This window comes from Streptomyces sp. NPDC006208, assembly GCF_040613775.1.
GTDB lineage: Bacteria > Actinomycetota > Actinomycetes > Streptomycetales > Streptomycetaceae > Streptomyces.
The window spans coordinates 1-48,548 of the sequence record NZ_JBEXSW010000057.1 but is presented as its reverse complement, the minus strand read 5'-3'; the positions used below and the strand labels follow the sequence as shown (position 1 = coordinate 48,548).

Genomic DNA, 48,548 nt, shown 5'->3' with positions numbered 1-48,548 from the left:
TCCAGAGAATGCCGAGGCCGGCCAAGAGGCCGATGATGAGCAGAATGACTCCGAGGATGATCATGACGTCCTCCGGTGACGGGTGACCCCCCTCTCTTCTCACGGCTCCCCGCCTTGACGCGGGGCAAACCCGGGTCTCGGCTTGACCAGCACCTACGCCTCCCGGCAGCGACACCGTCCCATGGTGCAAGGGGCGGCGGTCCCGGCCCTGACCGAAGTCCGGCCGGTGCGGCCCGGGACAGAGCGGCGGGCTTGGAGATCGGCTGGGACCCTGCAGGCGATATGCGTTTAAGAAACCATTTATGGGTGAGGTGCACGGTACCCATTGAGTTTCTAGCGAGCGGGATGTGAGTGCTGTGGCCAAGGATGAGAAGGCCAAGGCGAAGGTCGAACACGTCAAGGGCAAGGTCAAGGAGACCGCGGGCCGCGCGGTAGGCAACGAGGGAATGACGGCCAAGGGCCGCGCCGAGCAGGCGAAGGGTGACGTTCGTCAGGCCAAGGAGAAGACGAAGGACGCCTTCAAGCGCTGACCGGGGCGTAGGTGTGCTGTCCGGGAGGGGTTGCAACACACCTAGGACTTCGCCCACCCATAGGGCACGTGGCTGCGATGACAGGAGCGGCGGCCCGGCCGACGGGCCGCCGCTCTGCCGCGCCGTGCGCGGCAGAAGCGCCTTGAATCTCGCCCTGGCCGACCCCGCCTCGCGGGCCTACGACGACCAGAAGATCGCCCAGGGCAAGGACCACACAGGGCCCTGCTCTGCCTCGCCCGTCGCCAGGCCGACGTCCTGTTCGCCATGCTCCGCGACGGGATCATGTGACGTGTGTGCCGCGCCATGAGCTTGGGGGATGGAGCTCAATATCGCGATCTGGACGCGCTCCGGGCTCCGCCGAATCCAATTCCGCCACCGTGGCATCGACGGATGACTCACCGAAACCGGACTCACCCTCACGGCACCGCTCCTAAAAGACTGACTATCTTCTTTCGTGTCAAGCTCTGAGGTAACGGCCTGTACCACGCGGCCGCTTGGGTGGTCTCCGCCTGCGACACGCACAATCTACAAAAACGCTAAATGAGTATGGGTGGAGAGTGTCCATGCCGCGTGTGCCGAATGAAATACCCGTCGACAAGTTGTGCTTACAGCGCGGTCTTCAAGTTCCGTTAAGGGAAGGTTCTCTGGTGGGTCGCAATTCGATTCGGAGCTCGCGCTTCAAAGCCGCCACCTTGGTTTCGGCGGGCACACTCGCTGCCGTGCTCAATATCGTCCCGAGCACGGTCGCCATTGCTGATGCAGTCCCGAGGTCGGGCGCCAGTCAGGGAGTGCCTGGCCCGAACGAGGCCACGAGCGACACCGTCCAGACTGTGGCATGGCCTCTCCCGCCAAATCCTGACCACGGCAGGGATCGCGGCCGACAAGGCCCAACCGGTGCTACAGGTCCCACTGGCCCCACGGGCGCTGAAGGCGTGCCGGGTGCTACAGGTCCCACTGGTCCCACGGGCGCTGAAGGCGTGCCGGGTGCTACAGGTCCCACTGGTCCCACGGGCGCTGAGGGCGCGCCGGGTGCGACTGGTCCTACAGGCCCTCAAGGCGTGCCGGGTGCTACAGGTCCCACTGGTCCCACGGGCGCTGAGGGCGCGCCGGGTGCGACTGGTCCTACAGGCCCTCAAGGCGTGCCGGGCGCTACAGGACCCACGGGACCCACGGGACCCACGGGACCCACGGGACCCACGGGCACTGAGGGCGCGCCGGGTGCGACTGGTGCCACAGGCCCTCAAGGCGTGCTGGGCGACACTGGACCCACTGGACCCACTGGACCCACTGGACCCACAGGCCCTCAAGGCGTGACTGGTGCGACTGGTGCCACTGGTCCCACAGGACCCCAGGGCACACGGACGGAGGAAGTCTTCCAGCTGGTTGCGCTGCAGACCCAAGGTAGTTTCGTGGATGTGGATGGGTCATCCGACTCCAGCCAGGGGGATGAATTCGTCATTACGGGCGATCTCCTCCTCGATAACGCTGCGGTCGGCACCTACGGTCAGATCTGCACGCTGACCCGAACCGCTCCCGGCGATGAGTTCGACATGCAGTGCACGGCTTCACTGTCCCTGCCCCAAGGGCAGATCACGGCGGAAGGTCGGTTCACCGTCACCAGTGCCGGCCCCGGCCCTGTCACCTTCGCGATCACTGGAGGCACCGGGGACTACCGCACAGCTCAGGGCTTCATCACCTCAGTAAACGCCAGTGACACGGAATCAAATCTGACCGTCAACCTCATCCTCTGACGCCTTGCGGCTGAGCATGCTTCTGATCTCCCCGAACGGGTCCGACTTCCCTGGCCATCCACATCAGGAAGCGACGACCTGCTGGTCCGTCACTCCGTACACCCCGCCCAGATCGCGCGCGTCGCGTGGGCCAATACTGCGGCGGCCGTTTTCTCGGAGGATGATCTTAGTTCGGGAGATCAGAAGATGCTGTGCCACTTGTGTTCCTGTCAGGCGTGCCGTGCTGCCCAGCGCCACCCATGCTGACCTGGTCCTTTTCCTCAACTGGGCACGCCCCTAAGCCGATTTCGACAGGGATTCGACAGACACCCACCTTGGGTCGTGGCCCGAAGGGGCCCGTGATGCGTCGGCCGGCGGTGGCTGAGCTTGGGACGTACGGGGCCGGCACGCTCCGGCCGGTGCATGGAGTCCAGAGCCTGCGCCCCGGGCTGTATCACTGTCTTCGGACTTCTATTGGTGACGACTTCGGGTGATGAGCCACGTTCCACCGACTATCAGCAACGCGAACAACGCCAGGCCTGCGCCCTGTGCGGCCAGAAGCCACAACCGGTCGGCCAGGGGAAGTTTGCCGGTCAGGGTGACTTGGAGGGAGCCGACAGCGAAAGCAATCGCCGCGGTGAAGACGGCGACGACCTCGACGGCGCGCACCGAAGAGGTGTGCAGGGAGCGTTCCAACTGAGCGTTGACTGCCGCTTGTTGTTCCCAGCGACGCTGATGCTCTGCGTCCCGTACAGCTCTCAGCCGTCCCTCCTGGACAGCGTCCCGCTTGGTCAGGTACTGGTCCTGCAGGACGCTGAGACTGGCGGTGGGGCTCGCCGCGAGCAGGGCGAGGGCGGTATCGATGCTCTCCAGTGCCTCATCGTGCCGACCGCACATGTGAACCCCGTGGCCGGTCGGGCGAGAAACATGTGGTCACCTGGATATGTCTCCACCGCCTCCTCCGCATGGCGGCGCAGTAGCTGCCCTTGCTCCTCGAAGGGAGTGGCGAACGCCAGCCCGTTGAGGCAGATGTCAACGGTGTGGCGGGTTCGCTTGGGCGAAGACCAGGCCTGTTCCAGAGACTCGGCGGCGTATGCGACGGTCAGTGCCCGGCTGCCAAATGCGGCAAATGATCGGAGAGCCAGGACTACGGGCTCCTCGCGAAGCGAGGTGGCTGTCAGGGACAACGGCGAAGACGCCAGGAACGCGTGCAGCTCGTCGAAGCAGAAGTTCGCCCGCAACTTCCCCGCGTGGAAGAGGGTGACGAAGAACGCGACGCGCTCCGCTTCGGGACCGGCGCCTGCCTCGCCCACTGCCTCCGCGATCTGGTCCACCGACTCTACGCTTCCCCGGTTGAGGAACCCGTTGCCGAGGCCCCACTGCTCGGCGACCGCGCCCCAACTCTCGTCCTGTACGTAGTCCGACATCCATCGGGCGCACTCAAGAGCCGTATGCGCCGTCGGCCGCTCCAGGAACCGCTGACGCCAGTAGCGGTCGGCGCACATGAAATAAGGGTCGAGGCGGAGATCGGCGGAATTCACCTCGAAGGAGGGCGGAGCCCCGGCCGCCAGCAATTCCGCTGCAACCTCGTCGCAGATACGGTCACGCGTTCTGGAATCAGCTGTACGAACCTCGTCCAGCAATGCCGTGACGGTAGCCGTGTCCATGCGTCTCCTCGTCCTCCGCGATCCAGCCTCCGCGACAATGATCGCTTCGAACATACAGGCATGAAGCGGGAGTTCAGGCTCGGATGCGGCCCTCGTCGGCGACCACTGAACACTGCGGCTGTCCATGCCCGTTGATGTCCGCGCCGGACTGGCCGCGCAGGGCGGCACCCTGCGCGGCCAGTCCGGCGATCAGGTTGTGTTGGTGGACCGATGTGCCACCTCGTCCGTACCAGGAGTCAGCGACTGCGGGACGGCCCGGTAGTCCCGGTGGTGGACGCTGCCGCCGACCGCGCCCTGACACACCGAGCCGCCGCGCTCGCGCCGGCCACGACACAAATACTCAAGATTGCTCAGGCCACGGGCCACGGCGGCGCAGCCACGAGCGGCCGCCGGGCACGCCGTCCGGCCGCGTACCCCGCGATTCCCAGGCCGATCCCGACCAGGGTCAGCACGATCCCGAGGACCCCGAGCGCCACCAACACCGCCGGCACGGTGAACCCCTTCTGCACTCGTCCGAGCACCCCGGAGGCCGCGACGCTGCCCGACTGCTCGTCGAGGAAGAACCGCGAGTCGTTCGAGTTCCCCCGGTGGTCGCCCAGCAGGAACAACCGCCCCTCCGGCACCTGCACGTCGTACGGTCCGGTTGCCGGGTTCACTTCGCCGCGCATCACATACGGTTCGTCGACCGGCTTCCCGTTCACCGTGATCCGATTCCCGTCGCACACCACGTGATCGCCGCCCATCCCGATGACCCGCTGCAGGACCGGTCCGCCCTGATAGCGATCGGGCACATTGACGAGTACGACATCACCTTGGCGTATCTCGCCCGCGTCGATGCGCTCGATGACCAGCCGCTCGCCCGCGCGATACGTGGGCTCCATCGCCTCGCTCATGACGGTGGCCCCCTGGTAATTCGTGAAGAAGTACCCGATGCCCCCCAGCACCAGGACCAGCCCGAGTGGCACCAGGACCCAGGCCGCGACTCTCAGCCCGCTGCCCGCTCCCCGCCGCTGCATGAACACCCCTCCCTTGAACCGCCCGAGGCCAGGCGGACCAGCAGAGGCTAAGCCGTCTCGGGGCGGGAACGCACCTCACCCCCCAGGCCGCATAGGCCGGTGGAGTCTTTGCCCAGTCAAGTGCTGGCCCAGGGGCCCTGGAGCACCAGTTGGAAGACGTCGTATACGGATGCCTGCTGAGCTGCGACTGCGCTGACCTGTAGCGGAGCGGTGCCGTTACTCCGTTCCCCACCGAGCCGCTTCGCTCCGATCGACGTGCGGACCGCGTTACGTGAGTTCGCCTTCGACACCAACCGCCGCGCTGACGCGCCGTCCGATGCGTCCACCATCCTGCGGTGGGTGAAGCGGAGCACCGAGTCCATGGCGGCCTGGGGGGACCCTCGACGGGTCGATGACCTGCTCCACGCCCTCGCGACCAAGCCGGACGGATCGACCGCAGCGGCCTCCTCGATCAAGCGCAATCGCAGGATCCTGAACGTGGCCATGCCGTCTTCGCCACGCTGTACTACACCGGACCGCGGCCGGAGGAAGCCGTGGTCATGAGGGTCCTCGACGCACGGCCACCGCCTGAGGGCCAGGAAGACCAGTGGGGTGATCTGCTGTTCCACACCGCGCAGCCGGAGGTGGGGGAGCGGTGGACCGACACCGGCGAGGTGCACGAGGAGCGCGGACTGAAAGGCAGGGCCAAGGACGACACCCGCGTCGTGCCGTGTCGCCCGACGCTCGCTCGCATTCTTCGCGACCTCGTCGAGGCAGAGGCTGAGGCCTGGGGAGCTGCTCTTTCCCGGGGGAAACGGAGACATCCTCTCCGGCTCGGTTTTCCGCCGCGCCTGGCGGACCGCTCGAAAGGAAGTCCTACTGCCCGAGGAATTCGCCTTGCCCCTCGGTAAGCGCGCTTACGACCTCCGTCACCCGTGCCTGACGACGTGGCTGAACGAGGTATACCGCCGGCGCAGGTCGCCGAGTGGACAGGCAACAGCGTCCCCGTCCTGCTCGCCACGTACGCCTGGTGCATCTCCGGTCAGCTCAAGGACCACCAGAAGAGCTTCGAGGCCGGGGGAGACCTTCCAGACCTGATGGAAGATCGCTGAGTCTCCCCGCGAAAACTTCGACACGTATTCGACAGAGCCACCCGCGGAAACCCGGTATCAGCCGGACAGTGCCGGCCCGTCCTCGTGATCACTGAGGGCGTTCCGGCGCTTACGTCCGCGCTACCCCCGGCCCGCTAGAGTGCCCCTGACCAGCAAAAAGGCCCTCCCAGGAGGAGGGCCGATCTTGGTGTGCGCTGTGCGCCCCCGGCAGGACTCGAACCTGCGGCCAAGCGCTTAGAAGGCGCCTGCTCTATCCACTGAGCTACGGGGGCCGGATCGTGGCCTCGGTGGCCTGGAGCCCCGGTCGGGTTGTCCGTGACCTTGCCGGGACAAGGATAGGGCTCCGATCGCCTTGGCCCGGTTGCTTCACCTGCGTGGCACGATGTGGAGGTTACGTGAAGCGAACCGATAATCGCAGGCAGGTGCGATTCATGCACCGCTTTTGACGCCTCGCGTCCCGGGTGTTGTGCACTCGTTATGCCTGCGTCCCACTCATCCCGTGTGTCCCGTCTGTCCGATCGGCGCGCAGAGAAGGCAATACGCTTCAAAAAGCTGCCAAAATTGGGCATTCTTCGCATGTGGTGACCTTGGATGCACGGCCTCAGCTCATCGACGCACTTTCCGCCCTGCGCGACCGTGTCGCCGCCGTGCGTCTTCCCCTTCCGATCCCCGGTGCGCCACGGGCCAGACAGACGCGGGACGAGCTGCTCGCACAGCTTGACGACTATCTGGTGCCCCGTCTCAAAGAGCCTGAAGCCCCGCTGCTCGTCGTCATCGGCGGATCGACCGGTGCCGGGAAGTCCACCCTCGTCAACTCCCTTGTGGGACGCCGGGTCAGCGAGGCGGGCGTTCTGCGGCCCACCACGCGTACGCCTGTGCTCGTGTGCCATCCCGACGATCACCACTGGTTCGCCGGGAAGCGCGTGCTGCCGTATCTGACGCGCGTATGGCTGCCCGTGCAGGACGAGACCGAGAGCGCCGCCGAGCGGCTGCGGGCGCGGCGAGGCGAGCGGGAGCCGGCCGGAATGCGCGGCGCGAAGGGGAAGCCTGCGGCCGAGCAGGACACCCTGCGCGTGGAGACCGCCTCCTCCCTGCCCCGCGGGCTCGCCCTCCTCGATGCCCCCGACATCGACTCGCTCGTCGTCGAGAACCGCCTCCTGGCCGCCGAGTTGATGTGCGCCGCCGACGTGTGGGTGATGGTCACCACCGCGTCCCGTTACGCCGACGCCGTGCCGTGGCATCTGCTGCGTACGGCCAAGGAGTACAACGCGATGCTCGTGACCGTGCTGGACCGGGTGCCGCACCAGGTGATCGGGGAGGTGTCGCGGCAGTACGCGGCGCTGCTGACCAAGGCCGGGCTGGGGGACGTACCGCGGTTCACGATTCCCGAACTGCCCGAGTCGGCGGGTGGCGGCAAGGGGCTTCTGCCGGTCAACGCCATCGCGCCGCTGTACTCCTGGCTGGCGCACCAGGCGCAGGACCCGGCGGCCCGGCAGCAGGTCTTGGTGCGCACGGCGGGCGGAGTGATCGATTCCCTGAACGCGCGGATGCCCGGGCTCGCAAGCGCGGTGGCGGCGCAGTACGCGGCGGTCGTCCGGCTGCGGAGCGCGGTCGAGGACGCGTGCGAGCGCGAGGCCGAGCGGGTGCGCCGGCAGCTGAAGGCCGGTGCGGTGCTCTCCGGGGACGCGCGGACCCGCTGGCGTGGCTATCCGCGCGACAGCTCCGCGGCCGAGCTGCTGGACTCCCTCGTCGCCGGTCTGGCAGCGCTGTTGCAGTGTGCCGTGGCCGCCGCCGACGAGCACATCCAGGAGGCCTGGCGGCACGAGCCCGCAGCGGCGGGTGTCACCGCGCAGGGCCGGCTCGATCTGGAGGCCGGGGAGCGCATCGGGATGGCCGTACGCCGCTGGCGGCGCGAGCTCGAGGAGCTTGCCGAGGAGGAGGTCCGGGGCATCGAGCGCAATGCGGCGCCCGACCCCGAGACGCTGGCCGCCCTGGTGGCCACCGCGCTGCTCGGCGGGCGGCGGGCACGGGGCGCGGGGGAGCGGCTGGCCGAGCGGATCGGGGCTCAGGGTGCGCTGCGGCTGCGCGACAAGGGCGGCGAGCTGGTGACGACGTACATCGACGGCGTACTGCACAGCGAGCGTGACCGGCGGCTGGCGCCCCTCGACGCGCTCGAGGTGGCCCCTGAGCCGCAGGCCGAACTGATCGCCGCGCTGTCCCTACTGCAGAAGGAGAAGTGACCGGGCATGACCGCCATCACGGATGACGAGAACCCGGCCGGGAGCGGCGCGGCCGATGCGGCGGACCGAGCGCCTGCGGCCGATGGGACGAACACCGTCGCGGGCGTCGGGTCCGCGGGTGCGGCCGACGGCGGCGCAGGGGAAGCGGGCGGCGACCGCTGGGCCGACGGTTTCATCGCGCGGCGCGCGGACCCGCGTGACGACGGCGGCACGGCGGAGGACCACGAGGAGGAGCACGAGGACCTCGTGGTGGAGGAGGAGCTTCCGGTCGGGGGTCCTTATGTCGGACCGCTGCGCGTACGGCTCGACGCCTTGCGTGAACTGCTCGGCCTCTCCCAGACCCGGTTGGACGGACACACCCTCACCGAGGCAGGGCGCGTGCTCGACGAGGCGGCCGCCCGTCAGCGGCTGTCCTCGCGGCACACCGTCGTCGCCATCGCGGGCGCGACCGGCAGCGGCAAGTCGACGCTCTTCAACGCGCTCGCCGGGGTTCCCATCTCCGAGACCGGGCTGCGCAGGCCGACAACGGCGGCACCCATCGCCTGCGTCTGGTCCGACGGGGCGGCGGGCCTGCTGGACCGGCTGGCGATTCCCGGGCGGCTGCGGCGCAAGCCGCTGGCGGGCGGCGACGGCGACGAGCAGTTGCACGGGCTCGTCCTGGTCGATCTGCCCGACCACGACTCGGCGCTGGTACGGCACCGGGAGCAGGTGGACCGGGTATTGGGGCTGGTGGACGCGGTGATCTGGGTCGTGGACCCGGAGAAGTATGCCGACGCGGCCCTGCACGAGCGCTATCTGCGGCCGCTTGCCGGGCATGCCGAGGTGACGTTCGTGGTGCTCAACCAGGTGGACAGGCTGCCGGGCGAGGCGGCCGACCAGGTACTCGACGACCTGCGGCGGCTGCTCGACGAGGACGGCATGGCGCTCGGCGAACACGGCGAGCCGGGCGCCACCGTGCTGCCGCTGTCGGCACTCACCGGGGAGGGCGTCGGCGAACTGCGGGAGATGATCGGTGCGTTCGTACAGGACCGCAGCGCGCCCGCGCTCCGGCTGTGCGCGGACGTCGACGCCGCGGCGGCCAAACTGCGCTCCGTGTACGTCGCAGGTGGCAGCACCGGCCTCGGGGAACGGGCGCGCGATGACTTCTCGGCGCGGCTGGCGGAGGCGGTCGGTGCCACGGCGGCCGGTGAGGCGGCGGAACGCGAGTGGTTCAGGAACGCGGGGCGGGCATGCGGTACGCCCTGGCTGAGGCTGTGGCGCTGGTACGAGCGCACCCGGATGCCCAGCGCCGCGCTGCTGCAGCCGCCGGCACCGGCGGAGGAAGAACTGACGGCCCGCCAGCGGGTCGAACAGGCCGTGCGTACGGTCGCGGACGAGGCGGCGAACGGACTGCCTGCGCCCTGGGCCCAGGCTGTCCGGGAGGCGGCGGTGCGCGGGGCGGAAGGGCTTCCGGAGGCGCTGGACGAACTGGCGGTGCGTGAGGCGGCGGCGACCAATGGGAAGCCGCAGCGGCCCGCCTGGTGGCCGGCCGCGGTGCTGACGCAGGCGGCGATGACGCTGCTTCAGATCTATGGCGCGCTGTGGCTGGTGGGCCAGATCGTCGGCGTCCTGGAACCGGGACTGCTGCCGCCGGTGCTGGTGATGCTCGCCGGAATCGTGGGCGGACCGCTGGTGGAGTGGGCGTGCGCAGCAGCCTCCAGAGGGCCGGCGCGGCGGTACGGGCAGGACGCGCAGAGGCGGCTGCAGGAGGCGGCCGCATCCTGCGGGCGGGCCAGGGTGCTCGATCCCGTCGCGGCGGAGCTCATGCGGTACAGGGAGGTGCGGGAGCAGTACGCGACGGTGTCGGGGCCGACGAGACCGGGGGTCGGAGCCGGGCGGGCCGGCCGGGCGGCCGGCGCCGCGGCCCGCAGAGGGGTCCCGTTCGGGTGACCCGGTTGTCCACAACGGCCCGCTGATCCACAGGGTTCAGCGGGCTTTTCCTGTCCGGTCCAGCATGGAGACCGACGGAGCCCGGTCGCGGAGAACCGGTCGTCGGCGGCGGGTCGAACAGGGACCGCCCGCCGGGGCAGGTCCGCGGCGGCCGGGCGAATGCAACCGGACGGGGAGGACCGACGTGAACGACACCATGGTGACGGTGGTGGGCAATGTCGCCACGAATGTGGAGTACCGGGAAACGGCGACCGGCGGGATGGCGAGATTCCGCTTCGCCGTGCCGTCGCGGCGATGGGATCGCGGCAGCGGTAACTGGACGGATGGACACACCAGCTTCTACACGGTTTTCGCGTGGCGTTCGCTCGCGATGAATCTCGCCGGTTCGGTGTCGGTGGGGGAACCCTTGCTGGTGCACGGGCGGTTGAAAGTACGTGAGGAGGAAGGGGACGGCAGGCGCAGGACGTACGTCGACATCGACGCTCTGGCGGTGGGGCACGACCTGACCCGCGGCACCTCGGCATTCCGGCGCGTGGTCAAGGCGGAACCGAATGTGACGGGACCTCCCCGCAGGGTCGCGGCGGCGGCCGCGGCGGGGGCAAGGACGCCGGTTCCCGCTACCTGAGCGGAAGTTGTGGAGATGTTCCGGTGCAGTTGCAAGGAAAGGGAGGTGCCGGACAGGGACACCCCGGCGGGGATAACGATTCCGATTCGGAATGGTTATCTGACGGTATGACGGGACAGCGGGATGTGCGCCCTCCATAGGATTCCCGAGTACTCACGGGGCACTTGAGTCTGCAGGCGAGACACTCCCCCCACGCGTCGCAGGCGTTCACGCGCCGCACGCGAAACGTCTCGCCCGGAGGGGAATTCTGTGTTTGCTGTGTTCTCTGCGCCTGCGGTTCGCAGGTGGGGCGCTGCTCGCCGGCTCACCGCCGCGGCGGTGCTGTCGGGCCTGATCGCGACGGGCTCGATAGCCTCCGCGGGTGCGGCCGCCGCCGATGACGGCGCTCAGCACCAGGGCGGCGCGGTCGCCACCCTCGACGGGCTCAAGACCTACGACCAGGCCGTGCTGCGCACCAACGGCACGAGCCATGAGATCCCCGCCGGGCTCTTCGAGATGACCGTCGACGGCGGCGGCCGGCTGAAGACGTACTGCATCGACATCCACAACCCGACCCAGGACCAGGCCAAGTATCTGGAGACCCCCTGGAGCCAGACCTCGCTCGGCGGCAACAAGAACGCCGGCAAGATCCGGTGGATCCTGGAGCACTCCTATCCGCAGGTCGACGACCTGGCCGGGCTGGCCGAGCGGGCCGGGACCGGGCCGCTGTCCGAGCAGACCGCAGCGGCGGGCACCCAGGTCGCCATCTGGCGCTACTCGGACGCCGCGGACGTCGACGCCGCCGACCCCGCGGCGGAGCAGCTCGCGGACTGGCTGCAGCGGCAGGCCAAGGACATTGCCGAGCCCAAGGCCTCGCTGAGCCTGCAGCCGAACGCGGTCTCCGGCAAGGCGGGCGAGCGGCTCGGGCCGGTGACGGTGCGCACCGGCGCCGGTCAGATCGCGGTCTCGCCGCCGGCGGACGCGGCCGCCAGCGGTATCAAGGTCACCGACGCGGCGGGCAAGCCGGTCACCTCCGCCGCGAACGGCAGCGAGCTGTTCTTCGACGTGCCCGAGGGCGCGGAGGACGGGTCGGCGACGCTGAGTGTGACGGCGACCACGTCGGTGCCGGTGGGCCGGGCGTTCGCCGGGGTCACCAAGAGCCAGACGCAGATCCTGGCCGGCTCCAGCGAGTCCACGGTCTCCGCGAACGCGACGGCGACCTGGGCGAAGGCGGGCCCGATCCCGGCGCTGTCCGCCCGGAAGAACTGCGCCGAGGGCGGCGTGGACATCACGGCCTCGAACAAGGGTGACGCCCCGTTCACCTTCGAGCTGGTGGGCTTCGAGTACACCATCGCGGCAGGGGAGTTCCGGACGGTGACCGTCCCGGTCGCCGAGGACCAGGCGTACGACTTCACGATCACCGGGCCGGACGGGTTCCAGAAGAACTTCAAGGGCGTGCTGGACTGCAGGACCACCGGCGAACCGGGGGACGAGACGCAGACGCTGACCTCTCAGCCCGGCCCGGCCTCGGCCGGGGGCCTGTCCGCGGGGCTCGAGGGCGACCTCGCCGAGACCGGCAGCTCCAGTGCCACCCCTTGGATCGCAGGCATCGCGGTCGTGATGGTCGTGATCGGCGGGGCCGCGGTCCTTCTCCTCCGTAAGAAGAAGACGACGACCCCCGACGAGTGAGCGGGTACCGGCGCGGTGAGTCACCGCGCCGGGTGACGGTCCCGGTGCGCAGGGTGACGCGCACCGAGCACCGCTGACTGCGGGGCCGACCGCCGGGAACCGCCATGCGGTGCGGGACGGACCGCATCGCACCGGGCCGGCCGCGCCGTGCGTGCCCGGTGGCCTCGCGTGCAGGGTCGTGGGGCGTGGCGGGTACAGGCGGTTTTCGCCGAGGGACGGACGTACGGCAAGATGGGTGTATCTGCCCACCCACTGCTTGCCGGACGGTTTCTCTTGGCTGAGTACATCTACACGATGCGCAAGACGCGCAAGGCGCACGGCGACAAGGTCATCCTCGATGACGTGACGCTGAGCTTCCTGCCCGGTGCGAAGATCGGTGTGGTCGGCCCCAACGGCGCCGGTAAGTCCACCGTGCTGAAGATCATGGCCGGTCTTGAGCAGCCGTCCAACGGCGACGCCTTCCTCTCGCCCGGCTACTCCGTCGGCATCCTGCTCCAGGAGCCGCCGCTGGACGAGGACAAGACCGTCCTGGAGAACGTCCAGCTCGGTGTGGCCGAGGTCAAGGGCAAGCTCGACCGTTTCAACGCGATCGCCGAGCAGATGGCGACCGAGTACACGGACGAGCTGATGGCGGAGATGGGCAAGCTCCAGGAGGACTTGGACCACGCCAACGCCTGGGATCTCGACGCCCAGCTCGAGCAGGCCATGGACGCACTCGGCTGCCCGCCCGCCGACTGGCCCGTCACCAACCTCTCCGGTGGCGAGAAGCGCCGCGTCGCGCTGTGCAAGCTGCTGCTCGAGGCCCCCGACCTGCTGCTCCTCGACGAGCCCACCAACCACCTGGACGCCGAGTCGGTCCAGTGGCTGGAGGCGCACCTCGCCAAGTACGCCGGCACCGTCGTCGCCATCACCCACGACCGGTACTTCCTGGACAACGTCGCCGAGTGGATCCTCGAGCTCGACCGCGGCCGCGCCCACCCGTACGAGGGCAACTACTCCACCTACCTGGAGAACAAGGCCTCCCGTCTCAAGGTCGAGGGCCAGAAGGACGCGAAGCGCCAGAAGCGGCTCAAGGAAGAGCTCGAGTGGGTCCGCTCCAACGCGAAGGGGCGGCAGGCCAAGTCCAAGGCCCGCCTGGCCCGTTACGAGGAGATGGCCGCCGAGGCCGACAAGATGCGGAAGCTGGACTTCGAGGAGATCCAGATCCCGCCGGGTCCGCGCCTGGGCTCCGTCGTCGTCGAGGTCAACAACCTCTCCAAGGCCTTCGGCGAGAAGGTGCTGATCGACGACCTGTCCTTCACCCTGCCGCGCAACGGCATCGTCGGCATCATCGGCCCGAACGGCGCCGGCAAGACCACGCTGTTCAAGATGATCCAGGGCCTGGAGACGCCGGACGCGGGCTCGATCAAGGTCGGCGACACCGTCAAGATCTCCTACGTCGACCAGAGCCGCGCCAACATCGACCCGAAGAAGACGCTGTGGGCCGTCGTCTCCGACGAGCTGGACTACATCAACGTCGGCCATGTCGAGATGCCGTCCCGCGCCTATGTCTCCGCCTTCGGTTTCAAGGGCCCGGACCAGCAGAAGCCGGCCGGCGTCCTGTCCGGCGGTGAGCGCAACCGCCTCAACCTGGCGCTCACCCTCAAGCAGGGCGGCAACCTGCTGCTCCTCGACGAGCCGACCAACGACCTCGACGTGGAGACGCTCTCCTCCTTGGAGAACGCGCTGCTCGAGTTCCCCGGTGCGGCCGTGGTCGTCTCCCACGACCGCTGGTTCCTCGACCGGGTCGCCACGCACATCCTGGCGTACGAGGGCGACTCCAAGTGGTTCTGGTTCGAGGGCAACTTCGAGTCGTACGAGAAGAACAAGGTCGAGCGTCTCGGCCCGGACGCGGCCCGTCCGCACCGTGCCACCTACAAGAAGCTCACCCGGGGCTGAGGAACCAGATCGTCATGGCCCGCCATATCTACAGTTGTCCCCTTCGCTGGTCGGACATGGATGCCTTCGGGCACGTCAACAACGTCGTCTTCCTGCGCTATCTGGAAGAGGCGCGGATCGACTTCATGTTCCGGCTGGCCCCCGGGGACGGTTCGCCGTCGTTCTCGGGCGGGTCCGTCGTGGCCCGTCATGAGATCGACTACGTACGACCGCTGGTCCACCGGCACGAGCCGGTGATCATCGAGTCGTGGGTGACCAAGATCAGTGCGGCCTCACTGACGATCGCCTACGAGGTCAAGGAGGCCGACGACCCACGGCAGGTGTACGTGCGTGCCTCCACGGTCGTTGTCCCCTACAACCTGGAAGCGGGCCGTCCGCGCCGGATCACAGCGGAAGAGAAGTCCTTCCTCCAGGAGTACCTGGACGACCCTGCCGCCGAGGGTGCTCTCGTCGCATGACCCCGTCCGCGCCACTGCCCGTGCAGAGCCTGCATCTCGCCGACGCGAGGGAGGCGGAGGATCTCGCCGCCTTCCTCGCCCGGCTGATCCACTACGACCGCGCGGCAGCGGTCCGGCTCCAGGCGGGCGGTGGCGCGCTCGCCGTGTTCGGCCGTCCGCCGTCCTTCGAGGTGCTGGCGATCCGTACGGCACGCCTCGGCGAGGATGTCGAGCTGGATGTCACCGTCTCCGCGGGTGAGCTGCTGGAATCCCTCGGCGGGACGGACTGCGGCGTGCCCGCCGCCGTCACCGGTCCGCCGTGGGCCGGCCTGCTGCCGCCGCGCAGTGGCTGGCGCGAGCTGGCCGCACTGCCCGACGTGGATGCGATGCGCGGCGCGGTGGCGGCCGCCGTCGCCGAGTTCCGTGCCCGCGACGAGGCACTGCCCGCCGCCCGCCGCACGCGTGCGGAGCGGGACCGGATCGGCCGCGAGATCTGGTCGCGTACCGTCGGCGGGACCGGGCTGCCGCTGCGCGCCGTGCATGCCGCGCAGTCACTGGGCTTTCTGCGTCCGGGAGTTCCGGTCGCGCTGCTGTCCGCCGGGGCCTGGCTGAGACTGCGTACGCCCTTCGGTTCGGTCGCCGTACGCACCACCGGGCTCGGCACGCTGAGCGTCACCCCCCGCCGACCCGGCTGACGCCGGCCCGACTGGGCAGGCACGAAGCGGCAGTCGCTGACGCCGACAGGGGTGGTGAGCCGGGTCCTGGTGGACCGCGCGGGTGAGGAGCGGCTCGGCGACCGAGAACCGCATCCGGCGCCTGGCCCGCGGGTCGCTGGCATGGTGCAGCGGCGGGCGCGATGCGGCACGCCGGCTGACCTGCCTCCCGCTCGACGCCCCGCCCGCAGACGGTGTTCGGCGAGGAATCCGTGTACACCGACGGTGTTGTGTCGCGTACGCCTGGCTGCCGCCGCCGCTGCGGCCGGCGCATCGGTCCATGCGGCGTACTTCGGCGAAAAGATCGCGGCGACCCTCGTCGAGGAGCCCTGTTCGACCCGAAGATGTCCCGGATCGGGGCGTAGCGGCAAGGACACGGGAGAGACGTATGGCACCGGCGTACGACGTGATCGTTCTCGGTCTCGGCGGTATGGGCAGCGCCGCCGCGGCGCACCTCGCCGCCAGGGGCACCCGCGTGCTCGGCCTGGAGCGGTTCGGCCCGGCGCACGACCGCGGCTCGAGCCACGGCGGGTCCCGGATCACCCGCCAGTCGTATCTCGAGGACCCCGCGTATGTGCCCCTGCTGCTGCGCGCCTACGAGCTGTACGAGCAGGTCGCGCGCGACACCGGCCAGGACATCGCCCTGTTGTGCGGCGGCGTGATGGTGGGCCGGCCCGACTCCCGCACCGTCGCCGGCTTCCTGCGCTCGGCGCAGCAGTGGGACCTGCCCCACGAGATGCTCGACGCCAAGGAGATCCACCGCCGCTTCCCGACCCTGACACCCGGCGCCGGCGATGTGGCCCTCTACGAGGCACGGGCAGGCCTGTTGCGTCCCGAAAGGACTGTCGCCGCCCACCTCCAGCTCGCCGACCGACACGGTGCCGACCTGCGGTTCGAGGAACCTGCCATGCGCTGGGAGTCCTTCGGCGGCGGCGTCCGGGTGCACACCGCGCAGGGCAGCTACAGCGCGGGCCATCTGGTGGTCTGCCCGGGCGCCTGGGCCCCGCAGCTGCTCGCCGACCTCGGTGTGCCGGTGAGGGTGGAGCGCCAGGTCATGTACTGGTTCCAGCCGGCCGGGGGCACCGGTCCGTATCTCCCCGAACGGCATCCCGTCTACATCTGGGAGGACGCGGCCGGCGTCCAGATCTACGGTTTCCCGGCCATCGACGGGCCGGACGGCGGCGCGAAGGTCGCGTTCTTCCGGCAGGGCGGCACGCCCTGTACCCCGGACACCATCGACCGCACGGTCCACGACCACGAAGTGGCAGCCATGGCACGGCAGACGAGCAAGTTCCTGCCCGGTCTGCCGGCCACCTTTCTGTCCGCCGCCACCTGCATGTACTCCAACACCCCCGACGAGCACTTCGTCATCGCACGCCACCCCGCCCACCCGGACACGGTCAGCGTCGCCTGCGGATTCTCCGGGCACGGCTTCAAGTTCGTCACCGTCGTCGGTGAGATCCTCGCCGACCTCGCCCTGACCGGTGCCACCAGGCATCCCATCGACCTGTTCGCCCCAGGGAGGCCGCTGTGACGTCCAGCGGCGAGCACCACACAGGCGCCTTCCACACCTGGCCGGCCGAACGGCCGGACCAGGGCCACCAGGACCAGGCCCTGTCCGGGCGTTCTTGTCGGGCCTGCGGCGACGGCTGCGGCGCCTCGCGGTGTTGCCGGAGTCGCCCAAGTACGTCCAGTGCGAGGGCGACCTCCGCCGTGCGATGCGTCCCCTCGGCCCTGGCGGCCTGGGGAGGCCCCGTGCCTCGGCCCTGGCGGGCCTGGGGAGGCCCCGTGCATCTGACGCCGCAGGCTGATCCTCGAAGATCGCCCGGACAGGGCCTAGTGATCGACGTCGTCCGGCCACACCCCGATGTGGTCCTGCTCCAGCTCCAGCATCACCCGGTGCTCCATGCCCAGCGCCGCCGTGTACTCGGCCGGGAGCTGGAGCCGGCCGGCCCGGTCCAGCATCGCGTACTCGCGCGCCACCACCGATTCCTGGCCTTCGGCGTCGATCTCCGTGCGGCGCAGCACCTCGGAGGACGTACGGCCGTCGCGGATCGCGACCGTACGCCGCACCTCGCTCGCCACTGCCTGGTCATGTGTGACGATCACGACGGTGGTGCCCAGCTCCTCGTTCGCGCGGCGGAACGCGGTGAAGACCTGCTCGCCTGTCGCCGAGTCCAGCTCGCCGGTCGGCTCGTCCGCGAGCAGTAGGGCGGGGGAGTTGGCGAGGCCGACGGCGATCGCCGTGCGCTGCTGCTGGCCGCCGGACATCTGATGCGGCCGCCGGTCCCGGCAGTCGGCGACGCCGAGCATCGCAAGCAGCTCCTGGGCCCGCTCGGCCTTCCTCTTGGACCGCCCCTTCAACTGCATCGGCAGGGCGACATTCTGAGCTGCGGTCAGATACGGGAGCAGATTGCGGGCGGTCTGCTGCCAGACGAATCCGACGACTTCCCGGCGGTAGCGCAGCCGTGCCTTCGCGTCCATCGCGAGCAGATCGCAGCCCGCGACCTTCGCGGCACCGGCGGACGGCACGTCCAGCCCCGCCAGGATGTTCATCAGGGTCGACTTGCCGCTGCCGGACGCGCCGACCAGGGCCATCAACTCGCCCTCCTTGACGAGGAGATCGAGCCCCTGGAGCGCCTGTACCTCCACCCCGTCGGTGGAGAAGATCCGCACCAGCCGGTCGCAGGTGATCAGCGCGTCGTGTCCGTACGAGGGGCGGTCGCGCCGCGCCGCGGCCCGCTGTTCCAGCTGCGCGAGCGTGGTGTCGGTCGTCATCGCATGTCTCCTGCCCTCAGTTCGGTGATCGATCCACGTCGCCCCGCCCACCAGGCCTGCACAGCGGCCACCCCGGCGGCCAGCACCACCACACCCGCGGCGGGAACGGCCAGCGACCACAGGTCGGTCCGCAGCGCGGCACCGTCCACCGCGGCGAGCCCGGGAGCGGCGGCCAGTGCGAGCCGCGTCAGGTCCACACCCGGGGCGAGCAGCCGGATCGTGGCCCAGCCGACCCCCATGCCGCCCGCCGCGGCGAGCAGAGCCTGCGGCAGGGCTTCCAGCCCGAGGAGCTGCCGGCCCTGCCGGGTGGTCAGGCCCATGGTGCGCAGCCGCGCCAGCAGCGAGTTCCGCTCCGGGGCCGACTGCAGCAGCGAGAGGAACAGCGCGAGTACGGCATAGCCCGCGCCGGCCGCGACGGCCGCCGCATAGATCCGCTCGGCGCCCGACTGCAGCGGCGAGTCGGTGAAGGCGGCCCGCTCCTCGCTGCGCAGTCGTACGGACAGGTTCTTGCCCGATCCGGCCACCGCGGCCCGCAGCGCCTTCCCGTCCAGCCGGTCACCTTCGGCCAGCAGCGCGGTCGGGGCACGGTGGGTCAGCCGGGCGCCGTCGACGATCAGGAACTCGGCGGAGGCGACGGCCGGGGTACGGGTACGCACCGTCGTCACCTCGACCGTGAAGTCCCCGGCGAGCGATTCGATCCGATGCGGCCCGCTGCCGAGCCACTTGGCGACACCGGGTGAGGCGACGGCGTGCAGGACGGGCCGTCCGTCCGCGTCCCGCGAGGTCCTCAGCGCATCCGCCGGGAAGGCGCCGATCCGCCACTGCCGGGCGAGCCGCGTGTACGACCCGGGCTCGACTCCCACCAGCGACGGGCTCAGCGGGTCCCCGATGTCGTTCGGGCGAGGCGGCAGGGCCAGCGCGTGCTCGATCTGCACCGCCGTCACCTCCCGTACTCCCGGGGCATCGCGCACCGCACGCTCCACGCCGCCCGGCAGCGCCACCGTCTCCCACGGCCCGGAGATCCGCGCGTCCGCGCCGGTCGCCAGCAGCGCCGCACGGTCCCGCGCATCGGCGACCCCCGCCAGCACCGAACCGCCGAACGCCGTCGTGGTCAGCGCGATCAGCAGCGCGAGCAGCGGCAGCGCACCTGCCGCCGGTGACCGCCCGGTGCGGGCCAGCGACAGAAACCCGACCGCCCCGCGCAGCCGCCCGGCCGGGCGCGCCGCCCAGCGCAGCGGCAGCGGATACAGCCGGACGAGTACCAGGGCCGCGATCAGACCGACGAGCACCGGGGCCGCGCTGACCAGGTGGTCGCCCCCGTCCGAAGTGCCGCGCCGCCGCAGCGCCGTGACCGCACCCACCGCCAGCACCAGCAGTGTCAGCTCGGCGACGGTACGGCGCCGGCCCGGGCGGGCGTGCACCAGGTCGTCCCGGTCCCCGTACGCCCGCGGCCTGCGGTGCAGCACCAGGGCGCGCACCGGCAGCGCAGCGCACGCGACGACGGCGACCGAACCGGCCGCGGCCACCGCGAACGGCAGCCGCGCCTCGTCCACCGCGAGCACGCAGAGCAGCAGACCGAGCCCGGCGGCAGGCAGCACGACCACGGCGGTCTCGGCGAGCAGCCGGCCGCCGATACCGCGCAGCGAGCCGCCGCGTGCGCGCAGCAGGGCCAGTTCCGCGCTGCGGCGCGCCGCGAACAACCCACCGGTCATCGCGAGGACGACAGCGGCGACCGTACCGATCCCGACGGCGGCGACGGCGACGACGGGCCTGATCGCGGACCGCATGGTGGTGTACGAGGCGAGGAGCGCGTCCAGATCGGTGGCCAGGGCGGCGTTGTCACCGGCGATCGTCTTCAGCTCCAGCAGCCCGGGGCCGCCTTCGAGGGACGCCACCCGGTCGGTGAGCTCCGGCACGTCCTGGGCGGTGAGATGACCGGTCGCCGGCGCGATCCGCCAGTACAGCTGCGGATCTCCCTGCGTGCCGAGCAGCGCGGGCGCGGCCTCCGGAGCCAGCAGCAGCCCGGCCTCCCAGTAGACCTGTGGCGGGCTCACCGGCTCGGCTTGGAGCCCCGGGGTGCGCAGGGTCGGCTCGGCCGACCAGTAACTGCCCTGCGGACGGCGGGGTTCGACTATCCCGCTGATCCGCACCGCCAGCTCCGGGGAGCCGGGTGCGGCCACGTGCACCACGGAACCGACGTCCAGGCGCATTGTCTTCGCCGTCGCCGCGGTCACGGCGGCCTGGACCTCCTTCGCCGAGGCCGTCACCTGCCCTTCGGCGGCGGGCAGCCGCCCCTTGCGCACAGTGGCGTGCTCCGCGAGCCCGGACTGCGCGGCGAGGGTGAACCGGGGCCGCAGTGCATTGGGGCGCGGCAGCCAGCTGTCCCGGGCCTCCAGCGTCTTGGAGGTCCGCACCCCGTACGCGGACTGCCCCCGGTCCGGCCGCAGCGGCTCGGGCAGCAGGCCGGTCGCCTGCCTGTGCACCGACCTCAGCTCCTCGGGCCGCAGCGCTGCCTCCCGGGCGGCGTCCGGCCCCGGCGCCGGCTGCGGGGCGGTCAGTTCCAGCACGCTGCGCGACGGCGAGGCAGCGGTGAGGTCGTGCCGCAGTCCCCGGGTCTCGTACGCGTCGACGGCCCGGGGGAAGCCTGCGGCGAGGAACGCCGTGAACAGCACCAGCACCCCGAGCACAGTGGCGGCGCCGGGAGCTGTGCGCAGCCGGGTCCTCACCCAGGGGGCGACCGGGCGGCGGGGGTCCACCGGTTTCTCGGATCGCGCGGCCATGTCAGTTGTCCCCCTGGTGGCGCAGGGTCACCGCAGGATCGGCGCGGCGCAGGGCGATGGTGGCGACGATCAGCAGCGGCAGCGCGGCGACCCCGGCGAGGAGCAGTGCCACCTGCGGCAGGGGCAGTTCGAGCAGGACACGGGGCACGGGCTGGGTGGCCCGGCCGGTCAGCACGATCAAGGGGACCACGGCCCGGGTCAGTACGGCGCCGAGAGCGAGGCCGACCAGGAGCGCGATCGCGATGAGCACGCTCTGCTCGCCGGCGACCATGCGGGCGAGCCGGCGGCGCGGTGCGCCCAGGGCACGCAGGACGGCGAGTTCGGCGGACCGCTCGCGCAGCGAACCGGCCGCGCTCACCGCGAAGCCGACGGCGGCCAGCGCGGCGGCGGCCACGGCAACAGCCGTCAGCGCCGAGCGCGGACCCGCCCCGAGCGGATCGCCGAGCAGTTCGTCGGAGGCCTCGTCGCGGACGAGCACCTGGCCCGGGTCCGCGTCGGGGCGCTGCCGCAGCGCATCGGCCACCTCGGCGGCCTTCCCGGCGTCGGTGCTCAGCCACCACTCGGTGGGCATCAGGGAGGTTTCGGCACGCGCGGCGAAGTGAGCGTTGACCATACGGAGATCGAGCAACAGCGCACCGCCGTCCCCGGCCTCCTGGCCGGCCGCGGTGCCGCTGCCCTCCTCGGCCGGGGACGGCACCGAGGACCGGGCACCCGGCCCGGTCGTCGGCAACCGGCGCACCGTCCGCACGATCGTCACCCGCAGGTCGGCACCGGCCAGGTTCACATCGACGCTGTCGCCACGTTTCGCGCCCGACGCGCGCAGGAACTCGTCCGTCGCCACGGCAGGGACCTCCTTGGGCGCGGCCGGGCGTTCCACGCCGATGTGGACCCCGAACTCCATCGCCTCGATCCCGGACTGCACCCCGGTGGGAGCGGGGCCGACGTCATAGGTGACGGTGAGCAGCTTCTTCCCGGCGGTCGTCGGACGCAGCGTCACCGGCTGCTGCGGCTGTCCGTCCACCATGTCGGTACCGGTGGCCTGCCAGCGCAGCCCGTCCGGCGCGGCGACGGGGCGCGCCGTGGCTTTGGGTCCGGCGGCCAGCAGCCGTTCGACGCTCAGACGGTGCTTCTCGCCCGGCCCGTCGGGTACCGAGCCGTCGAGGCGCAGATCCGTGAGGGCGAGCGGCCCGGCGGGAGCGGAGTGGCCGCCGACGGCGGTCCTGTCCAGGTCCACGGTGACCGAGTGCATCCGGCCGTCGGCGGGCACCTCGCCCGCGGGGATCCGGTAGGCGATGCCGTAACGGTCCTCCACGACGGCGGTGAGCTTCGGCGCGAGCCCGGCGGGGGAGGCGCCCGAGGCGGCCTTCTCGTCGGTCATCCGCAGTTCGACGGTGAGGCGCCGGGTGTCGTCGGGCAGGACCACGCCCGTCGGCGCGTCCCGTGCCGCCCCGACGGCCTCGAGCAGCCGGCCGGGCGGCTCGTCCGCGAGATCGCCGCGCAGCAGCAGCTGCTCGTCCGCCAGGGCGGTGTCCAGGGCGAGCACGGTCGCCGTGCGGTTGCCGGACAGTCCCAGCGAGGCGCGGTGGGCGGGCGCGGCCTCCTTCACGCCGGGCACGGCCGCGTACCGGCCGGCGTCACCGGGCCCGCTCGTACCGGTCTCCAGCACCCGCAGCGACGCACCTGTCCTGAAGTCCGCCTGGTCGGCCTGCGAACGGTCCCACGACGCGCTCTGGCCGATCGCCAGCATGCCCATGGCGACCGCCAGCACCAGCAGCAGCACCGGGCCCGCGCCGCGCAGCGGGCGGCGGCTGAACTGCCAGCCCGCGAGCGCCACTTCCAGCCCGCGCCCGCCTGCCGCGCGCCGCTCCGCCAGCCGGGCCACGGGCGGCAGCAGCCGCAGCGTCAGTACCGTGCCGGCCAGCAGCGCCAGCGCGGGTGCGGCGACCAGCAGCAGGTCGATGCCCAGATCCCCCTCGCGGTCGCCGCTCAGTGCGCCCGAGCCGCTCGCGGTGGTCTGCCGGTCCAACTGCCAGTACGCCACCGCCGCGACGACCAGCAGCCCGACATCGGCACCGGCGCGTACGGGCGCGGGCAGCGCGGCGGACCGGGCGCGCCGCAGACCGCCGGTGGCCGCGGTCAGGGCGGGCGCCACGACGGCCGCCGCGCAGCACACCGCGACCGCGGCCGCCACCAGCCACACCTGCGGGGTGGGTCCGTCACCGAGTCTCAGTCCGATCCGGGTCAGTTCCGGGCGCTCGGCGAGCAGCCCGGTCAGCGGCCCCGACAGCAACGGCGCGCACACCGCGGCAGGTACGGCCAGCAGCAGTGCCTCCACCGCGGCGAGCGAGGCGATACGCCGGCGCGACGCCCCGCGGGCCCGCAGCAGATCCGTCTCGCCGGCCCGTTCGGTGCTGAGCAGCCGGGCCACCAGCAGCAGGGCGTACGCGGCGAGCAGCACCAGCTGCACGGCGACGATCAGCAGGGTGGAACGGGCCACCAGCAGCGCGCGCCCGGTCTGGTCGAGCACGGTCGGAAGTGCCGTTCTCACGGTCGCGCCGCCCGCGAACGCCGGGTCCTTGCCGGTCGCCTCGGGCCCGTCCGCCGCCGCGGAACGCAGCGCGCCGATCCGGCCGGTGGTCAGGGTCCGGAAGTCGGCGGTGGCCAGCCAGCCCGTGGTGCCGCTCGTGATGCGGCCGGAGGTGAGGACCGACGGGTCGGCGAGCAGCGGCCCGTACGTGGTGAACACGACGGTGCGCATCCCGCGCCCGCCGAGTGAGTCCAGCTGCCAGTACGGATCGCCCGGGTCGGCGGCCCGGTACACACCGGTGACACGGATCGCCTGCGTCGCGCCGCCCATCCGGTCGGTGAGGGTGAGGCGGGATCCCGGCCTGAGCCCGAGCTGTTTCGCGGTGGCTTCGGGCAGTGCCACCGGTACGGGGCCGTCGCCCGCGGTGGCCCGACCGGGCAGCGCGCCCCCGGTCACGCGGATCCGGGACGGATCCAGGGCCGCGAAGTGTGTGAGGTCCGGATCGCCCTTGCGGGCCTCGGGGTTCTGAAGGGAGCGCGGCAGCGCGTACGGCCCCGAGCGCTCCAGTCTTCGCACCGTCACCGGAAGCCCGTCGAAGGTCCGGCGCGCACCGCGGACCACGGCGTCGTGGGCCGATTCCCGCCGTTCGTTCGGGACTTGGGCGCTGACGACGAGGGCGGCGGAGGCGGCGTCGCGGCCGCCGAGGGTGTGCCGGAGGGCAGCGTCCCCGACGGATGTGGAGAAGGCGGTGAGTGCGGCGAGCACGCTGGTCGTCAGCACAACGGCGAGCAGGGCCGCGGCGAGCAGCAGACGGTGAGCCCCCACGCGCCGTAGTACGAACCCGGTCACCCCTGCCCCACCCCGCCCGGTCCCGCCGCAGGCATCCCCCGACGCCAGCCGTGTCCGGATGCTTTCAGAGTGCACCGGCCGGGGAAACCGCTTGCAGGGCGACCTTGATCGGATCGTGACCGTTATCCGAGACCGGATGACCGCATTCCGTGCCGCATACGGGCCGGGACGCGCACAGGAATGATCAGCGGTTCACCATGGACGCCGCGGCATAGGTGAGATAGCCCCACAGCTGCCGCTCGTGCTCCTCGGAGAGGCCGAGCTCCTCGACCGCCTCCCGCATGTGCTTGAGCCAGGCGTCGTGAGCCGCCTTGTCGACGGTGAAAGGCGCGTGACGCATCCGCAGCCGGGGGTGGCCGCGGTTGTCGCTGTAGGTGCGGGGCCCGCCCCAGTACTGGATCAGGAACAGCGCCAGCCGCTCCTCGGCCGGGCCGAGGTCCTCCTCGGGGTACATCGGCCGCAGCAGCGGGTCGTCCGCGACGCCCTGGTAGAAGCGGTGGACGAGACGCCGGAAGGTCTCCTCGCCGCCGACCTGCTCGTAGAAGGTCTGCTCCTCAAGTGTCCCGCGCGGAATCTCAGTCACATGCCCATGGTCTCAGACGCACCGGCCGAGGACTCCAGGCCTAGGACCGCCAGGATCAGCCCGGGATCGTCCGCTGCTTTTCGCGGTCCAGCAGGGGCCCGGTGGCTCGCCTCGGCGGCGGCGGCGCAGGAAAGTGGAGGCATGGGCGCACCCCCGGACCCGTTCGCCGAAGCCGCCGCCGCGCAGCGGATGTCCCTGGTGCGCCAGATCGTCGCCGACGGCGGACTGACCGACCCGGCTTGGCGGGCGGCGTTCGAACACGTGCCCAGGCACCTGTTCGTGCCGTACTACTTCGGCACGGCATGTGGCACGCCATCGGGCGCGTACGAGCGCCTGTGGTGCGAGGACGCCGATCCGGGGCGCCGGGACCGCTGGTTGCGGGGTGCGTACGCGGACACCCCGCTGGCCACCCGGGTGCGCGACGGCGAGCTGCTGTCCTCCAGCAGCCAGCCCTCACTGATGGCGCTGATGCTGGACGCGCTGGAGGTCACCGACGGGGACACCGCCCTGGAGATCGGTGCGGGCAGCGGCTACAACGCCGCGCTGCTCGCGCACCGGCTCGGGGACGCATCGGTGACCACCGTCGACCTGGACCCCGAGATCACCGAGTCCGCTCGCCGGCATCTGGCGGCAGCCGGCTACCGGCCCGCGGTGGTCACCGGCGACGGGGCGCGCGGCTGCCCCGAGCAGGCGCCCTTCGACTGCATCGTCGCGACCTGCACCCTGCCGTCCGTGCCCGCGGCATGGCTGCCGCAGTGCAGTACGGGCGCCCGGATCGTGGCTCCCCTGTCCACCGGCCTGATCGTGCTGCGGGTCTCGGGCGAGGGGAGCGCCCGCAGGGCCGAAGGTCATTTCCTGCGGACGTCGGCGTACTTCGTACCCTTGCGCGGTGGCGCGGTGCCCGCGCCGGGAAGGCCCGGCCGGATGCCCCGGCGGGTGATCGACAACGACCTCTTCCGTTTCCTGCTGACCCTGACCGCGGGCAGCCTCGACCCGCACGAGGCGCTCTCCCTGTGGGAACGCGAGCGACGTCCGCAGCGCAACCGCTTCGGTGTCACGGTCAGCGGCGACCACCAGTGGGCCTGGCTGGACGACCCCGAGGGTCCGTACGCCTGGCCGCTCGGGGTCGAGCAGCCCGAGTAGGCCGCGCGCCGCCCCACGGGATCCGTCCCTGCCGAGCGGGTCCGCAGCGCGCCCGCGCCGCCGGTCGGCGACCGCCTGCTGCCGCGCGTCGGGGTTCTTACCGAGCGGCGACCGGTGGTGGGGTCACAGGCGCGGCGGCGCACCCAGCCCCGGGTGGGGCGGGTGCGCCGCCGCGCCCCGCGGGATCAGCCGCGGCGGACCGTGATCGTCGTCCAGGCGCCCACATGCACCCGGTCGCCGTCGTTCAGCGGGACCGGGACGTAGGGCTGGATCGGGTCCTCGGCGCCGTTCAGCGTCGTGCCGTTGGTGGAGTTCTGGTCGACGACCGCCCAGGAACCGTCGGGCTGCTGCACCAGCACCGCGTGCTGGTGCGAGACGCCCGGGTCCTCCGGCGGCACGGACAGGTCGATGTCCGGGGACTCGCCCGTGGAGTGCCGGCGGCGGCCGATCGTGATCTGGTTCCCGGTGAGCGGCAGATGCTGCTCGGGGGAGTACGCGGGCAGATTCAGCCCCGTGGCCTCCGGGCCGCTGCGCTGCATCATCGCGAGGAAGTAATCACGGTCCGGCCCGATCACGGCCGTCCACCCCGCCGGGGCGGACGAGTACTGCTGCTGACCCGGGTGCTGACCCTGCTGCTGCCCCGGGTGCTGACTGTGCTGCGAAGGCACCGGCTGCTGCTGGAACTGCTGCGGAGCCCCCTGGAAGCCCTGGGGGCCTTGCGGGGCCTGGCTGTGCGAGGGCGGCGGCAGCATCCAGTCGTCACCGCCGCCCGTGTGCTGCGGCTGCGGCGGCGCGGGCGGAGCCGGCTGCTGGTAGGCGGGCGGTGGCGGGGGCCCCGGCTGCTGCGGCGGCGCGGGCGGCGGACCGCCCTGCTGGAACGCCTGCGGCGGCTGGCCCAGCGGCTCGGCCGGCCGGTTCATCTGCGACGGCCGCGACTGCTGGTACTCGTACGGATCGCGCTGCTGCGGAGGCGGCGGAGGTCCCTGCTGCTGCGGCGGCCCGGGCGGGCCCGGCTGGGACTGGAAGCCGGGCGGGAGGTTCAGTCCGGGCGACTGCTGTGGGGCCGGGGCGAGAGGCGTGTAGGACGTGGCCGTATTGGTGAGGAAGTTGTACCGGCACTCCTCGCAGAACGGGGCCATGGCCTCGCGCGGCGTACGGCACTGCGGGCACAGCTCCGCCTGGGCGGTGGCGTTCGGATCACCGGGGCCCGAGTAGCCGTACCCGGGAGGTGGCGGGGGAGGCGGCGGGAAGCCGCCGGGAGCGCCGGAGGGCGCCATGCGATGGCCGCAGACCTCGCACCAGTCATCGGAACCCGACTGGTGTCCGTTCGGGCAGGTCGGCATGTCGGCGCTTCCCCCTCTCCTCGTCCGGCCCGTGGGCCGTTGATACGTCGTGTGATACGTCGTGCTCGTGCGGGCTACTTCTTGACGCGAACCGTCTTCGTGGAGCGCGTTTCGAGGGTCATCTCGTCCGCCTCCGCGACCTTTGCCTTCAGTCGCACAGTACCTGTCGCCGCATCGACGACATCCACCACCTTCGAAAGCAGTTTCGCAGTGTCCTCGTTCCCGGACTTCGCCGCGAGCTGCACGGCGCGACCCAGCTTGGCCGTCGCGCCGTCGAAATCACCCGACTTGCGGGCCTGTAGCCCCTGCTGGATGACCTGTGCCAGTTCGGCCTGTCCCGTGTAGTGCGCGACCTGCGGATTGATCGAGGTCGACGCCGTCAGATCGTCCGTCCACACCGCCCGTACAAGGCCCTGCGACAGCACCTGGGGAGCGCCGCCGTCCGCCGCCGGAACGATCAGTGAGACCCGGGCCGCCAGCATCTCCCGGCCGACCCCGGCATCGGGCACATGGACGCACACGTGGTAGTCGCGCGACTCGTCGCCCCACGAGCCGGTCGGGTAGTCCCCGGCCCGGGGCCCCGCCTCGCTGCGCCGCCCCGTCAGATCCTCGACCGTCGGCGCGACCTGCTTGACGTACCTGATCTCCACCCCGACCGGCGTCCACAGTCGCAGCGCCACGTCCGCGACCTCCTTGCCCATCGCGTTCGCCATCATCTGTGTGAAGTCCGCGGCCAGACCGCTCGGGTCGGCGACGATGTCCGCCGTGCCCAGCAGGGCGGAGGCGATGCCGGTGACCTCCTTGACCTCCCAATCGGTGCCGACGCCGCGGGCGTCGCACGTGAAGCGTCCCGCGCAGGCGTCCAGGGCGGCCCGCAGGTCCTCGGGCGACTCGTGCTCGTTGCGCCCGTCGGTGAGCAGGATCCCGTGCCGGATCGGCTTGTCGGAGGAGGCCAACAGCCGGTCCGCCAGCGTCAGCCAGGTGCCGATCGCGGTGCCGCCTCCGGCGCTCAGCCTGCGCAGCGCCTCCTTGGCCTGGGCGCGGGTCCGGTCGTCGGCGACGGCCAGCCGCCCGCTGCCCGGGTAGACCTCGGTCGCCTGATGCGTGCCGGCGACCACCGCGAAGGCGACGCCGTCGCGCAGCGTGTCGATCGCCGCGGCCGTGGCGTCCCGCGCGTTGCGCATCTTGGTCGGCGGGTAGTCCATCGAGCCGGAGCAGTCGACCATGATCACCACCGCGGCGCCGGCCGGCTGCCCGGGTATCTGCCCAGGGGACACGGACGCCGCGGTGAGCGGCGCGCCGCCGCTCGTGCCGCCTCCGGTCGAGGTGACGGTGACGATCGCGTTGACCTCGCGGCCGCCTTCCGGCAGGTACTCGTTCTGGTACACATCGACGGCGAACTGCGGCACCGGGGACTTGGAGAAAACGGCCATCTGTCTTCGGACTCCTCGGGACTCCCGCCTGGGCGGAGAGAAACATCACGTCAGGTCTGTTCGGAGCGGGGCCGGGGCCGCCCCGCGGGCTCCGGGCGACGGACAGGGCCGTTGACCGACAAAGCGGGACTCATGCCTTGTCGTACGCCGATCCTGCCCCCGGCTGCGGCACGGCGAACGGCAGCACCGCCACTGTTACGTTGTCGTGGCCGCCGCCGTCGAGCGCATGACCGACCAGCACCTGCGCACTGTGCAGCGGCCGGTCGGCGGCGTCCGGCGGGACCGCACGGGCCATGTCGTCGGCGCCTTCGGCGTAGTTCCACAGGCCGTCCGTGCAGACCACGACCACTCCGGAGCGGTCCGGTTTGAACGACGCGGTGTGCGGCTCCAGTTCGTACGCGTCGGCACCCAGCCAGCCCGTGATGGCGTGGGCACGCTCGTCCGCGTACGCCTCCGCCTCGTTCATCAGGCCGGCCGCCACCATCTGCGCCGCCCAGGAGTCGTCCTCGGTCAGCCGGGCCGGCGGACCGGTGCGGTCGTCCGGCACCCAGTAGGCGCGGCTGTCGCCGACCCAGCCGACCACCAGCAGACCGCCGGCCGCGACGGCGCCGACGATCGTGCACGCCGGTGCGTTCTGATGGCGGTTGGGGTCGTGCTCCATCGCCTCGCTGCCACCTGCATCGGTGGCGAGGGAGTTGACGGCGGTGGCGGCCGCGACGATCGCCTCGTGCATGGCCTGCTGCGGGTGGGTACCCCGGGGCAGGGCCGCCAGCAGCTCCTCGTTGGCGGCCCGGGCAGCGGCGGCCGACGCCTCGTCCGGGCGGGTCGCCGAGGACACTCCGTCACAGACGACCGCGACGACGGCCGGTGAGCCGTCCGGCAGGGCCGTGGACGAGACCGCGAACGAGTCCTCGTTGCGGTGGTGGCGCAGACCGCGGTCGCTCACCGCCGCGACCGAGCCGAGCTCCTGCTCCATGTGGTCGCGTTCGCGTGGCTGGGCATGGCCGCAGTTCTCGCAGTAGCCGTCGTTGTCCACCCGGCCCGCCCGGCACGCCACACAGAGTGTGGCGGCCGCCTCGGGCACGGGGAGGGGCCGGTCGGCGGCACGCGGGTCCGCGGCCACGGCTGTGCCGGGCTGCGGTGCGGGCAGCTCGAAGTCCCCGGAGACGTCCGGAGCCGCCGGGTGCCCCGGCGGCTGCCCGGCCGCAGCGCCCTGCGACGCAGACGCCCGGTGGTCGTGACGCACGCCGGGACCCGGCAGCGCGCCGCCGTCCGAGTCCGTGCCCGGCAGATCGCTCGGCACATGGGCCTGGTCAGGTGTGCCCGTACCCGCGCTCCCGTCCGCCGCCGGCCAGGTGACGGACGGGCCGATGGCGAGAGTCGGACGGTCCTGCCCCGACGGGGCGGGCACGGCCGACAGGTCGTACCCGCAGGCGCCGCAGAATCGGTCGGCAGGCTCCAGTGGCTCCTCGCAGCTGGGGCAGGACGCTCCGGCCGCAGGCTCGTGAATCCGCGACATCAATCACACCCACGTCCTGGGGCGGTAGCGGTTCGCCCGCTCCACCAGCTCTATCCGCTCCTCGCCGCGCTGGGCGAGCCGGGCGAGTACCCGGTAGGAGCGTTCCAGTCCGAAGCGCAGGCCGCGCTCGTCCAGTTCACTGCCGAGCAGCACGGTCGGTGCGCCCGCGTGCGGCGCAGGCGGCGTGCTCGGTGCGGTCGGAACGGACGGCCGGGCCCCGGGACTTCCGGAGAGTACCCAGTCCAGCGCCGTGCCGAGCACCTCTGTGGACAACCGCTCGCGGCGTACCGGGTCCAGACCGAAATCTGCCAGGGCCTCCACCTGCGCGGCAGCCGACGTCAGTTCGTCGATGAGCGGTTCGTGCACGGCGCGTCGCCGCAGCCTGGCCCGCACGGCCGCGACGCGCGCGGCCGTGTAGTGGATCGACGCCTCGGGAACCGACTCCAGAGTCCGTACGGCCCCGGCCCGGTCGCCCGCCGCGAGCTGCACCCGGGCCAGACCGAACGCCGCGCTGACATAGCTCGGGTCGGTCGTCCACACCAGGCGGTAGTACTCCGCCGCGTTGTCCAACTGGCCCAGCACCTCGGCGCAGACGCCCAGGGCCAGCTTGGGAGCGGGCTCGCCCGGGAACGCGTCGTAGATCGCGTCGAAGGAGAGCGCGGCCGCTTCGTTGTCCCCGGTCACCAGCGAGGCGATGCCCCGGTACCAGACGACCCGCCAGTCGTCCGGCTGCTGCTGCTCCAGCGCACCCAGTGCCCCGTCCGCCGCGGCCAGTTCGCCCATTTCCAGGCGGGCGCGCAGCTCACGCAGTCTGGTCTCGGGCGAAGGCATGGGCGCGGAGAGCAGCGCCGTGATCAGCTCGGCGGGCGCGGAGGCCATCAGACCGGCCAGGAAGCCCGCGTTCGGATCGCTCGCGTCGACCCGGGGGACCGGGAGCGCGAGCGAGGTCGCACGGGCGTCGAGCACCGCGAGCTGCGGCGCCAGCGTGAGACTCGGCGGGGCCGTGGCGAGCGGGGCGGCCGGTGTACGCGGCGCGGGAATCACCGCCCGCCCGCCGAGCTGGGAGACGTCCCCGCTCAGCTCGGTGAACAACTGGGTGTCCGTCACCCGCAGTTCCGGACCGAACAGCGTGGAGAGCGACGGGCGCGGGCGTCCCGTCTGGATCGCCACGACCTCCCGCAGCACACCGGTCAGCTGCTCCGCCATCTCCTGTGCCGAGGCGAACCGGCGTGCCGGATCGGGGTCCGTCGCCCGCACCAGCAGCCGGTAGAACGACTCGTACGTGCGGAAGACCTCGATGTTGTCCGGGTCCGGCAGCGAGTCCACGAACACGTTCGTGTAGCCCTGGAAGTCGAAGGTGAGCACCGCCAGGGTGCGCGCCACCGTGTACAGGTCGGAGGCGACCGAGGGGCCGACCTCGGCGACCTCCGGTGCCTGGTAGCCGACGGTCCCGTAGATCGCGGACTCGTCGTCGTCCATCCTGCGGACCGCGCCCATGTCGATGAGCTTGAGCTGGTCCTGCTGCTGGATGGCGTTGTCGACCTTGAAGTCGCAGTACAGAAGGTTTCTGCTGTGCAGGTGGCCGAGCGCCTCCAGGGCCTCGATGCCATAGGCGCACGCCTGCTCCACGGGCAGCGGGTCACGCCGCCCGTCCACGCCGCGCCGCCCGTTCGCTATCTCCTTCAGCGACTTGCCGCCCACGTACTCCATGACGATGTAGCCGTCGAGGGAACCGGTGCGCTGGTCGAGGTGCTCGACGAAGTTGTAGATCCGGACGATGTTGGAGTGCTCGATCTCGGCCAGGAAGCGGCGCTCCGAGATCGCCGCTGCCATCGCGTCCTGGTCGCCGGTGTCCAGCAGGCCCTTGAGCACCACCCACCGGTCGGACACGGCCCGGTCGACGGCCAGATAGACCCAGCCGAGACCGCCGTGCGCGAGACAGCCCATCACTTCGTACTGTCCGTGCACGATGTCGCCGGCGGCCAGCTTCGGCACGAAGGAGTACGGGTGGCCGCACTTGGTGCAGAAGCCCTCCGTACGCCCCGGCCGGTCCCCACGCGCGCGTCCCACCGGAGCGCCGCAGTCGGAGCGCGAGCAGAACCGCTTGCGCTCGGGGACCTCGGGGTCGGCCATCACCGCCGAACGCGGGTCGGGGCGCGGCACCTCCGGCACGGACACCAGGCCGGCGCCCAGCCGGTTGCGGCTGGAGGCGCTGGTCGAGGAGCCGGAGCTGCGCACCGAGACCGACCGGGTGGAGGTGCTGCTCCCGGTCAGCGAGCGCGACAGCCGGCCCGAGACCGAGCGGCGCGAGGTCGACGAACGTGACGAGGCGCGCGACGAGCGCGAACTGCCGCCCGTCGAACCGGAGTCACGCCCGCCGGTGATACCCGTCGGCGGCGAGGAGACCATGCCGTTTCCCGACACGACGGGCGCCAGCCCGCAGGTGTCGCAGTACAGCTCGCCGCCGCCCATGTCCTCGTACGTGCCTTCGCAGCCGGGGCGCTGGCAGTTCTTCGTCTCACTCATCGATCCCCCCTGCGGTCGACCGGCCCGGAGTCACTTCCGGGCGCTCTGGGCACCATCACTTCCACGGCCGCGTGCTGGTAGCGCAGCACCGCCTGCTCGGCGGCCCGCAGATCGCACGGCGCGCTCCACAGCATCCGGCGCGCCGCGTCGTACCGCTCGATCAGCAGCGGGTCCTCCGCCAGCCCGTGCCGGGCGACCTTCGCCTTGTACGCGTCGAGGCGGCCGCGCAGCTCGGCGCGGACCGCGAGCGGAGCGGTGACCGCCGTCAACGACTCCCGGGCCCGCAGCAGTTCGTCCTCGGCCTCGCGCTCCAGGGACTCCAGCAGAGGCGAGAGCCGGTGCCACTGCGCGTGCCTGCGGTACTCCGAGGCCGTGGCGAGCCGCTCCTGCAACACGGTCGGAGGCCCGCTCACGGCGGGGACCTCTGAGGCGGCGATCTTCGCCAGGACCTCGCCGCGCGCGGCGCGGGCCTCGGTCAGCGTCCGGTCGGCCCGTGAGAGCAGGTCCCGCAGCCGCAGCAGCCGCTCCTCGGAGTCCTGGCGCACCTGCAGCACTGCTTCGATCTCCCGGCGCACATCCTCCAGGGCGCGCGCCGCGCGGTCGTAGCGCTCGGTGTCCGGCCGGCCGCCGCCGGGCGCCGAACTCCCCGGCGCGGAACGCCAGAAGGCCAGCGGATCGGACACCACCTGGATGCGCAGCGCGGACAGCTCGTGGGTGATGGACTCCAGATCGTCGCCGGAGGGATGTTCCCCGGGCCGTACGCCCACCGAGTGCGCGAGCGAACGGGTGCGCTGGAGCTCCGCGGAGAGCAGATCTATCCGGGCGGGCAGTGCCGACCAGACCGCGTCCGCGGTCACCACCATGTCCAGGGAGCTCGCGTACAGCTCGTTCATCCGCATGACGAGCTCCTCGAGCGTGAACTCCTCGGAGAGCCTGGCAGGTCCGGTGATCGACGGTGCGGGGGCGGCGGCCGGGCTCGCCACGGTCACACTGCGCCCGCGCAGCCGCTCGGTGAGCTCCACCAGGTCCTCACGGCTGGGCCGGTTCCGGCGTGCGCGGATCTCACGGAGTTCGTGCAGGGCGGCGGTGTACGCGTCGAAGTACCCCCAGAGCAGGGTGATGGCCTGCTCGGCGCCGGCCCAGCGGTCCTTGGTGACGCCCGTCAGCTCGGCCCCTTCGAGGAGCCTTCGGCCCGCATGGTCCTGCAGCGCGAGGAGCGAGGTCTCGACCGCCTCGTGCTCCGCGTCGAGCCGCGCGAGGGCGCGGTCCACCTCGTCCCGGTCCATCACCGGCCCCTGCGGTCTCCCCGCAGAGCCGGGGAAGGGTCCCGCGACGCCCATCGATCACCTCTCCGATCCATTGTCACTGCTTCCATGGCCCGCCAGGTATCCGCGATGCTCAGCCGGTCCTGTACTTCGGCTGCGGCGGCCCCGTGATCCCGGGCAGGTCCGCTGCGAGCCATTTGTCGTACGCCCGCATCCAGTCGCTCTTGCGGTAGTCGACCAGCACCTGGTTCACCCGCTTCACCAGGTCGTCGTTGCCGAGTTTGGTGGCCACGCCGTAGTACTCGGTGGTGAACGGCTTGTCGCCCTTGAGTTCCACCGCGGGGTCCTGGGCGGCCTGGCCCGCCGCCAGGGCGTTGTCCGTCACCACCGCGTCCACCAGACCCTGCTGGAGTCTGACCAGACAGTCCAGCTGGTTGGGCACGGTGTACACGTCCTCGTCCTGCGGCTGCCCGTCGTGCTCGTCCTTGAACGTCGCCCCGAAGCTCTTCTTCTCCAGCGCCTCGAAGGCCGTCGAGCCCTCCGCCGAGCAGATCCGCTTGCCGGTCAGGGACTTGTCGTACCCGGTGATCGACGAGCTCTTGGGAGCGAGGACCTGCTGGCCCGCCTGGAAGTAGGCGGTGGAGAAGGCGACCTGCTCGATCCGGCTGCAGTTGATCGTCATGGTCCGCACGACGATGTCCACCGTGCCGCTGTTCAGGGCGGCGATGCGCTGGTTGGTCGGTATCGCGCGGAATATGACGGCATCCCGGTCGCCGAGGATGTCCTCCGCGATGGCACGGGCCAGGTCGATGTCGAAGCCCTCGAGCCCGCCGCCGGCCGGATTGCGGTAGCCCCAGCGGTAGCTGTTCTGATCGACGCCGACGATCAGCCGGCCCCGCTCCTTGATGGCGTCGATCGCCGGGCCGTCCGCTCCGGACGGCTGGAGCGAGGCCTCCGGGTCCTTGCAGTCGTCCTCCTTCGCGGGAGCCGCCGCCAGGCCGTGACCGGCCGGTTTGGAACTCAGTGCGTCCGCGCCGCCCCGGGACAGCGGCAGCAGGGTGACGGCCGCGGTCAGCGCACACGCCGCGGCCATCCCAGCCACGCCGCCCCAGCCGCGGAGCCTGGACTTCGCACCCGCCATAGCTCCCCCTCTCACCGGTACTCCGACAGCCTGCGGTTGATGCCGAGGATCGCTCCGACGGCGCCGAGCACGGCCAATGCCGCCGCCCCGATCGGCAGCCCGCCGAACGCCCCGCGCCCGTCCTTGGCCGCCTCGGTGAACTCACGCTGCTCGTGCGCCACCGCCAGCTCCAGTGCCTGGTCCACCTTGTCGAAGCACTCGCCGGTGGATCCCTTGGCGCCGATGACCTTCTTCAGCGCGCCCTCGTAGTCACCGGCGCGGTCGGTCCGGGCCACGTCGGCGTGTCTGTCCTGCCATGCCGACATGCCGTTCACCGCGCTCTCGACGGGGCCCGCTCCCTGGTCGTCGTCGGCCAGCCGCTGCGCCCGGGTCAGCTCCTTGCCGAGCCGGTCCATCCCGGCGGCGAACTCCGTGGCGTACTTGTCGTTCTTGCCGTCGTCGGTGAGTACCGCGCCCCGGGCGACCAGGGTGAGGTTCTCGTTCGCCCGTGCCTTCAGCGAGGCGATCCGCGCGTCGTTGAGGACCTTCAGCGACTGCTGTCCGTGCACCTCGGCGTCGTTCAGCTGGGCGCGGGCCACCGTGTGGCCCACGGCCAGCCACAGCAGCACCACGGTCGTGGCCGCCGTGGCGGCGACCAGTCCATGGTTGAACACCCTGTTCGTCCGCCGGTAGTTGCGCCGCTGCGCCCCCACCAGGAGACCGATGGCGATCACGCCGGCCACGAGCGAGGCGATGGGCCAGAAACGGGCGTCGTCGTCGTCCTGCTCCAGGCGGGCCGTCTCCGCGTCGTACAGCTTCTCGGCCGCGGGCAGGAGTTGCTTGCTCATCTGCTCGTTGGCGAACCGGAGATAGGCGCCGCCCAGCGGCCGGCCCAGCCGGTTGTTGGCCCGGGCGGTCTCGATCAGGCCGGTGTAGCGCGGCAGGCCTTCGTTCAGCGTGGCTATCTGGTGGCCCGACTCACTCGAACTGTCCGTGTTCGCGGCGGCCTTGACCAGCAGCCGGGAGGCGAGCGCGATGTCCTTCTCGTACCGCTCATGGACCGCCCGGGGCTCCTCGGCGCCGGCCAGGAAGCCGCTGGAGGCCGCGGTGTCCGCGTCGGCCAGCGTGCGGTAGATCGAGGCGGCGTCGGCACTCAGCGGCTGACTGCGGCTCACCACGTCGTCCGCCGCGGCGGCCCGGTCGGCGGTCTCGAAGGCGGTCACCACGCCGAAGGCCAGCACGAACGCCGCGAGCACGGCCCCGATGATCTGCAGCCGCCCGGGCTCGGTCGTGGCCGCGGCCCGCAGCCGCCGCCGGATCTCTGCCCATGCGCCACGGCCCGCAGGCGGCCCGGCCGGTGGCTGCGCGGGCGCGGGCGGCGGAGCCGACTGAGGCGCGGTACGCACATTCGGCAGGTGTGTCACGTGACCTCCCCCTCGGTCGCTGACGTCGGTCCCACCCCCCGGCGGGTCCTTAGGACGACTCCCGGCCAGCAGTATGGCCGGAGGGAACTGTCTCACACCAGAATTGACTGGATCTTGTTCAAGTCCTGGCAACGCAGGTCCTGCCCGGTCGATCCCCCCACTCTGTCCCCACCATGAATACGCCTGCGGTCCTTGATCGGTTCCACTCCGCGGCCGATGCCACCCGGACGGGTGGTCAAGTCATGGCCGGAATCGCTCCGATGCGGCCTCGCGCGCCCGGCCGCGCATGTGTCCCCCCACCGCGCCCCGCCGCCCGCACCCGCGGAGGGAAATCAGCCCCCGCCGCGCGCTACGCGTAGTACGTCCGCAGCCTCGCCCTCGCCCCGGCCGTCGCCCCGACACGGTCCAGCCCCAGCAGGGCCGCGCCCAGCACCGGCGCAGCGGTCACCACGTCCACCACCGCCTTCGGCGCCCTGACCGCCAGCAACGCGCGGATGCGGTCCTCAAGTTCGGGATGCCGGGCCGCCAGCACACTGCCGCCGAGCAGCACCGGGACCTCCTCGTCGAGGAGTTGGAGCCGCGCGAGCGCGACCGTGGACATCGCCACGACCTCGTCCGCCATCCTCTCCACCAGTGAACGGGCGACCGGATCGCCCGCCGCGCTCGTCGCGAACAGCACCGGCGTGAGCTCGTGCTTGCGCGTGAGCGGGATGCGGCCGCGGTGCATTGCCTCGATCAGCGCGTACATCGAGTCCAGGCCGAAGTGTGCGGGCAGCGCCGTACGCAGCGCCGTGGGTTCGCCCCGACCGTCCTCGGCCCGCGCCGCGAACCACAACGCCTCCTCGGCCAGACCCCCGCCGCCGCCCCAGTCCCCGGAGATCGTCCCGATCGCGGGGAAGCGGGCCGTGCGGCCGTCCGGCAGCATGCCCACGCAGTTGATGCCCGCGCCGCACACCACGGCCACGCCCCGGGGCTCGTCGACGCCTGCACGCAGGATCGCGAACGTGTCGTTGCGGACCTCCGCCGTCCCGCCCCAGCCACGCCCCCGCAGCGCGGCCGTGAGCTCCTTCTCCTCCACCGGCAGGTCGGCGTTGGCGAGGCAGGCCGACACATGGCCGACCTCGTCGACCGGCTCGCCCCGGTCACGGGCGCGCGCCAGCGCCTCGTCGACGGTCGAGCCGAGCGCGTCGAACGCCGCCTCGACACCGACGACCGGCGGCTGGAAGCCGCCCCCGCGGGCGGTGGCGAGCACCGACCCGTCGGCCCCGACAAAGGCCACATCGGTCTTGCTGTTGCCCGCGTCGATGGCGAGGACCGCGGCTCTCACGCCCACGCGAGGTGCTCCTGGTTGTGCGCGATCAGCTGATCGGTGAGCTTGTCCGCGTACTCGAACTGGGCGATGAGCGGGTGGGCCAGCAGCGCCTTGAACACCCGGTCGCGGCCGCCGCGCAGCGCAGCCTCCAGCGCCAGCTCCTCGTACGCCGTCACGTTCGCGATCAGCCCGCTGTACAGCGGGTCCGGCCCGGGTACGGGCAGCGGCGTGGCGCCCTGGGGGCCGACGGCGGCCTGCACCTCGATCACGGCGTCGGCCGGGAGGTACGGCAGCGTGCCGTTGTTGTACGTGTTCACGACCTGGTACGTGCTCCCGCCCCCGCCGAGCAGTGACGCCGCCAGATCGACCGCCGCCTCCGAGTAGAAGGCGCCGCCTCGCCTGGCCAGCAGCTCCGGCTTCGTGTCGAGCGTCGGGTCGCCGTACATCTCGAGCAGCTGCCGCTCCATCTCGGCGACCTCGGCGGCCCGTGACGGCTTGGTCCGCAGCTCCCGCACCACCTCGTCGTGCGCGTAGAAGTAGCGCAGGTAGTACGAGGGGACGACGCCGAGCCGGTCGAGCACCGCGCGCGGCAGACGCAGGTCGTCGGCGATCCGGTCACCGTGATCGGCCAGCAGCTTCGGCAGCAGATCGGCCCCCTCGGGACCTCCGAGTCGCACACCTGTCTCCCAGGTGAGGTGGTTGAGGCCCACATGGTTCAGATGCACATCGGCCGGGGCGACCTCGAGGAGGGCTGCGAACCTGCGCTGGAGACCGATGGCGACGTTGCACAGCCCGACGGCCTTGTGCCCGGCCTGGAGCAGGGCCCGGGTGACGATGCCGACCGGGTTGGTGAAGTCGATGATCCACGCATCGGGGCTCGCGCGCCGCACCCGTTCGGCGATGTCGAGAACCACGGGCACGGTGCGCAGCGCCTTGGCGAGCCCGCCGGCGCCTGTCGTCTCCTGCCCGATGCAGCCGCACTCCAGCGGCCAGGTCTCGTCCTGGTGGCGGGCGGCCTGGCCGCCCACGCGCAGCTGCAGCAGTACGGCGTCGGCGCCTGCGACACCCGCGTCCAGGTCCGAGGTCGTCACGATCTTCCCGGAGTGGCCCTGCCTGGCGAAGATGCGCCGGGCCAGGCCGCCGACCAGTTCCAGCCGGCCGGCCGCCGGGTCGATCAGCACCAGCTCGCTGATCGGCAGGGTGTCCCTCAGCCGGGCGAAGCCGTCGATCAACTCCGGTGTGTAGGTGGATCCGCCACCCACGACTGCGAGCTTCATGTGTCCATCAGCCCTTCACTCCGGTCAGTGTGACGCCCTCGACGAATGCCTTCTGGGCGAAGAAGAAGACGATGATCACCGGGGCCATGACCAGCACGGTCGCGGCCATCGTGAGATTCCAGTCCGTCTGGTGCGCTCCCTTGAAGGACTCCAGGCCGTAACTCAGCGTCCAGGCGGCCGGGTTCTCCGAAGCGTAGATCTGCGGGCCGAAGTAGTCGTTCCAGCAGTAGAAGAAGTGGAACAGCGCACAAGCGGCGATCGCCGGCCGGGCCATCGGCACCACGACCGTGACCAGCGTGCGCAACTCGCCGCAGCCGTCGATCCGGGCCGCCTCGGTGTACTCGCGCGGGATCGTCAGCAGGAACTGGCGCAGCAGGAAGATCGTGAACGCGTTGCCGAACGCGAACGGGATGATCAACGGCCAGAGCGTGCCCGCCAGATCCAGCTGTTCGGCCCAGAACAGGTACATGGGGACGATGATCACCTGTGGCGGCAGCATCATCGCCGCAATGACGAGCATCATCATCACGTTGCGCCCGCGGAAGCGGAACCTCGCGAGCGCGTAGGCGACCGGCAGACTGCTGCCCACCGCGAGGACGGTGCCCCCGCCCGCGTACAGCAGCGTGTTGCGCCACCAGGTCAGGAAGCCCGGCGTGTTCCACACATCGGCGAAGTTGCCCCACTCCCAGGTGTGCGGCCACAGGTCCCGGGTCAGCGCCTGGTCACCGCTCATCACGGCGGTCAGGAAGACGAAGACGAACGGCAGCAGGAAGAACAGGGCGGCGGCGAGGGCGAGCGAGTGGAGCGCGATCCACTCCAGGGCCGCCCGGCGGCGCGCCGTCCGGGCCGCAGAGCTGTTCGTGCCGGACGCCGGCGTCGGCGCCGTACGCGGCAGGGAGAGTTCCGTTGTCATGGGCGGTCAGTCCTCCGGCGACATGAAGCCGCTGCGCCGACGCATCAGGAACACCGTGAACACCATGGCCAGCACGAACAGCACCAGTGCGACCACGCACGCGGCCCCGGTGTCGAAGCGCTGGAAGCCCAGGTTGTACACGACCTGCGGGACGGTGAGCGTGGACTTGTCGGGGTAGCCGGGCTCGAAGTGCTGCCCGGAGCCGCCGATCACACCGCTGGCGACCTTCGCGGCCACCAGGGGCTCGGTGTAGTACTGCATCGTCGCGATCACTCCGGTGATCACGGCGAACAGCACGATCGGCGAGATGTTGGGCAGCGTGACGAACCGGAACCGCTGCCAGGCGCTCGCGCCGTCCAGTTCGGCGGCCTCGTACTGCTCCTTGGGCACATCGAGCAGGGACGCCATGAAAATGACCATGAGGTCGCCGATGCACCACAGCGCGAGCAGGGTGAGCGAGGGCTTCGACCAGCCGGGGTCGTTGAACCAGTCGGGCTCGCCGAGGCCGATCGCGGCGAGGATCGTGTTGACCGGCCCCGTACCCGGGTTGAGCAGGAAGACGAACGACACCGTCGCCGCGACCGGCGGGGCCAGATAAGGGAGATAGAACACGGTGCGGAAGAACCCCGCGCCCGTCCTGATCCGGGTGATCAGCACACCGATGCCGAGCCCGAAGACGACGCGGCAGGTGACCATCACCAGCACCAGCCACAGCGTGTTGCGCAGGGCAGGCCAGAAGAACGGGTTGTCCTGGAAGACGTACGCCCAGTTCTTGAGGCCCACCCAGCTCGGCGCGGTGAATCCGTCGTACTTCATGAACGAGAAGTAGACGGTCGCGATCAGCGGGTACGCGAAGAACACGCTGAAGCCGACCAGCCAGGGGGAGAGGAAGCCGAGGGTGCGCAGCGCCGACCGGCGGCGCTTGGCCCGCAGCGCCGCCGACGGGACAGGAACGGTGGTCATCAGCCGGCCTGCTCGTTGTCCTTGTCGACCTGGGCGTCGTTCTTCCTCAGCAGCGCGTCCAGGTCCTTCTCGGCGCCCTTCTCGTAGGCGATGGCGTGGTCCTGGAGCGTGAGCAGGAAGGCGCCGCCGTTGACGGACGAGGGGGCGTGCGAGCTCTTGGGATGCTGTGCGATGTCGACGAAGGTGCGGTACAGCGGGTCGTTGTTCAGCTTCGGTGACTTCAGCGCCGCCATGGTCGAGGGCACGTTGTGGATGGCGTTGGCGAAGGAGACGACCGCGTCGGTGTCGGTGGAGAGGTACTTCACCAGCTCCCAGGCGGCGTTCTTCCTGGGGCTGTTGCTCGCGATGCCGAGGACGGTGCCCGACAGATAGCCCTTGCCGTAGTCGGCGGCCCGGTCGTCCGGGACGGGGAAGGGCGCCGCACCGATCTCGAAGTCCAGCTCGGCGTCGGTGGCCATCTTGCCGCGCCATTCGCCGTCGAGCTGCATGGCGACCTGGCCGGTGTGGAAGGGGTGCTTCGCACCCCACTCGTCGCCGAGGGACGTACGGAACTTGTTGAGCTTCCGGTAGCCGCCGAGGTCGTCGACCAGTTTCTTCTGCCAGGTGAACATGGCCTTCACGGCCGGGTCCTCGGCTGTGTTCGACTTGCCGCCCGCGTCGGCGTACGTGACGCCGAACTGGCCGCCGTAGTGCTCGACTGTCGTCTCGTAGCCCAGGTAGAGCGGCATGAAGCCGAGCCGCTCGAAGCCGTCACCCTTCGCCTTGGTGAGCTTCTTCACGGCCGCGTCGAACTCGGACAGCGTCTTCGGCGGGGCGGTGATGCCGGCCTCCTTGAAGGCCGTCTTGTTGTAGTAGAGGCCGTACGCGTCACCCAGGAGCGGCACGGTGCAGCGCGTGCCGTCGTGCTCGGTGTACCTGGCCATCTGCGGCAGGAACGTCGTCGCCGGGTCGATCCCGGACGTGTCCAGGAAAGGCCCCAGATCGGTCAGCGCCCTGGAGGAGCAGAACCGGCCCACGCTGTCGGTGGTGAAGGACGAGACCACGTCCGGCGCGCTCGAACCGCCTGTGCGCAGGCCCTGGTTGAGCTTCTCGTCGGTGATGCCCTTGACGACCTTCACCTTGATGTTGGGGTGCTTGTCCTCGAACGTCTTGATGTTCGCCTCGATCGCGGCGACCTCGCTCGGGGCGCTCCACCCGTGCCAGAAGGTCAGCGTCGTCCTCGCGTTCGGATCGTCGCCCGCGCCTGCGTCGTTCGATCCCGTGCAGGCGGAGAGGAGCAGGGCGCTCGAGGCGGCCGCGGCCAGTACGACGGCCGTTGTCCGGCGGTATGTGGGCATGGCGGTGTCTCCCTGTGACATGGGTGGTCGGGGGAAGGGGAGAGGTGCTCAGGTGGTGTGTCCGGCGGTGCCGTCGGGGGTTCAGCGGGAGGTGTCGAAGACTTCGTCGCGCGTGGTGGCCAGCGCGCTCTCCAGCGCGCCGCGCAGCACCGGATGCCTGCGCACGGCGCCGAGCACCAGCCGGGGCCGGGACGCGGCCAGTTCGGTGAGCTCCGCCTGCACGCGGTCGCGCAGCACCTCACCGCCGGCGGCGATCACATCGCCGGACAGGACGACCAGCTCCGGGTCGAGTACGGCGACCATGGACGCCAGACCGGTGGCGAGCGCGGTCGCGTAGGCGTCCAGCAGCTGCCGGTACGGACCCGTGCCGGCCTCGGCGGCCCGGGCCACCAGACCGGTCGCCACCTCGGTGTGCGGTCCGTGGCCGACGCCCTCGACACCGAGTTCCCGGGCCAGCCGGGGCAGCGCCTGGGCGCCGGCCAGTTCCTGGAAGCCTCCGCTGTTCGCCCTGGTCACCTGGCGCACCAGCGGGGCGCCGGGCACGGGCAGGAAGCCGACCTCGCCGGCGCCTCCGGTGAAGCCGCGGTGCAGCCGGCCGCCGATGACAAGGGCGGCGCCGAGGCCCTCCTCGTTCCACAGCAGCACGAAGTTCTCATGGCCGTGGGCGGCGCCGAGGCGCTGCTCGGCCACGGCGACGAGGTTGACGTCGTTCTCGTACTCGACCGGCATCGGCAGGGCGGCGGCCAGCTCGTCGAGCAGCGAGGGGGAGTGCCAGCCGGGGAGGTGCGAGGCGTACCGCAGCCTCCCGGTGGACGGGTCGAAGGCGCCGGGGGTGCCGATCACGAGCCGGTGCACCTCCGCGCGGGTCACGCCGGCGGCCTTCACCGCGCCGTCCAGGGCGTCGGTGACCTGCCGTACGACGCTCTCGGCGCGCCGTCCCGGGGTGGCGAGCTCGAACTCGCCCACGGTCGTGCCGGTGATGTCGGCGACGGCGGCGCGGATGCGCAGCGGGGTGACGTCGAGGCCGGCGGCGTAGGCGGCGTGTGCGTTGACCGTGTACAGCTGGGCGCTCGGGCCCGGTCGGCCCTCGGTGGTGCCGGTGGCGACGACAAGGCCCGCGGCCTCCAGCCGGGCGAGCAGCTGGGAGGCGGTGGGTTTGGAGAGGCCGGTGAGCTTCCCGATCCGAGTCCGGGACAGCGGGCCGTGCTCGAGCAGCAGATCGAGGGCGGCACGGTCGTTCATGGCGCGCAGTACACGCGGGGTACCGGGGGTGGTTCCGGCCATGACGGTTGCACCTGCCTCTCGACCTGCACTGTTAGGAAAGTTTCCTAATCCGTACGAGGAACGTAGGGCGCACGTCGGGGGCCCGTCAATGGCAAACGCCCCCTGGGCAACCAAAGCGTTACCTGAGGGGGCGTTGCGGTGGGGCGGCGCCGGGTCCGGCCCAAGGCCCTGCGGCCTGAGCCGTCGGGCCTTGGATCACTTCGCCAGATTCGCCGGAGGAGCGATCGGGGACGCCGCCATGGACTGCGGCGACGTCGTCGAGGCGTAGGCGGACGGAGCGGCCATCGCGGCGGTCGGGTCGGCAGCGGCCTCCTCCGTCTGCTGCTGAGGCAGCCCGCCGACGATACGGATACCCGCCGCGTCGAACGCGCGCTTGAGCCGCCAGCGCAGCTCCCGCTCCACGCCGAGGGACTTGCCCGGCATCGTCTTCGCGGCGACCCGCAAGGTCATCGAGTCCAGCAGCACCTCGGTCAGACCCAGCACCTCCACCGGGCCCCACAGCTGCTCGTTCCACGGATCGGCCTTGGCGATGCCTTCTGCCACCTCGCTGATCACTGCGCTGACCTGGTCCAGGTCCTCCGAGGAGCGGACGGTGACATCGACCGCCGAGGTCGCCCAGCCCTGGCTGAGGTTGCCGATCCGCTTGATCTCGCCGTTGCGCACGTACCAGATCTCGCCGTTGTCGCCGCGCAGCTTCGTCACCCGCAGGCCGACCTCGATCACCTCGCCCGAGGCCACCCCCGCGTCGATCGAGTCCCCGACGCCGTACTGGTCCTCCATGATCATGAAGACACCGGAGAGGAAGTCGGTGACGAGATTGCGCGCACCGAAACCGATCGCGACACCCGCAACACCCGCGGAGGCGAGCAGGGGGGCCAGATCGATCTTGAACGCGCCGAGGATCATCAGACCGGCCGTGCCCAGAATCAGGAAGGACGCGATCGAGCGAAGCACGGAGCCGATGGCCTCCGAGCGCTGCCGGCGCCGCTCGGCGTTGACGAGCAGACCGCCGAGTGCCGTGCCCTCCACCGACTGTGCGGACCGGTTCATCCGCGCGATCAGCTTCGTCAGCGCGCGGCGCACCAGCATGCGCAGCACCAGCGCGATGACCAGGATCAGCGCGATCCGCAGGCCGGTGTTCAGCCAGGTGGACCAGTTCTCCTCCACCCAGCCCGCGGCGCCCGCCGCCTGCTCGGCCGCCTCGTCGAGGGAGACGGGCTCGGACGACGGATCGGCGCCGAGAAGGGCGGACGACCAGAACGCACTCACGGGGGAAACCTCCAGGTTTGCGTCGGGCAGATCAATAACCCTAACGGGGCGGAGGCCGTGGTTCGGCGCGCTTGCGGGAGGGAGAGACAAGGCTCACCCGGGAATGGACGGGTGAGCTGCTGTGGTGGAAAACACCTCGAGCCCGTTACCTGCACGTGGTGGCGCTCGGACCTGCCATGAGGAGAAACTGAAGACAGATCGTCCCGGCGCGAGCCACGCGCCGCCGGCGTACAAGGAGGCATCCACCGTGCCGCACGTCCTGGTCCTCAACGCGTCGTACGAGCCGCTCGGCGTCGTACCGCTCCGCCGCGCGCTCGTCCTCGTCCTGGAGAACAAGGCTCTCTGCCTCGAGGAATCCGGCGCCTTCATGCACAGTGCGACCCGTGCCGTCGCCGCGCCCAGCGTGGTCCGGCTCAAACGGTTCGTGCGGGTCCCCTACCGGGGGCCCGTTCCTCTCACCCGCAAAGCGCTCTTCGCCCGCGACGGCGGGCGCTGTATGTACTGCGGTGGCGTCGCAACCAGCGTCGACCATGTCATTCCGCGCAGTCGCGGGGGACAGCACGCCTGGGACAACGTGGTGGCGGCCTGCCGCCGCTGCAATCACGTCAAGGCCGACCGGCACCTGCACGAGGTGGGCTGGCGCCTGCGCCACCAGCCTGCCCCGCCGAGCGGACTCGCGTGGCGCATCATCGGGACCGGACATAGGGACCCGCGCTGGCTGCCATACCTGCAGCCGTACGGCGCGGACGACGCAATGGCCCGGATCGACGGCATCTCTGCCTGAAGATCGCAGGCCATTTTGCATTTGGGGTGCCGGGCCGTGCCGGGTGCCGGGCCGAGCGGCTTGCTCGGCCCGGCACCCGTTCACTCCGCGACCGCGTACGCCTCCACCGAGAAGAGGGAGTAGCCGTACGGCGTGGCCCGCTCGTCGCACTGGACGCGGATGAAGCGGGCGTCGCGCGCGTCCATGCGGACGATCTCGCGGCCGCCGGTGCCGTGCGCGGCCGTCGCCGCCGTGCGCCAGGTGCGCCCGTCGGACGAGACCTGGAGGCGGTACCGCGTCGCGTACGCGTCCTGCCAGTGCAGCACCACCTGACCCACCCGCTCCGGGTGCGCCAGCTCCAGCTGCCACCAGGCGTCGGGGCCCACCGGCGAGGACCAGCGGGTCGCGGGGTCGCGGTCGAGCGCCGCGGCGGCCGGGAACTCAGGAGTCTCGTCACCCGACGAGGAGGCCCTGGACCCCGCCGTCGAGGCCAGGTCCGGGCCGGCGGTGCGGGGGTAGGCACGCACCGTGAGGGTGCGCTCCTGGCCGGCGAAGGAGAACGGCACCTCGTACTCACCGGGCGGGGTGTCCGCCGGAACGGTGACCTGCACCGGCACGGTCGTCTCCAGCCCCCGCGGCACCCGTGCCTCCTTCGGCACCGCCACGTCGATACCGGCCGGCGCCTTCGCCGTGAGCGCGCCGCGCACGTCACCGGGGCGCTGCGCGGTCAGCCGCACGCCCGCCTTCTGCGGGGCGCCGCCGATCTCCGCGCTGGTCTCGGGGCGTACGAGATCGAGCCCGGCGGCCGGCTCGTCCGCGAACCACGGCACGACGGAGCGCACCGGCACCGGAGCCTGCGGGACGCTCCCGGACGAGGCGATCCGCAGCCCGTCCACCCGCAGCCCCTTGGCGTCCGTCTGGGTCCAGCCGCTCGGCGACAGCGCACCGAGCTCCCGCCAGCCCTCGCCGGGTACGTGCGCCTCGAGCCGCCCGGCCGAGCCGTTCACCGGCTCGGTCATCGCCGTGACCGCGGTGACCGGCCGGGGCCGGTCCAGCCACAGCGTGTCCTTGCCCGCCGTGGCCCGGTTCGCACCCGTCCAGGCCTCCGACTCCTTCACCACCCGGTCCAGGAACGGCGCCAGCACTCCCTTGCCCACGGTGGCCCGGCTGCGCCGCAGCGCGGTGCGCAGCGGCTCCAGCGCGAGTGACGCACGCCAGGCGCTCTCGCCGTCGTCGCGCGCCTGTGCCTGCAGCATGTCGACGGCGAGCTCACCGGCGGCGCCGTAGCGCGCCAACTGCTCCAGCCACGGGCCCACTTCGCCGACGAGCCGGCCGCCGGCCGTCCCCTTCAGATCCTGCGGTGCCCGGCGCATCACAGTGAAGGCGGCCCGCAGTCCGGCCGCGGCCCGGTCCCTGGCCCTGGTGTCCGTCGTGGCGCGTGTGCGCCAGAACTCCGCCAGCAGCGGCCGCAGATACGCCGACTCGTGCCCCGGATCGAGTATCGACGAGGCGTCGTTGCCGGCCAGGGCGCCCAGCGCCTCACGGGCCTTCGGATCGCCGTCCGACAGATCGTCCAGGGCGGCCTGCCAGGACTCCTGGGGGCGGTAACCCTTCGGGTTCCAGGCGTAGTCGGCGGCGGTGAACAGGGGGATACGGGATGCGGAGGCCTGCTCCATGGCGTTGGCGAGCAGGGCCGCCGAGCCGTTCGCCACCGCGGGCTCCCGGCCCGTGTAGGGGCCGAGGAAAATCCGGTCCTGCGCGTAGTCGTTGACCGGGTAGTTGTCCATGGTGACCAGCGGGTGCGCGAACGCGTCCCGTGCGCCTGCCAGTTCCCGTCCGGTGATGGTGCGCGGCACCACGCCCACGCCGGTCCACGCCACCCGGACCCGGCCGTCCAGCTCCTTCGCCAGCGCCCGGCGGTAGTCGGTGGCGCCTTCCTGGTAGTACTCCGTCGGCATCAGGGTCAGCGGCTCCGCCTCCGGGTGCCGCTCCGCCAGATGCCGGGCCACCGCGTCCGCCACCCGGGCCTGGGCCCTCGCCGCGGCCTCGGGGCCCGAGCCGAAGGTGTCGGCGTCCTTGCCGCAGTGCCACTCGCTGTAGCTGACGTCCTGGAACTGCAGCTGGAAGGCGCGCACCCCCAGCGCCCACATCGCGTCGATCTTGCGCGTCAGCGCCTTGAGGTCACCGTCGTCGGCCAGGCACATCGACTGCGCGGGTGCGACGGCCCAGGCGAGGCCGACATGATTGCGGCGCGCGCGCTCGGCGAGCTCGCGGAACTCCGCACGCTGTGCCGCCGGATACGGTTCGCGCCACCGCGCCTGGCGGAACACGTCGTCGCCCGGCGCGTACAGGTAGCGGTTCTGCTTGGTGCGGCCCATGAAGTCGAGCTGCGCCAGCCGCTGCTCGTGGTCCCACGGCTGTCCGTAGAAACCCTCCGTCGTGCCGCGTACGGCCGTACCCGGCCAGTCGCGTATCAGGACTCCGGCGACCGACCCGCCGTCGATCAGCTGCCGCAGGGTCTGTACCCCGTGGAAGAGGCCGTCCTCGCCCACGCCG

At 71.4% G+C, this 48,548-nt stretch carries 36 protein-coding genes, 1 tRNA gene and 1 pseudogene; 14 read left to right on the top strand and 24 right to left on the bottom strand.

Annotated features, from left to right (window positions below):
• The first annotated feature begins 356 nt into the window (after positions 1-356).
• The 3 genes and pseudogenes from ABZ208_RS33765 (at position 357) to ABZ208_RS33755 (ending at position 2,281) form a co-directional block, all read left to right on the top strand.
• Positions 357-530: a CsbD family protein gene (locus tag ABZ208_RS33765; RefSeq protein ID WP_328405869.1), complete on the top strand. Its 174-nt coding sequence runs from the start codon at positions 357-359 to the stop codon at positions 528-530.
• Between the two features lie 151 nt (positions 531-681).
• Positions 682-818, top strand: a pseudogene (locus ABZ208_RS33760) (IS110 family transposase); the annotation flags it as partial.
• A gap of 1,121 nt (positions 819-1,939) precedes the next feature.
• Positions 1,940-2,281, top strand: a complete 342-nt coding sequence (locus tag ABZ208_RS33755) for a hypothetical protein (RefSeq protein ID WP_356913261.1) — start codon at positions 1,940-1,942, stop codon at positions 2,279-2,281.
• A gap of 63 nt (positions 2,282-2,344) precedes the next feature.
• Here the strand turns inward: ABZ208_RS33755 and ABZ208_RS33750 are convergent, their stop codons facing one another.
• The 4 genes from ABZ208_RS33750 to lepB form a co-directional block, all read right to left on the bottom strand.
• A complete protein-coding gene (locus tag ABZ208_RS33750) occupies positions 2,345-2,545 on the bottom strand; it encodes a helix-turn-helix domain-containing protein (protein ID WP_356913260.1) in 201 nt (66 codons plus the stop codon).
• A 186-nt stretch (positions 2,546-2,731) separates the two neighbouring features.
• The gene (locus ABZ208_RS33745) at positions 2,732-2,929 is read right to left on the bottom strand and encodes a hypothetical protein (protein ID WP_356913259.1); all 198 of its coding nucleotides are present in this window, start codon (positions 2,927-2,929) and stop codon (positions 2,732-2,734) included.
• Between the two features lie 122 nt (positions 2,930-3,051).
• Complete coding sequence (locus ABZ208_RS33740; protein ID WP_356913258.1) at positions 3,052-3,981, bottom strand: hypothetical protein; 930 nt, start codon at positions 3,979-3,981, stop codon at positions 3,052-3,054.
• Between the two features lie 296 nt (positions 3,982-4,277).
• Positions 4,278-4,943 (bottom strand): signal peptidase I, encoded by a 666-nt coding sequence (gene lepB, locus ABZ208_RS33735; RefSeq protein ID WP_356913257.1) that lies wholly within the window; start codon positions 4,941-4,943, stop codon positions 4,278-4,280.
• Between the two features lie 926 nt (positions 4,944-5,869).
• Between lepB and ABZ208_RS33730 the strand changes: the two genes are divergently transcribed.
• Positions 5,870-6,034 carry an integrase gene (locus ABZ208_RS33730; RefSeq protein WP_356913256.1) on the top strand — a complete coding sequence of 55 codons (165 nt, stop codon included), beginning with the start codon at positions 5,870-5,872 and terminating at the stop codon, positions 6,032-6,034.
• A gap of 199 nt (positions 6,035-6,233) precedes the next feature.
• Here ABZ208_RS33730 and ABZ208_RS33725 read toward each other — a convergent pair.
• Positions 6,234-6,306 (bottom strand) — tRNA-Arg (locus ABZ208_RS33725).
• 315 nt (positions 6,307-6,621) lie between these two features.
• Between ABZ208_RS33725 and ABZ208_RS33720 the strand changes: the two genes are divergently transcribed.
• The 8 genes from ABZ208_RS33720 (at position 6,622) to solA (ending at position 17,118) form a co-directional block, all read left to right on the top strand.
• On the top strand, positions 6,622-8,274 hold the full coding sequence (locus ABZ208_RS33720; RefSeq protein ID WP_356913263.1) for a dynamin family protein: 1,653 nt from the start codon (positions 6,622-6,624) through the stop codon (positions 8,272-8,274).
• A 6-nt stretch (positions 8,275-8,280) separates the two neighbouring features.
• Positions 8,281-10,203 (top strand): GTPase, encoded by a 1,923-nt coding sequence (locus ABZ208_RS33715; RefSeq protein ID WP_356913255.1) that lies wholly within the window; start codon positions 8,281-8,283, stop codon positions 10,201-10,203.
• 184 nt (positions 10,204-10,387) lie between these two features.
• Positions 10,388-10,828 (top strand): single-stranded DNA-binding protein, encoded by a 441-nt coding sequence (locus ABZ208_RS33710; protein ID WP_356913254.1) that lies wholly within the window; start codon positions 10,388-10,390, stop codon positions 10,826-10,828.
• 258 nt (positions 10,829-11,086) lie between these two features.
• Positions 11,087-12,496 (top strand): LAETG motif-containing sortase-dependent surface protein, encoded by a 1,410-nt coding sequence (locus ABZ208_RS33705; protein ID WP_356913253.1) that lies wholly within the window; start codon positions 11,087-11,089, stop codon positions 12,494-12,496.
• Positions 12,497-12,769: 273 nt separating this feature from the next.
• Positions 12,770-14,434 carry an energy-dependent translational throttle protein EttA gene (ettA, locus tag ABZ208_RS33700; RefSeq protein WP_356913252.1) on the top strand — a complete coding sequence of 555 codons (1,665 nt, stop codon included), beginning with the start codon at positions 12,770-12,772 and terminating at the stop codon, positions 14,432-14,434.
• A 14-nt stretch (positions 14,435-14,448) separates the two neighbouring features.
• Positions 14,449-14,892, top strand: coding sequence for a thioesterase family protein (locus ABZ208_RS33695; protein ID WP_356913251.1), 444 nt, complete (start codon positions 14,449-14,451; stop codon positions 14,890-14,892).
• A complete protein-coding gene (locus tag ABZ208_RS33690; protein ID WP_356913250.1) occupies positions 14,889-15,566 on the top strand; it encodes a hypothetical protein in 678 nt (225 codons plus the stop codon). The genes ABZ208_RS33695 and ABZ208_RS33690 overlap by 4 nt, the downstream gene beginning before the upstream one ends.
• Positions 15,567-15,972: 406 nt before the next feature.
• On the top strand, positions 15,973-17,118 hold the full coding sequence (gene solA, locus ABZ208_RS33685) for an N-methyl-L-tryptophan oxidase (RefSeq protein ID WP_356913249.1): 1,146 nt from the start codon (positions 15,973-15,975) through the stop codon (positions 17,116-17,118).
• A gap of 302 nt (positions 17,119-17,420) precedes the next feature.
• Here solA and ABZ208_RS33680 read toward each other — a convergent pair whose 3' ends face one another.
• The 4 genes from ABZ208_RS33680 to ABZ208_RS33665 form a co-directional block, all read right to left on the bottom strand.
• Positions 17,421-18,362: an ABC transporter ATP-binding protein gene (locus tag ABZ208_RS33680; protein WP_356913248.1), complete on the bottom strand. Its 942-nt coding sequence runs from the start codon at positions 18,360-18,362 to the stop codon at positions 17,421-17,423.
• A complete protein-coding gene (locus ABZ208_RS33675; protein ID WP_356913247.1) occupies positions 18,359-21,142 on the bottom strand; it encodes an FtsX-like permease family protein in 2,784 nt (927 codons plus the stop codon). The genes ABZ208_RS33680 and ABZ208_RS33675 overlap by 4 nt, the downstream gene beginning before the upstream one ends.
• Position 21,143: 1 nt before the next feature.
• Positions 21,144-24,518, bottom strand: a complete 3,375-nt coding sequence (locus ABZ208_RS33670; RefSeq protein ID WP_356913246.1) for an ABC transporter permease — start codon at positions 24,516-24,518, stop codon at positions 21,144-21,146.
• 184 nt (positions 24,519-24,702) lie between these two features.
• On the bottom strand, positions 24,703-25,101 hold the full coding sequence (locus ABZ208_RS33665) for a globin (RefSeq protein WP_328400501.1): 399 nt from the start codon (positions 25,099-25,101) through the stop codon (positions 24,703-24,705).
• A gap of 141 nt (positions 25,102-25,242) precedes the next feature.
• On the opposite strand from ABZ208_RS33665, the gene ABZ208_RS33660 reads away from it, so the two are divergent.
• Positions 25,243-26,244, top strand: a complete 1,002-nt coding sequence (locus tag ABZ208_RS33660; RefSeq protein ID WP_356913245.1) for a methyltransferase domain-containing protein — start codon at positions 25,243-25,245, stop codon at positions 26,242-26,244.
• Between the two features lie 185 nt (positions 26,245-26,429).
• On the opposite strand, the gene ABZ208_RS33655 is transcribed toward ABZ208_RS33660, so the two are convergent.
• The 14 genes from ABZ208_RS33655 to ABZ208_RS33590 all read right to left on the bottom strand — a co-directional run bounded on the left by ABZ208_RS33655 (position 26,430) and on the right by ABZ208_RS33590 (position 45,229).
• The gene (locus tag ABZ208_RS33655; RefSeq protein WP_356913244.1) at positions 26,430-27,587 is read right to left on the bottom strand and encodes an FHA domain-containing protein; all 1,158 of its coding nucleotides are present in this window, start codon (positions 27,585-27,587) and stop codon (positions 26,430-26,432) included.
• 74 nt (positions 27,588-27,661) lie between these two features.
• Complete coding sequence (locus ABZ208_RS33650) at positions 27,662-29,020, bottom strand: VWA domain-containing protein (protein ID WP_356913243.1); 1,359 nt, start codon at positions 29,018-29,020, stop codon at positions 27,662-27,664.
• A 130-nt stretch (positions 29,021-29,150) separates the two neighbouring features.
• Positions 29,151-30,539: a PP2C family serine/threonine-protein phosphatase gene (locus ABZ208_RS33645; RefSeq protein ID WP_356913242.1), complete on the bottom strand. Its 1,389-nt coding sequence runs from the start codon at positions 30,537-30,539 to the stop codon at positions 29,151-29,153.
• Positions 30,540-30,542: 3 nt separating this feature from the next.
• Complete coding sequence (locus tag ABZ208_RS33640) at positions 30,543-33,065, bottom strand: tetratricopeptide repeat protein (RefSeq protein ID WP_356913241.1); 2,523 nt, start codon at positions 33,063-33,065, stop codon at positions 30,543-30,545.
• Positions 33,062-34,405 (bottom strand): hypothetical protein, encoded by a 1,344-nt coding sequence (locus ABZ208_RS33635; protein ID WP_356913240.1) that lies wholly within the window; start codon positions 34,403-34,405, stop codon positions 33,062-33,064. The genes ABZ208_RS33640 and ABZ208_RS33635 overlap by 4 nt, the downstream gene beginning before the upstream one ends.
• A gap of 58 nt (positions 34,406-34,463) precedes the next feature.
• Positions 34,464-35,471: a glutamate ABC transporter substrate-binding protein gene (locus ABZ208_RS33630; RefSeq protein WP_356913239.1), complete on the bottom strand. Its 1,008-nt coding sequence runs from the start codon at positions 35,469-35,471 to the stop codon at positions 34,464-34,466.
• Between the two features lie 11 nt (positions 35,472-35,482).
• On the bottom strand, positions 35,483-36,769 hold the full coding sequence (locus tag ABZ208_RS33625) for a hypothetical protein (RefSeq protein WP_356913262.1): 1,287 nt from the start codon (positions 36,767-36,769) through the stop codon (positions 35,483-35,485).
• Between the two features lie 454 nt (positions 36,770-37,223).
• A complete protein-coding gene (locus ABZ208_RS33620) occupies positions 37,224-38,207 on the bottom strand; it encodes a BadF/BadG/BcrA/BcrD ATPase family protein (protein WP_356913238.1) in 984 nt (327 codons plus the stop codon).
• The gene (locus ABZ208_RS33615; protein WP_356913237.1) at positions 38,198-39,463 is read right to left on the bottom strand and encodes a 6-phospho-beta-glucosidase; all 1,266 of its coding nucleotides are present in this window, start codon (positions 39,461-39,463) and stop codon (positions 38,198-38,200) included. Before ABZ208_RS33615 ends, ABZ208_RS33620 begins: the two co-directional genes overlap by 10 nt.
• 7 nt (positions 39,464-39,470) lie before the next feature.
• Entirely contained in the window at positions 39,471-40,376 is a 906-nt protein-coding gene (locus ABZ208_RS33610; protein ID WP_356913236.1) for a carbohydrate ABC transporter permease, read from the bottom strand.
• Positions 40,377-40,382: 6 nt separating this feature from the next.
• Entirely contained in the window at positions 40,383-41,339 is a 957-nt protein-coding gene (locus ABZ208_RS33605) for a sugar ABC transporter permease (RefSeq protein WP_356913235.1), read from the bottom strand.
• Positions 41,339-42,676, bottom strand: coding sequence for an ABC transporter substrate-binding protein (locus ABZ208_RS33600; protein ID WP_356913234.1), 1,338 nt, complete (start codon positions 42,674-42,676; stop codon positions 41,339-41,341). Before ABZ208_RS33600 ends, ABZ208_RS33605 begins: the two co-directional genes overlap by 1 nt.
• 81 nt (positions 42,677-42,757) lie before the next feature.
• Positions 42,758-43,960: an ROK family transcriptional regulator gene (locus ABZ208_RS33595; RefSeq protein WP_356913233.1), complete on the bottom strand. Its 1,203-nt coding sequence runs from the start codon at positions 43,958-43,960 to the stop codon at positions 42,758-42,760.
• A gap of 195 nt (positions 43,961-44,155) precedes the next feature.
• Positions 44,156-45,229 (bottom strand): mechanosensitive ion channel family protein, encoded by a 1,074-nt coding sequence (locus ABZ208_RS33590; RefSeq protein ID WP_356913232.1) that lies wholly within the window; start codon positions 45,227-45,229, stop codon positions 44,156-44,158.
• Positions 45,230-45,476: 247 nt separating this feature from the next.
• Here ABZ208_RS33590 and ABZ208_RS33585 point away from each other — a divergent pair, with 247 nt between their 5' ends.
• Entirely contained in the window at positions 45,477-46,013 is a 537-nt protein-coding gene (locus ABZ208_RS33585) for an HNH endonuclease (protein WP_328400531.1), read from the top strand.
• Between the two features lie 80 nt (positions 46,014-46,093).
• Here the strand turns inward: ABZ208_RS33585 and ABZ208_RS33580 are convergent.
• Positions 46,094-48,548 (bottom strand): beta-N-acetylglucosaminidase domain-containing protein (locus ABZ208_RS33580; protein WP_356913231.1); only part of this gene is annotated, 2,455 nt, incomplete at its 5' end.

What these genes read in the sequence shown, in the direction of transcription:
- ABZ208_RS33605 (WP_356913235.1), bottom strand. Translation starts at nt 41,339, where the DNA reads ATGACCACCGTTCCTGTCCCGTCGGCGGCGCTGCGGGCCAAGCGCCGC.
- ABZ208_RS33645 (WP_356913242.1), bottom strand. Translation starts at nt 30,539, where the DNA reads ATGTCGCGGATTCACGAGCCTGCGGCCGGAGCGTCCTGCCCCAGCTGC.
- ABZ208_RS33740 (WP_356913258.1), bottom strand. Translation starts at nt 3,981, where the DNA reads ATGTTCGAAGCGATCATTGTCGCGGAGGCTGGATCGCGGAGGACGAGG.
- ABZ208_RS33640 (WP_356913241.1), bottom strand. Translation starts at nt 33,065, where the DNA reads ATGAGTGAGACGAAGAACTGCCAGCGCCCCGGCTGCGAAGGCACGTAC.
- ABZ208_RS33715 (WP_356913255.1), top strand. Translation starts at nt 8,281, where the DNA reads ATGACCGCCATCACGGATGACGAGAACCCGGCCGGGAGCGGCGCGGCC.
- ABZ208_RS33680 (WP_356913248.1), bottom strand. Translation starts at nt 18,362, where the DNA reads ATGACGACCGACACCACGCTCGCGCAGCTGGAACAGCGGGCCGCGGCG.
- ABZ208_RS33695 (WP_356913251.1), top strand. Translation starts at nt 14,449, where the DNA reads ATGGCCCGCCATATCTACAGTTGTCCCCTTCGCTGGTCGGACATGGAT.
- ABZ208_RS33600 (WP_356913234.1), bottom strand. Translation starts at nt 42,676, where the DNA reads ATGCCCACATACCGCCGGACAACGGCCGTCGTACTGGCCGCGGCCGCC.
- solA (WP_356913249.1), top strand. Translation starts at nt 15,973, where the DNA reads ATGGCACCGGCGTACGACGTGATCGTTCTCGGTCTCGGCGGTATGGGC.
- ABZ208_RS33675 (WP_356913247.1), bottom strand. Translation starts at nt 21,142, where the DNA reads ATGGCCGCGCGATCCGAGAAACCGGTGGACCCCCGCCGCCCGGTCGCC.
- ABZ208_RS33635 (WP_356913240.1), bottom strand. Translation starts at nt 34,405, where the DNA reads ATGGGCGTCGCGGGACCCTTCCCCGGCTCTGCGGGGAGACCGCAGGGG.
- ABZ208_RS33615 (WP_356913237.1), bottom strand. Translation starts at nt 39,463, where the DNA reads ATGAAGCTCGCAGTCGTGGGTGGCGGATCCACCTACACACCGGAGTTG.
- ABZ208_RS33595 (WP_356913233.1), bottom strand. Translation starts at nt 43,960, where the DNA reads ATGGCCGGAACCACCCCCGGTACCCCGCGTGTACTGCGCGCCATGAAC.
- ABZ208_RS33690 (WP_356913250.1), top strand. Translation starts at nt 14,889, where the DNA reads ATGACCCCGTCCGCGCCACTGCCCGTGCAGAGCCTGCATCTCGCCGAC.
- ABZ208_RS33655 (WP_356913244.1), bottom strand. Translation starts at nt 27,587, where the DNA reads ATGCCGACCTGCCCGAACGGACACCAGTCGGGTTCCGATGACTGGTGC.
- ABZ208_RS33610 (WP_356913236.1), bottom strand. Translation starts at nt 40,376, where the DNA reads ATGACAACGGAACTCTCCCTGCCGCGTACGGCGCCGACGCCGGCGTCC.
- lepB (WP_356913257.1), bottom strand. Translation starts at nt 4,943, where the DNA reads ATGCAGCGGCGGGGAGCGGGCAGCGGGCTGAGAGTCGCGGCCTGGGTC.
- ABZ208_RS33650 (WP_356913243.1), bottom strand. Translation starts at nt 29,020, where the DNA reads ATGGCCGTTTTCTCCAAGTCCCCGGTGCCGCAGTTCGCCGTCGATGTG.
- ABZ208_RS33660 (WP_356913245.1), top strand. Translation starts at nt 25,243, where the DNA reads ATGGGCGCACCCCCGGACCCGTTCGCCGAAGCCGCCGCCGCGCAGCGG.
- ABZ208_RS33630 (WP_356913239.1), bottom strand. Translation starts at nt 35,471, where the DNA reads ATGGCGGGTGCGAAGTCCAGGCTCCGCGGCTGGGGCGGCGTGGCTGGG.